This window comes from Dactylosporangium sp. NPDC000555 (assembly GCF_040300025.1).
Lineage (GTDB): Bacteria > Actinomycetota > Actinomycetes > Mycobacteriales > Micromonosporaceae > Dactylosporangium.
In genome coordinates this window covers 1-57396 of sequence record NZ_JBEPDB010000057.1, presented here as the reverse complement: position 1 = coordinate 57396, position 57396 = coordinate 1, and the positions used below count along the sequence as shown (strand labels likewise).

The 57396-nt window shown below is 71.3% G+C and carries 52 protein-coding genes and 3 pseudogenes; 31 read left to right on the top strand and 24 right to left on the bottom strand.

Features of this window, described 5'->3' with window-relative positions; genetic code table 11:
- Positions 1-462 (bottom strand): annotated as a pseudogene (locus ABT297_RS28875) (phosphoesterase PA-phosphatase); the annotation flags it as partial.
- A 112-nt stretch (positions 463-574) separates the two neighbouring features.
- On the opposite strand from ABT297_RS28875, the gene ABT297_RS28870 reads away from it, so the two are divergent.
- From ABT297_RS28870 to ABT297_RS28855, 4 genes are all read left to right on the top strand, one after another.
- Positions 575-1165: an HD domain-containing protein gene (locus tag ABT297_RS28870; protein ID WP_350555242.1), complete on the top strand. Its 591-nt coding sequence runs from the start codon at positions 575-577 to the stop codon at positions 1163-1165.
- A 50-nt stretch (positions 1166-1215) separates the two neighbouring features.
- Positions 1216-1821 carry a Dps family protein gene (locus tag ABT297_RS28865; protein WP_350555240.1) on the top strand — a complete coding sequence of 202 codons (606 nt, stop codon included), beginning with the start codon at positions 1216-1218 and terminating at the stop codon, positions 1819-1821.
- A 22-nt stretch (positions 1822-1843) separates the two neighbouring features.
- Positions 1844-4345: an Hsp70 family protein gene (locus ABT297_RS28860; RefSeq protein WP_350555239.1), complete on the top strand. Its 2502-nt coding sequence runs from the start codon at positions 1844-1846 to the stop codon at positions 4343-4345.
- 96 nt (positions 4346-4441) lie between these two features.
- A complete protein-coding gene (locus tag ABT297_RS28855) occupies positions 4442-5287 on the top strand; it encodes a hypothetical protein (protein ID WP_350555237.1) in 846 nt (281 codons plus the stop codon).
- 4 nt (positions 5288-5291) lie between these two features.
- Here ABT297_RS28855 and ABT297_RS28850 read toward each other — a convergent pair whose 3' ends face one another.
- The 6 genes from ABT297_RS28850 to hisN form a co-directional block, all read right to left on the bottom strand.
- Positions 5292-5678: a nuclear transport factor 2 family protein gene (locus ABT297_RS28850; protein WP_350555235.1), complete on the bottom strand. Its 387-nt coding sequence runs from the start codon at positions 5676-5678 to the stop codon at positions 5292-5294.
- The gene (locus tag ABT297_RS28845; RefSeq protein WP_350555233.1) at positions 5675-6964 is read right to left on the bottom strand and encodes an MFS transporter; all 1290 of its coding nucleotides are present in this window, start codon (positions 6962-6964) and stop codon (positions 5675-5677) included. The genes ABT297_RS28850 and ABT297_RS28845 overlap by 4 nt, the downstream gene beginning before the upstream one ends.
- Positions 6961-8220 carry an aminotransferase class I/II-fold pyridoxal phosphate-dependent enzyme gene (locus ABT297_RS28840; protein ID WP_350555231.1) on the bottom strand — a complete coding sequence of 420 codons (1260 nt, stop codon included), beginning with the start codon at positions 8218-8220 and terminating at the stop codon, positions 6961-6963. The genes ABT297_RS28845 and ABT297_RS28840 overlap by 4 nt, the downstream gene beginning before the upstream one ends.
- A 49-nt stretch (positions 8221-8269) precedes the next feature.
- Entirely contained in the window at positions 8270-11275 is a 3006-nt protein-coding gene (locus tag ABT297_RS28835; RefSeq protein WP_350555229.1) for a putative bifunctional diguanylate cyclase/phosphodiesterase, read from the bottom strand.
- A 303-nt stretch (positions 11276-11578) separates the two neighbouring features.
- A complete protein-coding gene (locus tag ABT297_RS28830) occupies positions 11579-12460 on the bottom strand; it encodes a hypothetical protein (RefSeq protein WP_350555252.1) in 882 nt (293 codons plus the stop codon).
- 82 nt (positions 12461-12542) lie between these two features.
- The gene (gene hisN / locus ABT297_RS28825) at positions 12543-13361 is read right to left on the bottom strand and encodes a histidinol-phosphatase (RefSeq protein WP_350555227.1); all 819 of its coding nucleotides are present in this window, start codon (positions 13359-13361) and stop codon (positions 12543-12545) included.
- A 52-nt stretch (positions 13362-13413) separates the two neighbouring features.
- On the opposite strand from hisN, the gene ABT297_RS28820 reads away from it, so the two are divergent.
- A complete protein-coding gene (locus ABT297_RS28820; RefSeq protein WP_350555225.1) occupies positions 13414-13950 on the top strand; it encodes a DUF2087 domain-containing protein in 537 nt (178 codons plus the stop codon).
- Here ABT297_RS28820 and rsgA read toward each other — a convergent pair.
- The gene (gene rsgA, locus ABT297_RS28815; protein WP_350555223.1) at positions 13927-14982 is read right to left on the bottom strand and encodes a ribosome small subunit-dependent GTPase A; all 1056 of its coding nucleotides are present in this window, start codon (positions 14980-14982) and stop codon (positions 13927-13929) included. The genes ABT297_RS28820 and rsgA overlap by 24 nt on opposite strands.
- Positions 14936-16258: a 3-phosphoshikimate 1-carboxyvinyltransferase gene (gene aroA / locus ABT297_RS28810; protein ID WP_502885658.1), complete on the bottom strand. Its 1323-nt coding sequence runs from the start codon at positions 16256-16258 to the stop codon at positions 14936-14938. Before aroA ends, rsgA begins: the two co-directional genes overlap by 47 nt.
- A gap of 82 nt (positions 16259-16340) precedes the next feature.
- Between aroA and ABT297_RS28805 the strand changes: the two genes are divergently transcribed.
- The 7 genes and pseudogenes from ABT297_RS28805 (at position 16341) to ABT297_RS28775 (ending at position 21741) form a co-directional block, all read left to right on the top strand.
- Positions 16341-17072, top strand: coding sequence for an SOS response-associated peptidase (locus ABT297_RS28805; RefSeq protein WP_350555250.1), 732 nt, complete (start codon positions 16341-16343; stop codon positions 17070-17072).
- A gap of 168 nt (positions 17073-17240) precedes the next feature.
- Positions 17241-17550, top strand: a pseudogene (locus ABT297_RS28800) (WhiB family transcriptional regulator); the annotation flags it as partial.
- Positions 17551-18541: 991 nt separating this feature from the next.
- A complete protein-coding gene (locus ABT297_RS28795) occupies positions 18542-19159 on the top strand; it encodes an alpha/beta hydrolase family protein (protein WP_502885659.1) in 618 nt (205 codons plus the stop codon).
- A 265-nt stretch (positions 19160-19424) separates the two neighbouring features.
- Positions 19425-20225, top strand: a complete 801-nt coding sequence (locus tag ABT297_RS28790; protein WP_350555217.1) for a sigma-70 family RNA polymerase sigma factor — start codon at positions 19425-19427, stop codon at positions 20223-20225.
- 6 nt (positions 20226-20231) lie between these two features.
- A complete protein-coding gene (rsrA, locus tag ABT297_RS28785; RefSeq protein WP_350555215.1) occupies positions 20232-20516 on the top strand; it encodes a mycothiol system anti-sigma-R factor in 285 nt (94 codons plus the stop codon).
- 494 nt (positions 20517-21010) lie between these two features.
- Positions 21011-21226, top strand: coding sequence for a biotin/lipoyl-binding carrier protein (locus ABT297_RS28780; RefSeq protein WP_350555213.1), 216 nt, complete (start codon positions 21011-21013; stop codon positions 21224-21226).
- A gap of 5 nt (positions 21227-21231) precedes the next feature.
- Complete coding sequence (locus ABT297_RS28775; protein ID WP_350555248.1) at positions 21232-21741, top strand: GNAT family N-acetyltransferase; 510 nt, start codon at positions 21232-21234, stop codon at positions 21739-21741.
- Here the strand turns inward: ABT297_RS28775 and ABT297_RS28770 are convergent.
- Complete coding sequence (locus ABT297_RS28770; RefSeq protein WP_350555211.1) at positions 21679-22545, bottom strand: TetR/AcrR family transcriptional regulator; 867 nt, start codon at positions 22543-22545, stop codon at positions 21679-21681. The two genes, ABT297_RS28775 and ABT297_RS28770, sit on opposite strands and share 63 nt — an antisense overlap.
- Positions 22546-22641: 96 nt before the next feature.
- On the opposite strand from ABT297_RS28770, the gene ABT297_RS28765 reads away from it, so the two are divergent.
- On the top strand, positions 22642-24210 hold the full coding sequence (locus ABT297_RS28765; protein ID WP_350555209.1) for an MDR family MFS transporter: 1569 nt from the start codon (positions 22642-22644) through the stop codon (positions 24208-24210).
- 142 nt (positions 24211-24352) lie between these two features.
- The gene (locus ABT297_RS28760; protein ID WP_350555246.1) at positions 24353-25381 is read left to right on the top strand and encodes an SIS domain-containing protein; all 1029 of its coding nucleotides are present in this window, start codon (positions 24353-24355) and stop codon (positions 25379-25381) included.
- On the opposite strand, the gene ABT297_RS28755 is transcribed toward ABT297_RS28760, so the two are convergent.
- Positions 25356-25805, bottom strand: coding sequence for a hypothetical protein (locus ABT297_RS28755; RefSeq protein ID WP_350555207.1), 450 nt, complete (start codon positions 25803-25805; stop codon positions 25356-25358). The genes ABT297_RS28760 and ABT297_RS28755 overlap by 26 nt on opposite strands.
- A gap of 23 nt (positions 25806-25828) precedes the next feature.
- Between ABT297_RS28755 and ABT297_RS28750 the strand changes: the two genes are divergently transcribed.
- The 4 genes from ABT297_RS28750 (at position 25829) to ABT297_RS28735 (ending at position 31088) form a co-directional block, all read left to right on the top strand.
- Positions 25829-27325: a sensor histidine kinase gene (locus tag ABT297_RS28750; protein WP_350555205.1), complete on the top strand. Its 1497-nt coding sequence runs from the start codon at positions 25829-25831 to the stop codon at positions 27323-27325.
- A gap of 392 nt (positions 27326-27717) precedes the next feature.
- Complete coding sequence (locus ABT297_RS28745; protein ID WP_350555203.1) at positions 27718-29409, top strand: nitrite/sulfite reductase; 1692 nt, start codon at positions 27718-27720, stop codon at positions 29407-29409.
- A gap of 234 nt (positions 29410-29643) precedes the next feature.
- Positions 29644-30369: a phosphoadenylyl-sulfate reductase gene (locus ABT297_RS28740; protein ID WP_350555201.1), complete on the top strand. Its 726-nt coding sequence runs from the start codon at positions 29644-29646 to the stop codon at positions 30367-30369.
- Positions 30366-31088 carry a sirohydrochlorin chelatase gene (locus ABT297_RS28735; protein WP_350555199.1) on the top strand — a complete coding sequence of 241 codons (723 nt, stop codon included), beginning with the start codon at positions 30366-30368 and terminating at the stop codon, positions 31086-31088. The genes ABT297_RS28740 and ABT297_RS28735 overlap by 4 nt, the downstream gene beginning before the upstream one ends.
- A gap of 156 nt (positions 31089-31244) precedes the next feature.
- On the opposite strand, the gene ABT297_RS28730 is transcribed toward ABT297_RS28735, so the two are convergent.
- Both ABT297_RS28730 and ABT297_RS28725 read right to left on the bottom strand, forming a co-directional pair.
- Positions 31245-31502 (bottom strand): WhiB family transcriptional regulator, encoded by a 258-nt coding sequence (locus ABT297_RS28730; RefSeq protein WP_190257048.1) that lies wholly within the window; start codon positions 31500-31502, stop codon positions 31245-31247.
- Between the two features lie 380 nt (positions 31503-31882).
- Complete coding sequence (locus ABT297_RS28725) at positions 31883-32821, bottom strand: diacylglycerol/lipid kinase family protein (protein WP_350555196.1); 939 nt, start codon at positions 32819-32821, stop codon at positions 31883-31885.
- A gap of 87 nt (positions 32822-32908) precedes the next feature.
- Between ABT297_RS28725 and ABT297_RS28720 the strand changes: the two genes are divergently transcribed.
- Together ABT297_RS28720 and ABT297_RS28715 are read left to right on the top strand one after the other, a co-directional pair.
- Positions 32909-33316 (top strand): hypothetical protein, encoded by a 408-nt coding sequence (locus ABT297_RS28720; RefSeq protein ID WP_350555193.1) that lies wholly within the window; start codon positions 32909-32911, stop codon positions 33314-33316.
- A gap of 53 nt (positions 33317-33369) precedes the next feature.
- On the top strand, positions 33370-34062 hold the full coding sequence (locus ABT297_RS28715; RefSeq protein ID WP_350555191.1) for a FadR/GntR family transcriptional regulator: 693 nt from the start codon (positions 33370-33372) through the stop codon (positions 34060-34062).
- A gap of 146 nt (positions 34063-34208) precedes the next feature.
- Here the strand turns inward: ABT297_RS28715 and ABT297_RS28710 are convergent, their stop codons facing one another.
- From ABT297_RS28710 to sodN, 3 genes are all read right to left on the bottom strand, one after another.
- On the bottom strand, positions 34209-34637 hold the full coding sequence (locus ABT297_RS28710) for an ATP-binding protein (protein ID WP_350555189.1): 429 nt from the start codon (positions 34635-34637) through the stop codon (positions 34209-34211).
- Positions 34638-34663: 26 nt separating this feature from the next.
- On the bottom strand, positions 34664-35152 hold the full coding sequence (locus ABT297_RS28705; protein WP_350555187.1) for a GNAT family N-acetyltransferase: 489 nt from the start codon (positions 35150-35152) through the stop codon (positions 34664-34666).
- Positions 35153-35220: 68 nt separating this feature from the next.
- A complete protein-coding gene (gene sodN, locus ABT297_RS28700; RefSeq protein WP_350555186.1) occupies positions 35221-35625 on the bottom strand; it encodes a superoxide dismutase, Ni in 405 nt (134 codons plus the stop codon).
- Between the two features lie 69 nt (positions 35626-35694).
- Between sodN and ABT297_RS28695 the strand changes: the two genes are divergently transcribed.
- From ABT297_RS28695 to ABT297_RS28685, 3 genes are all read left to right on the top strand, one after another.
- A complete protein-coding gene (locus ABT297_RS28695) occupies positions 35695-36009 on the top strand; it encodes a S24 family peptidase (protein WP_350555244.1) in 315 nt (104 codons plus the stop codon).
- Positions 36010-36140: 131 nt separating this feature from the next.
- Positions 36141-37298, top strand: a complete 1158-nt coding sequence (locus ABT297_RS28690; RefSeq protein ID WP_350555184.1) for an NAD(P)-dependent malic enzyme — start codon at positions 36141-36143, stop codon at positions 37296-37298.
- Between the two features lie 20 nt (positions 37299-37318).
- Positions 37319-38263: a zinc-binding dehydrogenase gene (locus tag ABT297_RS28685; RefSeq protein WP_350555182.1), complete on the top strand. Its 945-nt coding sequence runs from the start codon at positions 37319-37321 to the stop codon at positions 38261-38263.
- Between the two features lie 63 nt (positions 38264-38326).
- Here the strand turns inward: ABT297_RS28685 and ABT297_RS28680 are convergent, their stop codons facing one another.
- The 7 genes from ABT297_RS28680 to ABT297_RS28650 form a co-directional block, all read right to left on the bottom strand.
- A complete protein-coding gene (locus ABT297_RS28680) occupies positions 38327-39223 on the bottom strand; it encodes an alpha/beta hydrolase family protein (protein WP_350555180.1) in 897 nt (298 codons plus the stop codon).
- A gap of 238 nt (positions 39224-39461) precedes the next feature.
- The gene (locus ABT297_RS28675; protein WP_350555178.1) at positions 39462-40505 is read right to left on the bottom strand and encodes an alpha/beta hydrolase family protein; all 1044 of its coding nucleotides are present in this window, start codon (positions 40503-40505) and stop codon (positions 39462-39464) included.
- A 262-nt stretch (positions 40506-40767) separates the two neighbouring features.
- Complete coding sequence (locus tag ABT297_RS28670) at positions 40768-40947, bottom strand: DUF6104 family protein (RefSeq protein WP_350555176.1); 180 nt, start codon at positions 40945-40947, stop codon at positions 40768-40770.
- A gap of 82 nt (positions 40948-41029) precedes the next feature.
- Entirely contained in the window at positions 41030-44737 is a 3708-nt protein-coding gene (locus ABT297_RS28665) for a multifunctional oxoglutarate decarboxylase/oxoglutarate dehydrogenase thiamine pyrophosphate-binding subunit/dihydrolipoyllysine-residue succinyltransferase subunit (RefSeq protein WP_350555174.1), read from the bottom strand.
- 219 nt (positions 44738-44956) lie between these two features.
- Positions 44957-45859, bottom strand: coding sequence for a DUF2705 family protein (locus ABT297_RS28660; RefSeq protein WP_350555172.1), 903 nt, complete (start codon positions 45857-45859; stop codon positions 44957-44959).
- Complete coding sequence (locus ABT297_RS28655) at positions 45856-46767, bottom strand: ABC transporter ATP-binding protein (RefSeq protein WP_350555171.1); 912 nt, start codon at positions 46765-46767, stop codon at positions 45856-45858. The genes ABT297_RS28660 and ABT297_RS28655 overlap by 4 nt, the downstream gene beginning before the upstream one ends.
- A gap of 102 nt (positions 46768-46869) precedes the next feature.
- Positions 46870-47280 carry a DUF3052 domain-containing protein gene (locus ABT297_RS28650; protein WP_350555169.1) on the bottom strand — a complete coding sequence of 137 codons (411 nt, stop codon included), beginning with the start codon at positions 47278-47280 and terminating at the stop codon, positions 46870-46872.
- Positions 47281-47372: 92 nt separating this feature from the next.
- Between ABT297_RS28650 and ABT297_RS28645 the strand changes: the two genes are divergently transcribed.
- The 7 genes from ABT297_RS28645 (at position 47373) to ABT297_RS28615 (ending at position 53735) form a co-directional block, all read left to right on the top strand.
- Positions 47373-48146, top strand: a complete 774-nt coding sequence (locus ABT297_RS28645) for a GNAT family N-acetyltransferase (RefSeq protein ID WP_350555167.1) — start codon at positions 47373-47375, stop codon at positions 48144-48146.
- A 5-nt stretch (positions 48147-48151) separates the two neighbouring features.
- Entirely contained in the window at positions 48152-48958 is an 807-nt protein-coding gene (locus ABT297_RS28640; RefSeq protein WP_350555165.1) for a lysophospholipid acyltransferase family protein, read from the top strand.
- A 102-nt stretch (positions 48959-49060) separates the two neighbouring features.
- Entirely contained in the window at positions 49061-49879 is an 819-nt protein-coding gene (locus tag ABT297_RS28635) for a DUF4097 family beta strand repeat-containing protein (protein WP_350555163.1), read from the top strand.
- Positions 49876-50511: a PadR family transcriptional regulator gene (locus tag ABT297_RS28630; protein WP_350555161.1), complete on the top strand. Its 636-nt coding sequence runs from the start codon at positions 49876-49878 to the stop codon at positions 50509-50511. The genes ABT297_RS28635 and ABT297_RS28630 overlap by 4 nt, the downstream gene beginning before the upstream one ends.
- A 124-nt stretch (positions 50512-50635) precedes the next feature.
- A complete protein-coding gene (locus ABT297_RS28625) occupies positions 50636-51325 on the top strand; it encodes a response regulator transcription factor (protein WP_350555159.1) in 690 nt (229 codons plus the stop codon).
- A 14-nt stretch (positions 51326-51339) separates the two neighbouring features.
- Positions 51340-52797 (top strand): sensor histidine kinase, encoded by a 1458-nt coding sequence (locus tag ABT297_RS28620; RefSeq protein ID WP_350555157.1) that lies wholly within the window; start codon positions 51340-51342, stop codon positions 52795-52797.
- On the top strand, positions 52794-53735 hold the full coding sequence (locus ABT297_RS28615; protein WP_350555155.1) for a S1C family serine protease: 942 nt from the start codon (positions 52794-52796) through the stop codon (positions 53733-53735). Before ABT297_RS28620 ends, ABT297_RS28615 begins: the two co-directional genes overlap by 4 nt.
- Before the next feature lie 51 nt (positions 53736-53786).
- On the opposite strand, the gene glpK is transcribed toward ABT297_RS28615, so the two are convergent.
- Positions 53787-55262, bottom strand: coding sequence for a glycerol kinase GlpK (gene glpK / locus ABT297_RS28610; protein WP_350555153.1), 1476 nt, complete (start codon positions 55260-55262; stop codon positions 53787-53789).
- A gap of 106 nt (positions 55263-55368) precedes the next feature.
- Here glpK and ABT297_RS28605 point away from each other — a divergent pair.
- Positions 55369-57396 (top strand): annotated as a pseudogene (locus ABT297_RS28605) (cyclic nucleotide-binding protein); the annotation flags it as partial.

Genomic DNA, 57396 nt, shown 5'->3' with positions numbered 1-57396 from the left:
GAACGGCCGGTTCACCGAGGCGAGGTCGAGCCCGTCGCCGGCCCGCTCGGCCAGCACTGCCCGGGCGGCCTCGGCGCCGGTGGTGACCGCCCGGCCGGCGTGGCGGCCGCCGGTGCGCGCGACGGCCGCGGCGAGCGCGGCGTCCAGGGTCGGCGCGGCGGCCGGGTACAGGGTCACCAGCGCCTCGTGCACGGCGCCGGCGAGGGCCAGCTCCGAGCGGGTCGCGGCGACCGCCCGCCACGCGGCGATCCAGGCCACCGCCCAGGCCCGGCTGCTGGTGACCTGCTGCGGACCGGTGATGACGCCGATGGTCGACGCCGTGAGGTCGTACCACTCGAGGACCGGATCCACGCGGGGCGCGGTGGCGCCGGCGATGCCGGACGGGGCGGCGAGGGCCGCGATGGTGCCCGCGCCGGCGGCGGCGAGTACGGTACGGCGAGATATGAGCTTCGATGGCAGCACGCCGCGAACGCTAGTAGATATTCCCGACCGGTTCAATAGGAAAGAGTGCCCGGCCGGGCTCCTCGTGAGACGCTCGGCGCAACGCACTTCGACCCGCAGGGAGGATCCGCCGGTGACGCGCACGTTTGATGGTTCGGTGGGCTGGGCGGCGCTGCGCGAGCGGTTCGCCGACCGGCTCGGCACCGGCACGCTCGCCGCGCTCGACGACGCCGTCGCGTTCGCCGCCGAGCGCCACGGCGACCAGCGGCGCCCGGCCGGGGAGCCATACCTCGAGCACCTGCTCGAGGCGCTGGAGGTGCTCGTCGACGCGACCGGTGAGCGTGACCCCGACACGCTGCGCGCCGCGGTGCTGCACGATGTGGTCGAGGACACCCCGGCCACCGTCGGCGAGGTGCGGGAGCGCTTCGGCGACCGGGTCGCGGAGCTGGTCGGCTGGGTCACCAAGTCCGGCGACCGGGACGCCTACCTCGCGAGCCTGCGCGACGCGCCGGACGCCGCGATCGCCGTGAAGCTCGCCGACCGGGTCAGCAACGTCCAGCGGCTGCGCACCCACCCGCGCCCGGCCAAGCGCGCGTCGTACTACCGCGAGACCGTCGCCACCATCGTGCCGCTGGCCGCCGGGCGGCCGTGGTTCGAGGAGTGGTACAGCGCCTGGCAGGCCGAGCACGCCGACCTGGCAGACCTGGACCGGGACGGGCGGTAGTCACCGCGCCGGGTGAGGGTCGAGCGGCGCTCGGCGGGCAATGGCCGCGCATGCCAGCGAAGAAGAAGGGCAGCCAGCCTTGGCTGCATCAGCAGGGCCGGGAGATCCAGCACTTCGGCGCGATCCGGCAGTTTCCCGTCGCGCTGTCGGCGGACGCCCGCATGTACTCCTGCGAGCGGCTCAACCAGGTGCTCGCCGACACCCAGATCCTCTACGCGCTGTACAAGAAGCACCACTGGCTGATGCGCGGCCCGACCTTCTACCAGCTGCACCTGCTGCTCGACAAGCACGCGGGGGAGCAGCTGGAGATCGTCGACGCGGTGGCCGAGCGGGTGCAGACGCTGGGCGGCATCGCGGTGGGGGACCCGCGCCACGTCGCCGAGCTGACCCGCGTGCCGCGGCCGCCGGACGGGGCCGAGGAGGTGCCGGCCATGCTCTCCCGCCTGCTGGAGGCCCACGAGTTGATCCTGCAGGAATGCCACGACGCCGCCGCCAAGGTGCAGGACCTCGGCGACGACGGCACCAACGACCTGCTGGTCTCCGAGGTGATCCGCACCGGCGAACTGGAGGCGTGGTTCCTCGCCGAGCACCTCGTGGACACCCCGCTGGTGCGCACCGAGGAGGAGGTTAGGGCAGCCGGCAACGGCCGCCGTTGATCGGAGGCGCTACCGTGTCGGCGTGACGAGGCATATCGAGTCGCAGCTGGGCGTCGACCTTGGTACCACCCACACGGTCGCCGCGCTGACCGCCGCCGACGGTCGCAGCCAGCCGCTGCTGTTCGACGCCAGCTTCCTGCTGCCGTCGTCGGTCTACGCCGAGGTCGACGGGCACCTGCTCGTCGGCAGGGATGCCGAGCGCAGTGCGCGGCTCGATCCGTCCCGATATGAACCCAATCCGAAGCGCCGCGTCGACGACGGCACGGTGCTGCTGGGCCAGCGCGAGTACGCCGTGTCCGACCTGCTCGCGGCCCTGCTGCGGCGCACCGCCGACGAGGCGTCCCGGGTGCTGGGGATCATGCCGGTGCGCACCGTGCTGACATACCCGGCGAACTGGGCGACCCAACGCCGCTCGGTGCTGGCCGACGCGGCGGCCCGGGCCGGCATGCCGGCGCCGATCCTGGTGCCCGAGCCGATCGCGGCGGCCGCGTACTTCACCACGATCCTCGGGCGCAACATCGTCCCCGGCGGCGTCCTGGTGGTGTACGACTTCGGCGGGGGCACGTTCGACACGACGATCCTGCGCCGCCGCCCCGACGGCGGCTGGGACGTGCTGGCCAGCGACGGCCTGCCCGACGTCGGCGGCGTCGACCTCGACGCGGCGATCATCGACCACCTCGGGCGATCGATGACGACAAGCGACCCGGAGCGCTGGCGGCAGCTCGTCGAGCCCGCCGACGACGCCGGCCGCCGCCGCAACAACCTGCTGCGCGAGGACGTGCGCTCCGCGAAAGAGCAGCTCTCGCGCAGCTCCACCGCGAGTGTGCACCTTCCGCTGTTCGAGACCGACGTGCACGTCACCCGCTCGGAGTTCGAGCAGCTGTCCCGCTCCTACCTGGAGCGCACCGTCGACCTGACCACGACCACGCTGCAGCGCGCGGGCGTTCGGGTCGACCAGATCGGCGGGCTGTTCCTGGTCGGCGGCTCCAGCCGCATCCCGCTGGTGAGCACCCTGCTGCACCAGCGCCTCGGGATCGCGCCGACGCTCATCGAGCAGCCGGAGCTCGTCGTCGCGCTCGGCAGCGTGCTGGCCGCGATGCCGTCCCGCCCGGCGCCGTTCCCGTCCACGCGGCCGCCGGCCGGGCCGCGCCCGCCGATAAACGTCGGACCCGGTGGCATCCCGGCCCCGCCCATCATGGGCGGCGCGCCGCCGAACGCGCCCATCTCGGTGCCGACCGGGGCGCCGGTCTCGGGCATGCCGGTCACCGGCGCGGGCATGCCACCGACCGCGCCCATCTCGGCGCCCGTGCCCGGCCCCGTCTCGCCGACCGCGTTCCACTCCGCGGCCACCCCGCAGTCGCCGCCCACGCCCACCCTGCAGTCGCCGATGGCGTTCGGCGGCAACGCCCCGAACAGCGCGCCGCCGAGCTCCGGCCCGCCGGACGCCACGGCCGCGTTCGGTGCCGCACCGCCGTCGCCGATCACGCCGCAGGCCCCGCTGCCCTACAGGCCGCCGGTACCGCCGCCGCGCCCGGGCGGCTCCGGCGGAAAGCTCGCAGCGCTCGTCGGCGTCGTGGCGGTGCTCGTCCTGCTGCTCGGCGTCGGCGGCGTCGCCGCCTGGAAGGCGGTCAGCGACAGCAAGCCGAGCGACCCGCGCACCAACAGCGGCCCCCGCGGCGGGCGCACCACCGGGTCCGGCGGCGGCGCCGGCTCGGGCGCGCTGCCGGCCGACACGAAGAACGCCAAGTCTGGCGTGGACCATCAGACGGTGCAGGTCGACAAGTCGGTCTGGTACGGCCCGTTCAAGATCACCGTGGGCAAGCTGACCTACGACCCGACGGTCACCTCGAAGAAGCTCAGCGCCGAGGTGGTGGTCGAGAACCTCGGCACCCGCAACGACACGCCGTACATTCCCGCGATCTTCTCGGTCGGCGGTCAGCAGTACAACGGCTCGTTCCGTGAGAACTCGACGGTCGCGTCCGGCCAGAAGAGCAACTACAACCTGGACTTCTCGGTGTACGACCCACTCAAGGTGGACATCGCCACCGGCGAGTTCATCTTCGGCGCCGGCGACCGGGAGCAGCCGAAGATCCCGCTCGGCGGCGGCGACGTGGTCGCCTACGCGCCCGTGAACCTCATCAAGGACAAGAAGGCCACCGTCCGCGACACCACGGCCACCTTCACCACGTGCGACCTGCGCGGCGGCTTCTTCGACTACAACAGCCAGGCGAAGAAGGGCTACCGCGTGATCATGTGCAAGGTCGACATCCAGTACACCGGCAAGAGCAGTAAGTACGTCGGCAAGGAGAGCTTCCGGCTCCTCGCCGTCGACGGCAGCGAGCTGGGCCCGACCACCGGGCCGAACGAGGCGCTGTCCGGCGGGCAGGTCGCCGTCGGCACCGACCTGGCGTTCCAGGTGAAGGCCGACGCGCCGGGCACCTACAAGCTGCGCCTGGTCGACCTCGGCGATCACAAGGAGCGCCAGGAGGGTGACGTCGCCGAGGTCGACGTGGTCCTGAAGTAGCGGTCAGTTCCGGCTGTACGTCAGCGGGCGCCGCCGTTGACGTACAGCGCGGACGCGCTACGGAACCGTCCGGTCGGCCGCAGCGTCGGACCGGGCATGAAGCTCTCGCGCCTGATCCTGGCCGCCGCCATGCTCGCGGGCGCGGCCGCGTGCGCCTCGCCGCCGGTTGCCGGCCCGCCATCCGTGTCCTACGATCCCGCCGATCTCGTACTGCAGGTGCGCACCGCGCGCGGTTTCGTGCGCGTCGAGGCCAGCGTGACGGAGGTGCCGGAGGTGAGCATCTACGGCGACGGCCGGGTTGTCGTCACCGGCCCGATCCCGGAGATCTACCCCGGCCCGGCCCTGCCCAATCTGCAGGTACGCCACATCAGCGCGGCGAACGTCCGGGACCTGACCCGCCGTGCCCTGGAGGCCGGCGTCGGCAACGGCCAGGACATGGGCATGCCGAACGTGGCGGACGCCCCGACCACCTACATCACCGTGCGCACCACCGCCGGCCTGGCGACCACCGGCGTGCCCGCGCTCGGCATCGGCTCGGACGACGACCTCACGGCGGCGCAGCGCTCGGCGCGAAAGCGGATGCAGGACCTGGTCGTCGCCCTGGGTGACCTGCCGAAGACGCTGGGCCGGGGCGGGGTGGACGAGCCGGCAACGTACGAGCCGGCGCGCATCGCCGCCGTCGCGCGCGAGTGGACCCCGGTCGCGGACGGCCTGCCCTCCGACCCGCCGCCGATCGACTGGCCCGGCCCGGCACCGCTGCCGGGCGACGTGGTCGCGAACCGCCCGGGCGTCAACTGCCTGACCACGGATGCGGGCCCGGTCCTGGCCGCGGCGAAGGGCGCGAACGCGCGCACCCCGTGGGTCGCGGGCGGCGCGCGCTGGTCGGTCCAGTTCCGCCCGCTGCTGCCGCACGAGTCGTCCTGCGCGGACCTGGCGCACTGACCTTTCACGACGCCGGCTCGGAGCCCTGAACGGCGCGCCAGAGCCAAGCGCCGGACGAGCGGCGCGAGAGCAGGCCGGTGATGCGGTACGGGAACGGCTCGACCGCCCCGTCCGCGGTGTGCTCCGCGCCGTCCGCCTCCGCGATCACGAACGCGGCTCCCGGCAGGGTGTGGACCGTCGCCGAGGTGGCCTGCCAGCCGTACGCCGAGGGCCGCGCGAACAGCCCCGACAGGAGCTCCCGCACGGCCTCGCGGCCCGTCGCCGACTCGCCGGCCTCGGAGCCGACGTAGGTTATGTCGTCGTCGGGCACGAAGCAGGCGAGCGTCTCCTGCAGGTCGCGGGCCAGGAACGCGCGCCCCAGCCGGTCCACCAGCTCCACGATGTCACTCACGTCGTCACCGTCACCAGTCGCCTCGGCGAGCGCATGCCCGGCAGGTACAGGAACGCGAACGTCACGGCCGCACCGAGAACGCCGGCGCCGAGCAGGGTGTTCCGCACGCCGATCGCGTGCGCGACCGGGGCGGCCATCGCGTAGCTCAGCGGCACGAGCGCGATCGAGATGAACCAGTCGACCGACGAGACGCGGCCCATCAGCTCCTGCGGTACGAGCCGCTGCTTGGCGGTCGCCCAGGCGATCGTTCCGGCCGCCTCCAGGCCGTTGACCAGCGCACAGGCGATCGCCAGGTGCCACGAGGAGGAGGCCAGGCCGTAGCCCGCGACCGCGAGCGTGGCGAGCGTCCAGGTGACGTAGATGAAGCGCATGTACTCCCTCGGTACCCCGCGTTGGCCCACGATCAGCGCGGCGGCGACGGCGCCGACGCCACCGCTGGCCAGCACCAGGCCCAGATCCCCGGCGGTGCCGTGCAGCTCGTTCTTGACCACGAACGGCAGGAGCACCTCGGTCGGGCCGATGAACAGCAGGTACGCGAAGCTCGCCGCGACGAAGGTGCCCCAGAGCCACACGTTGCCCCGGACGTACCTCATGCCCGCCTTGAACTCCTCCCAAACCGAACCCTCGGGGCTATCCGCGGCATCCGAGGCCTCCGGAGCCCGCCGGGGGTTCATCAGCAGCAGGCAGGTCGCGGAGATCGCGAACGTGGCCGCGTCGACCGCGAAGGCCAGGCCGCTGCCGCCGGTCGCGATGAGCACGCCGCCCAGCGACGGGCCGGCCATCTGCAGGGCCGTGGGGCGCACGAACTGGTCCAGCGCGTTGGCCTGGACCAGGTCGTCGCGGTCGACCAGCGTCGGGACGAGCGAGTCGAACGCCGGGCCGAAGAAGCCCGACGCCGCCCCGTAGACCGCGACCAGCGCCACGATGTGCCAGACCTGGACCAGGCCGGAGAGGCTGAGCACCGCCAGCGCGACGAGGACCGTGCCTCGCACCAGGTCGGTGCCGAGCATGATCTTGCGCCGGTCGAACCGGTCGCTGATCACGCCGCCGAAGAGGAGGGTGGCGACCTGGGGCAGCGACAGGGCGAACCCGACGACCGACATCGCCGCCGGGGCGCCGGAAAGCGCGTACACCTGCCAGGCCAGGGCGACGAGCAGGATCCCGTCGCCGATCAGCGAGGTGCTCATCCCCATCCACAGCAGGCGGAACTCCCGGCCGCGGAGGGGGACGAGCAGCCCCGGAAGCCGCCGCCGGGCGCGATGCCTGGCCTCGAAGACGTGCCTCAAGCCGCGTCCCGGAGGCGGTCGGCGCCGGCCAGCTCGGACAGCACGGCGTTGAGCCGGTCGATCTCCTCGTCGGTGTTGGCCGCGGTCACCTGGATGCGGAAGCCGACCTGGTCGCGGGGCACGAGCGGGTAGGCGGCCAGCGTGACGTAGACCTCCCGGTCCCACAGGAACTGCCCGACCTCGGCGATGTCCTGCCCGGCGGCCAGCGGCAGCTCGATGATCGGCGTGGTGCCCGTGTTCGGCGTGTGCAGGCCGAGCGAGCGCACGTGGTCGAGCACCCGCACCGTCTTGCGGTACAGGTCGGCGCGGATCTCCTCGCCGCGCTTCTCGTTGAGGTCGAGGCCGGCCATGACCGTGGCGAGCGAGGCCGTCGGGGACGGGCCCGAGTACAGGTACGGCGGGGCGGCGACCTTGAGGTGGTTCTTCAGCCAGGTCGGCAGGGCCAGGAACGCCATCAGCGAGGAGTACGCCTTGGAGAAGCCGCCCACGAGCACGACGTTGTCGTAGGTCTCGCCGGCGTGCCGCACGACCGCGTTGCCGCGCGAGCCGTACGGCGAGGTCTCGTCCGCCCGGCGCTCGCCGATGACGCCGAAGCCGTGCGCGTCGTCGACGTAGAGCAGCGCGTCGTACTGCCGGCAGACCGCCGCGAAGCGGGCCAGGTCGGGCGCGAGGCCGGTCATGCTGTTCACGCCGTCCATCGCGACGAGCTTGGCCACGCCGGCCGGCGCGGCGGCGAGCAGCTCGGCCAGGTGCTCGGGGTCGTTCGCGCGGAAGCGCTGGACGGTGGCGCCGAGCCCCTTGGCGTACATGCAGCCGTCGTAGATGGTCTTGTGCGACTGCGAGTCGAGGAAGATCATGCCGTCGGCGGCGAGGACCGGGATCACCGACATGTGGATGTGCGTGATGGTCGGCAGCAGGAGGGTGTCCGGCGCGCCGAGCAGCTCGGTGAGGCGCTCCTCGATCTCGATGTACGGCTTGGGGTTGCCCAGCAGGCGCGACCAGCTGGGGTGGGTGCCCCAGGTGCGTACGTACGGGTCGACCGAGTCCATGATCTCCGGCTCGAGGTCGAAGCCGAGGTAGTTGCAGGAGGCCCAGTCGGTCAGCCAGTGGCTGCCCACCCGGATGCGTCGGCCGTCGATCTCCTCGATGGTGGCGTCGTACATCGGGCTCGTCGTGCGCAGCCGCTCGAGGTCGCCCCAGCGCCCGTCGCGACGGACGTAGGTGCCATTGGTGCTGTGCAACGGGTGGACGGTCATGCGGTGACTACCTTCCTTGGTGAGGGTTTCCTGCGGCTCGCCGGGCGGGCTACGCCATCGCGGCGAACGGTGCGGTCTTCTGGATGAGCGCGAACGCGTCGGGCTCGGGCAGCGGGCGGGCGAACAGGTAGCCCTGCCCGTACGGGCAGCCGATCTGGTGCAGGGTCTCGCGCTGCCCCTGGTCCTCCACGCCCTCGGCCACGACCGAGAGGCTGAAGGTCTGGGCCAGCTGCACGATCGCCGTGACGACCGCGCGCTGCTGCGCCGAGGAGAGCATGTCGTCGATGAACGACTTGTCGATCTTCAGCACGTCGATCGGCATGTGCTGCAGGTACGACAGCGACGAGTAGCCGGTGCCGAAGTCGTCGATCGCGAGCCGGATCCCCATCGCGCGCAGGGCGTCGAGGTCGGCGCGGACCTGGTCGTCGTCGCGCAGCAGCAGGCTCTCGGTGATCTCCAGCAGCAGCGTGCCGGGCGCGACACCGGAGGAGTGCAGCATCTGCCGCACCTCCTCGACGAAGCCGGGGGCGCGGAACTGCCGGGCCGAGACGTTGACGCTCATGTACCGCACCGCCCCGGGCGCGTTCGAGCGCTGCCAGCGGCCGGCGGTGGTCAGCGCCTGCTGCAGCACCATGCGCCCCATCGGCACGATGAGCCCGCTCTCCTCGGCCACCTCGATGAAGTGGCCGGGCGCGATCATGCCGCGGGTCGGGTGGTTCCAGCGCACGAGCGCCTCGAAGCCCTGCGGTACGCCGGTCTCGAGGTCGACGATCGGCTGGTACTGCAGGACGAACTGGCGCTCCTTGACCGCCTGGTCCAGCGCGGCGCGCAGCTCCAGCCGCTCCAGCACGGCCGTGTGCAGGTCCGACTGGTACCGCCGCCACTGCCCCTTGCCGGCACCCTTGGCGACGTACAGCGCGAGATCGGCCTGGCGCATGAGCTCCTCGGCCGAGCCCGCGTCGACGGTCGTGGACAGCCCGACGCTGCTGATGCCGTTGACCGTCTCGCCCGCCACGGCGAAGGGCTCGGCGAGCGCGATGACGATCCGCTCCGCGGCGAGCTCGAGGTCGGCCATCGAGTCCGCCTCGATGAGCGCGGCGAACTCGTCGCCGCCGAGGCGGGCGACGGTGTCGCTCGGGCGCAGCTCCCCGCCGATGCGCCGGGCGACCGCCTGCAGCAGCTCGTCGCCGACGGCGTGGCCGAGCGTGTCGTTGACCACCTTGAAGTCGTCCAGGTCGATGAAGAGCACGCCGACGAGGCCGCCGTCGCGCTCGACGCGGAACACGGCCTGCTCGACCCGGTCCTGGAACAGCACGCGGTTGGCCAGGCCGGTGAGCGAGTCGTGGAACGCCTGCTGGATGAGCTGCTCCTCCATCCGGCGCCGCTCGGTCACGTCGCGCACCGTCAGCACCAGGCCGCCGACGGTGGTGTCCTCGCGCAGGTCCCGGCAGTCGACCTCGACCACGAGGGCGGTGCCGTCCACGCGCTCGGCGCGGGTGTCGACCACGTCGTGACCGTGCCGGCCGGCGCGCACCTGCGCGAGCAGCTCGGCCAGGCGGGCGCGCTCGTCGTGGGGGATGAAGTCCCACAGCTCGACGCCGGCGATGCGCTCGTCGCCGAAGACGGTGCCGGCCGACGGGCTGGCGTACTGGATGACGTCGTGGTCGTCGACGATGAGGATCACGTCGGACGTGTTGTGGACCAGGGTGCGGAAGTACGCCTCGCTGTCGCGCCGGTTCACCTCGGCGGTCAGCGTGATCCGCTCGAGCGCCATCGCGGCCTGGGAGGCCAGCACCTCGAACGTCGGCTGCAGCGCCTGCAGGGCCTCGGTGGGGCCGGCGACGTACAGCATGTCGCTGGTGACGCCGAGCGGGTGGCGCAGCGTCGAGCTGAACTCGCCCAGCTCGGCGCGCACGTCCGGGGCGAGCCCCGAGACCCGCACCAGGCCCGGCTCCGGCGGTTCCTCGTCGGCGCCGACCCGGATCAGCGCGATGACGTGCGGCGTGCCCTGCGGCAGGAGCCGATCGAGCGCCGTGCGTACCGCGGACGTCGCCTCGCCGGCGTCGGCCGCCGACAGCAGGGTGGTGGTCGCCTCGCGCAGCTCCCGCTCGCGGGCCAGCGACTGGCGGTGGTTGCCCATGACGCCGGCCAGGCGGCAGAGGACCAGCACGAACATCACGCCGGAGCAGGTGGCGATGACGGCGGCGTCGCGCACGGTGCCGAGGCTCGCCTCGACCAGCAGCACGCCGGGGGCGATCAGCGACGCGGCGCCGAGCAGCGCGATGCGGCGCACGCCGAGGTCGGCGGTGGCCGCGCGGGTCGGCTCGGTCATCTCGACCATGGACGGGTGCAGCGCGGCGGCGGCCCAGGCCGCGTAGCAGACGACCCAGCCGAGGTCCGTCGGGCCGCCGACGTGCCAGGAGCCGTTGAGCTGGATCAGGCCGTACACCACGTCGGCGATCAGCAGGCCGGCGGTGCCGAGCCCGAGGAGGTGGATCGAGCCGTTGGGCCGCACGCCGCCGGTCAGCAGGCGGGCGAAGACGGCCAGGGTGAGCACGTCGCCGAGCGGGTACGCGATGGACACCAGCTTCTGCACGACCGTCAGATCGTTGTCGCGCATGTGCGGGTTGATCAGGAAGATCCAGGAGAGCAGCGCGAGGCCTATGGTGAGCGTGGCGGCGTCGATCAGGCTGTCGCGGTTGTCGCGCCCGGTTCGCGAGCGGATGAAGCCGAGCAGGCCGGCCGCGACCAGCGGGTACATGGCCAGGTACAGCCCGTCCGGGACCGACGGGAAGGGGTTTTCGAGCCCGAGCACGTCGGTGAGGACGTTGTAGGTGAAGTCCCCGAGGCCGAAGCAGGCCAGCCCGGTGGCGAGCAGCAGCCACGGCCAGCGGCGGTTGGGCCGGTGCACGAGCACGCCGGCGACCACGCCGATGGTGCTGGACAGGCCGATCGCGCCCCACCACAGCATGTGTAGGCCGGGCCAGCGGTAGAACGCCACGGTCAGCAGCGCCATCCAGATCGCGAACCAGGCGCTGAGCTTGCTCTTCAGCAACTCCGTCCGCCTCCCTCCCAGCTCACGATCGGCTTAGCGACCTGCCTGATCGGTCGGGCGGCGGGATTTTGAACGAGAACCCGGGTGCGGGCTGGGGTCCTCCGAGTTGCCGGACGGATGTGTACTTGGCGCCGCGGACCTGGCAGGAAGGCGCGTCAGCGCCGACCGGTGTCTCGTGGGAAGAACGGCGCGCGAGTTGCACGGACCCGAGTAAATAATGAAATATCGCGAAAAATCGGGCACCTGCCGGGGCTCAGGCCCGGACTCGGCCCGGCGGCTTAACGGGGCGGCCCGCTCGGCGGTCTAGCGGCCGGCGCTCGGTGTGGTGGGGGGACCGCTGAACGCCAGGCCCTGCGGCAGCCGCTCGGCCTCCGGCCCGACCTTGTGATGGTGTTGCGGCTCGGCGTAGAAGCTCAGCCCGATCACGCCGGCCAGCGTGATCACGAACCCGACCGCCACCAGCCACTCGCGGTGCGGCCACACGCCGTCGCCGAGGAACAGCAGGCCCACCACCGCGGCCGGCACGGCCCCGGCGGCGTCCATGGCGGCCACCGCGGCCGTCGTCGAGCCGCGCTGCATCGCCAGGCCCAGCAGGAGCTGGCCGACGAGCGAGTGGGCGATCAGGAGGTACGACAGCGGATCCGTGACGAACTGCCCGATCGACTCCGCGGAGGCGAGCGGCCGCGAGGCGACGGCGGCGGCGCCGAATGCGATGCCGGAGAGCGAGCCGAGCACGACCGAGCCGGGCGCGCCGTGTAGGCGGCTCGCGAAGAAGCCGACCACCGCCAGCGCGATGAGCACGCAGGTCAGGCCGACGACGCCGCCGGTGCCGAGCTGGCGTGACGGCGCCGGCTTGGCCGCGACCACGAGCGCGGCGATGCCCACGATCAGGGCCAGCAGGAGCGCGATCTCGGTGCGTGGCAGCTTCCACTTGAGGATCAGCACGCCCAGGATCGTCGTCACGCCGAGGCCGGCGGCCATGGCCGACTGCACAAGGAAGAGCGGAAGGTCACGCCGGGCGAAGAAGGCGAGCATGAACCCGGCGCACTGGCAGGCCACGCCCACAAGGTAGGACTTGTGGCGGCCCAGGCGCAGCAGCAGCATCGGTTGGAAGCCATGGTGCAGGTCGGTGCGTGCGGCGGCCATGGATTGCAGCAGGTTGGCAACGCCGTAGGCGGCGATCATCGCGCCGAGGAACAGCCAACTCCAAGATGCCACCCGGGCAGAATAAACCGCGCGGTCGCCCTCGTCATACGGGCGTTTGTCTTTATCCTGACAATCCGGACAGTCGAGTATTGCCCAAACGGGTGAGCACGTCCTCGTGCAAGTGTCCGTTTGTGGCCACGGCGCTGCCGCCGCCCGGGCCGGGCTGGCCCTGCAGGTCGGTGAACGTGCCGCCGGCCTCCGTGACGATCGGCACCAGCGCCGCCAGGTCCCACAACGACAGCTCCGGCTCGAGCATGATGTCCACGGCGCCCTCGGCCAGCAGCATGTACCCGTAGAAGTCGCCGTACGCCCGCTGTCGCCACGTTCGGCGGCTGATGTCCAGAATCGCGCCCAGCCGCCCGGCCTCCTCCCAGCCGCCCAGCGACGAGTAGCAGAACGACGCGTCGGCGAGCCGCTCCACGCCCGACACGCGGATCGGGGTCGCGGCGGCCGTGTGGCGTCCGGCATACGCCCCGTGGCCGAGCGCTCCCCACCAGCGCCGCCCGAGCGCGGGCGCCGACACCAGGCCGACGACCGGCTGGTCGCCCTCCATCAGCGCGATGAGCGTGGCCCAGATCGGCACCCCGCGCACGAAGTTCTTCGTCCCGTCGATCGGGTCGATGACCCACTGCCGGCTTCCCGGCCCGGCGGCGGCCTCGGTCGCGCCGTACTCCTCGCCCAGCACGCCGTCGCGCGGCCGCGCGCGCCCGAGGGTGGCCCGCAGCGCCTTCTCCACCGCGGTGTCGGCGTCGGTGACCGGCGTCAGGTCGGGCTTCTCGGTGACGTGCAGATCCTGCGCCCGGAAGCGCGGCACGGCGATCGCGTCCGCGGTGTCGGCGAGAAGATGAGCGAGGGCCAGGTCGTCCGCGTAGCGCACCATGCGCGGAAACTTAGCTGACGATCGCCAACTTCTGGCAGTACTGTCGCCGTTTGTGACTCCCACAGCTCTGTGCGGCCTGCTCGCCGAGTCCGACCGGCTCCGCGTCTTCGCCGCCGTGGTGCTCGGCGCGCGGACGCCCAGCGCCGTGGAGGTCGCCACCGGACTGCCCGCGCGGCTGGTCGAGCCGGCCATCCGGCGGCTGCAGCAGGGCGGTCTGCTCGCCGTCGCCGACGGGGCCCTGATCGCCGAGCGGGAGGCGTTCAAGGACGCCGTGCGCGCGAGCGCCGTCCCGGCCGAGCCGTCGTCGCGGCTGGACCCGGATCGCCAGCGCGACCTCGTCCTGCGCACGTTCATCACCGACGGGCGGCTGACCCAGATTCCTGCCGCCCGGGGCAAGCGCGTCGTCGTGCTGGAGCACATCGCCTCCTCGTTCGAGCCCGGCGTCCGGTACCCCGAGCGCGAGGTCGACGCGATCCTGCGGGCCTGGCACGACGACCACGCGGCCCTTCGGCGGCACCTTGTCGACGCCGACCTGCTGTCGCGGGACCGGAACGTCTACTGGCGCTCAGGCGGGCCCGTCGTCGTCTGAGGCGGCGCCCTCCTTCGACGCCAGCAGCCGGCGGAACGACGCGAGCCGGCGCGGGTCGGCGCCGCCCTCGGCGACGAGCTTGTCCAGCCCGCAGTCGCCCCCGGCCCCCGTGTGGTCGCAGTTGGGCGCGCAGCGCGTCGAGGCCTCCACGAGGTCGGGGAAGCCGTGCAACACGCTGTCGGCCGACACGTGCGCCAGCCCGAACGAGCGGATCCCCGGCGTGTCGATGATCCAGCCCGGCTCGTCGCCGGGCAGCCGCAGGGCCAGCGCGCTGGTCGACGTGTGCCGGCCCTTGCCGACCGCGCTGACCGCGCCCACCGCCCGGTCGGTGCCCGGCACGAGGCGGTTGACCAGCGTGGACTTGCCCACTCCGGAGTGGCCGATCATGACCGACACCCGGCCGCGCAGCTCCGCGACGAGGTCGTCCAGCGGCCGGTCCGGGTAGCACAACACATACGGCAGGTCGAGCTCCGCGTAGTAGTCCAGGACCGCGTCCGGCGCGGCGAGGTCGCCCTTGGTCAGGCACAGCAGCGGGTCGATCTCGGCGTCATACGCCGCCACCAGGCACCGGTCGATGAACCCGGTCCGCGGCGGTGGGTCCTGCAGCGCGTTGACGATCACCAGTTGCTCGGCGTTGGCCACCACGACCCGCTCGAACCGGCCCTCGGTGCCGCTCTCCTCGTCGTCGGCGGTGCGCATGAGGACCGAGTTGCGCTCGTCGATGCGCACGATCCGGGCCAGGGTGTCCGGGCGGCCGCTGACGTCGCCGACGATCTGCACGTGGTCGCCCACCACCACGCCGTGCCGGCCGAGCTCGCGGGCGCGCATCGCGGTGACCGTGACGCCGGTGTGCTGGCCGGGAACATTGACGTGGCACGTGTATCGCCCGCGGTCGACGGCGATCACGAAGCCCTCGACGGCGTCACTGTGCTTCGGGCGCTGGCGCGTGCGCGGTCGCGAGGACCGGCTCGGGCGCACCCGCACGTCATCCTCGTCGTATTCGCGCTTCCGCCTCAGCCGACCCTCCTTCATAGCCGTGCACCATGGTCGACCATAGCCGGGGGAAGTCGGGCAGCGTCTTCGCGGTGCATGTCACGTCGTCCAGACGGACTCCCTCGACCGTCAGCCCGAGCAAGGCGCCGGCGTGCGCGAGGTGGTGGTCGCCATGGGTGCGCAGCGTGCCGCCGCGCAGCGGGCGCGGCCGGATGCGCAGGCCGTCCGGCTCCAGGGTGACGCCGACGCCCAGGCCGGCCAGCGCCGCGGCGAGGCGGCCGAGCTCGTCGGCGCCCTCGTGGCCGCGCAGTTGCCCCATCCCGAACAGGTGCGAGGGCGAGTCGGCCACCGTTGCCAGCGCCGCGAGGATCGCCGCGAACTCCGAGATGCCGGCGAGGTCGGCGCTCAGCCCGTGCACCGCGCCCGTGCCCCGCATCACCAGCCCCCGCAGGGTCATCGCGGGCCGGCCGCCCATGCGCCCCAGCAGGTCCAGCAGCCGGCGCGCGGGCTGGCTGGTCGCCGGCGGCCAGCCCTGGACGGTCACCGTCCCGCCGGTGACGAGCGCCGCGGCGAGGAAGGGCGCCGCGCTGGACAGGTCGGGCTCGATGTTCCAGGCGCGTCCCTTGAGCCGGCCGGGCTTCACCGACCACACGTCCGGGCGGCTGTCGTCCACGCCGGCGCCCGCGGCGCGCAGCATGTGCACGGTCAGGTCCAGGTGCGGCCGTGGTACGGGCGAGCCGACGTGCCGCACCACCACCCCCCGATCGAACCCGGAGGCGGACAGCAGCAGCCCGGTGACGAGCTGGCTGGAGGCGGAGGCGTCGATGGTCACCTCCCCACCGGTGATCCGTCCGGCCCCGTGCACGGTGAACGGGAGCCCGTTCTCGGTGTCGATCCGCGCGCCCAGCGAGCGCAGCGCGCCGATCAGCGGCGCCATCGGGCGGCGCCGGGACCGCGGGTGGCCGTCGAACGACACCGTCCCGGTCGCCAGGCCGGCCACCGGGGGCAGGAAGCGCATCACGCTGCCGGCCAGGCCGACGTCGACCCGCGCCGGGCCCTGCAGCGGGCGGGACCGCAGCAGCCACAGGTTGTCGTCGACGGTCGACACATGGCAGCCCATCGCGCGCAGCCCGGCGGCCATGAGCTCGGTGTCGCGGGCCCGCAGCGGCGCGCACAGCGTGCTGGAGCCCAGCGAGTTGGCGGCGAGGACGAGGGCACGCGCGGTCATGGACTTGGAACCGGGCAGTCGCACCGAGGCATCGAGGGGGCCGGGGGCGGTCGGCGCCGGCCACGGTAAGTGTGCTTCCACGCGCACAGTGTGCGGTCAGTTTCGATATGTAGTGATGGCCGGGTCGCTCTCCGGGTTTTTTGTCATACCCCGTCGGTACCGTGGCGACATGTGTGGCAGGTACGCGACCTCGCGCAGCAACGCCGACCTGAGCGCCCTGTTCGAGGCGGCGGACGAGAGCGGCGGCGGGCTCGAGCCCGACTACAACGTGGCCCCGACCGACCCGGTGCCGATCGTGCGCGTCTCACGATCGGCGGGCGGCCGGGTGCTCTCCACCGCCCGCTGGGGCCTCGTCCCGGCGTGGGCGAAGGACCCGAAGGTCGGCGCCCGCATGATCAACGCGCGGGTGGAGACCGTCGCGACGTCGAACGCGTTCGCCCAGTCCTTCGCGAAGCGCCGTTGCCTGGTTCCGGCGGACGGGTGGTTCGAGTGGGTAAGGGGCACGGAGAAGACGAAACCGACGAAGCAGCCGTACTTCATGACGCTTGGCGATGCCGAGCCGTGCGTATTCGCCGGGCTGTGGACGGTGTGGGGCAAGGGCGAGGATCGGCTCCTTACCTGCAGCATCATCACTACTCCGGCCGTTGATGACTTGGCGCTCATCCATGACCGCATGCCGTTACTATTGCCGGTCGACCGGTGGGACGCCTGGCTCGGCGGCGATCCGGATTCCGGCCTTCTCGCCCCGACGCCGTCGTCGCACGTCGCACGTCTGGAACTACGCCCTGTAGGCCATCGCGTCGGTGACGTCCGCAACGACGGGCCCGAACTGGTCGCGAAAGTGCCGGCCCCGCCGCTGCGATCGAGTGACGTCAAGCCGATCGATCTGACCCTTTTTTAGGCTGAAAGTCCAGATAAATATCGGCCGGTTTCGCGAATCAGCCGGAAAACTCTTGTATTTGCAGTCGTTTGTGCGATACAACACAGCGCCGGTGGGTCTATGTCGGATGGGGGCATCCCGACGTTCACCCACTTTGCATTCGTTTGACCCACGGGGGAGGTGGGTGTATTGACCCGGGCGAGGATGCCACGCCCTCATGAAGTTGCAGCCGCGCGGCGAGACCCGCGACTGCTGCGGGCCGTCAAGGAGCAGCAAGGCGACGGGGCCTGGCGTATCCGCGGCGCGTGCCAGACGGTGGACCCAGAGACGTTCTTCCCGGCTCCGAGCGAGCCGGCCGACGCCGCGGTGGCGCTGTGCCGCACGTGCGACGTCCAGGGCGCGTGCCTCGCGTGGGCGCTCGACGTGGGCGACTGCCACGGCGTGTGGGGAGCGACCACTCCACGCGAGCGCCGTGCCATGCTCGTGGCATGGCGCAGCGAGATGCCTGGCCAGGTGATGCCCACCACGGCCGGGGCGACCGAACCGAGGCTGGGCGCGGTGGCGTGCCTGCCGACCCTGCCGCTGCAGCGGGCGGGTCGCGCTCAGGACCGCCAGGAGAGCCCGGACCCGGTGGGCGCGGCCGCGACATAGCGCCGGCGCCGGCACCCGGGCCGGCCGCTCCGGCACCGTGGCCGGCGCTGGGGCCGGCCCGAGGACCGCAAACACCGTCCGCGGCGGGGCAACCCGCCGCGGGCCGGTCGGGGTCGTCGACCACGTCGGCGTCCGCGAAGGCGGCGTCGGCCAGGGCTGCCGGCGAGAAGGCGACGGGCGCGCCCGGGAAGGCGATGGCGGCATCGGGGGAGGCCGCGCCGGCCAAGGGCGCTGGCGGGAAGACTGCGCGGGCGAAGGCTGCCGTGGGGAAGGCGGCCGGGTCCGCGCAGCCCGCTGCGACGACGGTTACCGCAGGGAGGGCCTCTTCGGCGAAGGCCGCTGCGGCGAAGGCGGCAGGGTCCGCGAAGCCTGCGGCGACGAGGTCTGCTGCGGGGAAGGCTGCGCCCGCGAAGGCCGCTGCGCCCGCGAAGTCCGCTGCGGGGAAGGTCTCGGCGTCGAGGGCGGCCGGGTCCGCGAAGCCTGCGGCGACGAGGTCTGCTGCGGGGAGGGCGGCCCCGTCGAAGGCCTCTTCGGCGAAGGCGGCTGCGCCCGCGAAGGCGGCTGCGAGGGCTGTCGCGGAGGATGCCACTTCGGCGAAGGCGGCCGGGTCCGCGAAGCCTGTGGCGACGAGGGTGGCTGCGGGGAGGGCGGTCCCGTCGAAGGCCGCTGCGCCCGCGAAGGCCAATGCGACGAGGGCTGCTGCTGGGAAGGCGGCCCCGTCGAAGGCCACTTCGGCGAAGGCTGTCCGGTCCGCGAAGGCCGCTGCGCCCGCGAAGGGTTCTGTGGGGAAGGTGGCCGGGTCCGCGAAGGCTCCGGCGACGAAAGCCGCCGTGGGGAAGATCTCACCGGCCGAGGTCGCTGCGGCCGGGCGGGAGGTGGCGACGCCGCACGGTGTCGCGCGGTATCAGCTCGACGTTCCCGCTGACCACGGTGGCACGCTGCTCGTCCTCGGCCACGGTGCCGGTGGCGACATCGACGCGCCCGACCTGGTCGCCGTGCACGACGCGGCCCTGGCGCGGGGCGTGGCCGTAGCGCTGGTGACGCAGCCGTACCGGGTGGCGGGCCGCCGAGCACCCGCGCCGGCGGCGCAGCTGGACGTGGCCTGGCTCGCCGTCATCGCCGAGCTCCGCGGCGTCCTGGACTTCGCCACCCTCGTCGTGGGCGGGCGCTCCAGCGGCGCCCGGGTCGCCTGCCGCACGGCCCGGGAGGCGGGCGCCGCCCGCATCCTGGCGCTGGCGTTCCCGCTCCACCCGCCGGGCAAGCCGGAGAAGTCGCGCGCGGAGGAGCTGGAGACGGGCGTGGCGACCCTGGTGCTCAACGGCGACCGCGACGCGTTCGGCGTACCGGGCGAGCGGCCGCACGTCCGCGTCCATGTGCTCCCGGGCGAGACGCACGCCCTGTCCAAGAACACGGCGGCGCTGGCCGCGGCGGCGGTGGACTTCGTCGCGGGTGGCTGAGGGGCGTTACCGAGGTGACGTAGCGTCGTTGGGGCTGATGTGACCGGCGCAAATCGGACACACTCCACAACCTCCCAGGCCCTTCCTGTTCCCGGCGGCCGGTCCGGTCCCAAGTGTGGCCGGTCGCCGGGGCAGGCCGGGTGGTTTCCCGGATGATCTTGTCGGCCGGGCGTAATGCCCATCACGTGGAATGGGCTCGCACGGCCGGTTGTTACACCGGGCGTGCGGCGCTGCCGACGGCGCCGTCTGTGGAGGGAAACCCAGCGTGGCAACACTTGAGCGCGACGATCTGCGGATCCACGAGCTGCTGTTCAGCCCGGCCTGGCCAGCGACGACCGACGCGGAGCCCGATCCGGCCTGGCAGCCGATCGCTCGGGAGCGTTTGATCGGCGCCACAAACTCAGAACTCGCACAGAAACTCGGCGTATCCTCGGCGGGACGGTCGAGGGTGGGAGTCGCACGAGTGGTCAGCAGCGAGAGCGCGGAGCAGCAGCGCATCCGGTTTGAGCATGATGCGCTGCCCTTCATCGATCAGTTGTATGCGGCCGCCCTGCGGATGACGCGCAACCCGTCGGACGCCGAAGACCTGGTGCAGGAGACGTTCCTGAAGGCGTTCGCCGCCTTCCACCAGTTCGAGACGGGCACCAACCTCAAGGCCTGGCTGTATCGCATCCTGACCAACACCTACATCAACTCCTACCGGCGCCGGCAGCGCCAGCCCGTCCAGGCGCCGACGGAGGAGATCACCGACTGGCAGCTCGCCGAGGCGGAGTCGCACACCTCCAGCGGCCTGCGTTCGGCCGAGACCGAGGCCCTGGACCGGCTCCCCGACTCCGACGTCAAGGAGGCGCTGCAGTCGCTTCCCGAGGAGTTCCGCCTCGCCGTCTATCTGGCCGATGTCGAGGGCTTCTCGTACAAGGAGATCGCCGACATCATGAACACGCCGATCGGCACCGTGATGTCACGCCTGCACCGCGGACGGCGCAACCTGCGCCGGCAGCTCGAGGCTTATGCTGCCGAGCGAGGGTTCACCCGCACCCAGTCCGCTGAGCCGAGCGAGGTCTGAGATCCGATGAGCTGTGGAGACCCGCACGAAACCGACTGCAGTGACGTCCTCGCCGAGGTGTATCTCTACCTCGACCTGGAGTGTGCAGACGACCGGCGCGCGCTGATCCGGGAGCATCTCGACGAGTGCTCGCCGTGCCTGCGGGAGTTCGGCATCGAGCAGGAGGTCAAGGCTCTCGTGGCCCGCTGCTGCGGCTCCGAGCTGGCCCCGGTCGAGCTCAAGGCCCGCCTCCGCGCGAAACTCTCCGAGTTCGTCGTCAACGCCGATTCGCGAGAGCTGCGCCCGGACTAAGCTAAGAGCGACCGTCAATTGGCTGGCAGCGCCAGTCCGCCGAGCAAAGTCTCCGTGGTCATGCGTCCGGCGCCCACAGCGCGCGGGTTCTTCATGATCACGGAGCGAACGTGCTGCCGCTTGAGCATTTTTACTCCGTGATCACGGCGAACATGATGGTCGGGCGACGCAGATCGCAGGCACGGGCTGCGCCGCCCGAACTCGGCTTCTCGCGATGCCAAGCGCCCATGACGGTCACTCCAAGGCCCGTCTCATAGCTGAGGCGGGGCTGCGGCTGGCCCAGATTCCGCCTGGCGGCGTCCCGCGCAAGCCCGGTCACGACACCGGTAGCCCGGCTCCGCGGGCCATCACCAGACGAGATCTGGACTCCGCCTCGCCGCCTCAGGCCCATCGCGAGCAGCGGGTCCGGACGGAGGCCTCGGTCGCTACCCGCGCGAACGCGTTTCGCACCGATATGCTGCGAGCGCAAGCAGCAGCCGCGAAGGGAGACCGGGATGGCCGACGAGGTCCGCGCCGAGATGGTGGCAAACGTCTGGAAGATCACCACCGAGATCGGCGCCGAGGTCACCGAGGGCGACACCCTGGTGATCCTCGAGTCGATGAAGATGGAAATCCCGGTCCTGGCCGAGTCCGACGGCACGATCAGCCAGATCGCCGTCAACGAGGGCGACGTGGTGCAGGAGGGCGACCTCATCGCCGTGATCGGGTGACGGCTTTGGGCCTCCTCGTCCGGCCGATCGAGCCGGGCGACCATGACGACGTCTCGCGGCTGACCATCGAGGCCTACCGCGCCGACGGCCAGCTCGAGACGGCCCCCGAATACGCCACCGTCCTCGCCGACGTGGCCGGCCGGGCCGCGGCGGCCGACGTGCTGGTGGCAACGGCCGGCACCAGCGGGGCGGTGCTCGGCGCGGTCACGTTCGTCCTGCCCGGCGGGGCCTATGCCGAGGTCTCCCGGCCCGGCGAGGCCGAATTTCGCACGCTGGCGGTCGACCCGGCCGCCCAGCGCCGCGGTGTGGCCCAGGCGCTGGTGCAGGCGTGCATCGACCGGGCGGCCGCGCTCGGGTGCCGCGCCCTGGTGATCTGCACGCGCCACGACAACGACGCCGCGCTCGCGCTCTACGGCCGGTTCGGCTTCCAGCGCGACCCGGACCTCGACTGGTCACCGGTGCCGGGCGTCGAGCTCCTCGGCCTGCGCCTGACGCTTCCCGTCCTCGCCAAATAGCGCCTCGCTCAGCTCGTCGACCAGGGCGTCCTCGAGACCGCCGGCGAGGCCCGCCGCGTGCTCACCGCGGTCGTCAGCTGCGTCTTCGCCGTCGCGGCCCGCGGCCCCGTCGCGTCGCGTCGCTTCAGGGTCGTCCGCCGCGGTCCCCGAGGCCGTCGGTGAGCCGGCCGGCGCGGAACCGATCCGATCCGCGGAGCCCATCAGCTCGGTCGCCACCTCCAGCGCCGCCTCCCGCTGCTGTTCCAACGTGCCCGGCCGCTCCCGCAGCAGGAACCAGCTCGCGTGGATGGCGAAGATCGCCATCGCCCGCCGCAGCTGCTGGGCCAGCGACTCCTCCGGGTCGGTGAGCAGCTCGAAGACCCGGATCATCTGCTCGCGCAGCCGTTTGCCCGCCGGCAGCGTGTTGATCAGCGTCTGGTTGCGCTCGAAGAACCGGATCACCTTCTCGTGCGTGAACTGGTCGTGCAGGGTCGCGTAGCGCCGGATGAACTCCAGCCGCGTGCTGGTGTCGCGCGGCCGTGCGGCCGCCCACTCCAGCAACCCGTCGACGGCGTCGATGCGCTCCTCGATGAGGCTGGCGACGATGTCGTCCTTGGTGGGGAAGTGGTAATACAGCGCCGCCTTCGTCACGCCCAGCTTCTCGGCGATCTCGCGCAGCGACGTCTTGTCATACCCGTCCTCGATGAACAGGTCGAGCGCCACCCGCTGGATGTGGGCACGCACGCCCTCGCCATCCGATTCGCCCGTGCGGATCCGGTTGCGGCCGCGGACGATCCGGGCGGCGGTCTGATCGGTCTGTTCCATCACGTTGATCCTACTTGACGCTCGGCTAGTGACCAGCTTACCGTGCGGCTAGTAAGTTTACTAGCCGGTCGACAGGTAAGTTCGGGGGCAGGGAGAATGTCCGAAACAGAAACAACAGCGCAAAGCGCCGACGAAGCGGCGCGACGCACGATCAAGGCCGTCCTACCAGGGCTGCTCATGGCCATGATGCTGGCGATGCTCGACAACGTCATCGTCGGCACCGCGATGCCACGCATCGTCGGCGACCTCGGCGGTGTCGACCACCTGTCCTGGGTGGTCACCGCGTACGTCCTCGGCACGACCGTCTCGACCCCGCTGTGGGGCAAGCTCGGCGACCTCTACGGCCGCAAGACGGTCTTCCTCACCTCGATCGTGCTGTTCCTGATCGGCTCGATGCTGTGCGGCGTCGCCCAGAGTATGCCCGAGCTCATCGGCTTCCGCGCGTTCCAGGGGCTCGGCGCCGGCGGGCTCATCGTCGGCGCGATGTCGGTCATCGGCGACCTGGTCTCGCCGCGCGAGCGCGGGAAGTACCAGGGCCAGTTCGCCGCCGTGATGGCGGTCGCGATGGTCGGTGGCCCGCTCATCGGCGGCTTCATCACCGACCACGCGAACTGGCGCTGGGCGTTCTTCGTCAATCTGCCCCTGGGCGGCGCGGCGCTGGTCCTGCTCGCGCTGCGGCTGCACCTGCCGAAGCGGCGCACCGAGCACCGCATCGACTGGCCGGGCGCGTCGCTGCTGTCCGTCGGGGTGACCTCGCTGGTGCTCATCACGACCTGGGGCGGCGGCCAGTACGCCTGGGGCTCGGCGCAGATCCGCGGCCTCGCCGTGCTGGCGGTGCTCGCGCTGGCCTTGTTCGTGCTGGTCGAGCGCCGGCATCCGGAGCCGATCGTGCCGCTGGGCATCTTCGCCAACCGCAACTTCACGCTGGTGGCGCTCGTCGGCTTCCTGGTCGGCTTCGCGCTCTTCGGCGCGGTGACCTTCCTGCCGTTGTATCAGCAGATCGTCCAGGGCGCCTCGGCGACCAACTCCGGGCTGCTCCTGATGCCCATGATGGGTGGCATGCTGGTGACGTCGCTGGGGGTCGGGCGGATCATCACCCAGACCGGGCGGTACCGCATGTTCCCGATCATCGGCGGCGTGGTGATGGTCGGCGCGATGGTCCTGCTGGCGCAACTCGACGCGCACAGCTCGAAGCTCGAGTCCGGCGCGTTCATGGCCGTGCTCGGCCTGGGCCTGGGCTTCCTGATGCAGACGTCGATGCTCATCGCGCAGAACAGCGTCGAGATCAAGGACCTCGGCGTGGCCAGCAGTACCTCCACGTTCGCCCGCTCGATCGGCGGCGCGTTCGGTGTCTCCGCCTTCGGCGCGATCTTCAACCACCGGCTGCACGCGCTGCTCGGCGAGCGGCTGGGCACCGAGGCCGCGAACCGCATGGCCAGCGGCGGCGGGGGCGCCCGGATCGACCCGGCGTCGATGTCGCAGCTGCCCGCCCCGGTGCGCGCGGCGGTCGTCGACGCGATCGCCGGCGCCACGTCGAGCGTGTTCCTGTGGGCCACCGTGGCCGCCGCGCTCATCCCGGTGCTGGCGTTCTTCATCCGCGAGGTCGCACTGCGCGGCGGGCCGTCCGAGCAGCCCGAGCGCACACTGATTGCGCAGGAGGGCTAGTTTCGCGCAACCCCTGCGCGAAGTTGCCCATGAAACTGGCGTTCGGTGCGCGAAACTGCCAAGCTATGAGCAGTATCGCGCACCGAACGCCAGTTTCGCATGAACTGAGGGGTATCCATTGACCGAGCAGCCCGGCGCCGGGATGAAGGCCGACATCGCCGAACAGCCGGAGGTGTTCGCTCGCCTGCTCGACGAGCGCGCCGGCCAGATCGCCGAGGTCGCGGCGAAGATCGCGCAATGGCGCCCGCGCAGTGTCGTCTTCACCGCGCGCGGCACCTCCGACCACGCGGCCCTCTACGCCGCCTATCTCACCGAGATCCGGCTCGGCATCCCCGCCGGCCTGGCCAGCCCGTCCGCGACGACGGTGTACGGTGCCCGCCCCGACCTGCGCGACACGCTCGTCGTGGGGGTCAGCCAGAGCGGCGGCTCGCCCGACCTGCACGAGGTGCTGCGGGTCGCGCGTGAGCAGGGCGCGCACACCCTGGCCGTCACGAACAACCCCGAATCACCGCTGGCGCAGGTGGCCGAGCTGCACATCGACGTCGTGGCCGGGCACGAGGTGGCGGTCGCCGCGACGAAGACGTACACCGCCGAACTGCTCGCCCTGCTCATGCTCGTGGAGAGCGTGCGCGGCGGGGGTGCCCTGCCCGCCGAGGAGCTCGCCGAGCTGCGCAAGCTGCCCGACCTCGCGCAGGCGCTGCTGGCCGACGAAACCGCCGTCGACCTCGCCGCGCGGTACCGCTTCGCCGCCCGCCTGGTCACCACCGGCCGCGGCTACGCGTACCCGACCGCCCGCGAGGCCGCGCTCAAGCTCATGGAGACCTGCTACCTCGCCGGCCTCGCGTTCTCCGGCGCCGACCTGCTGCACGGCCCGCTCGCGATGGCCGACCCCGACGTGCCGGTGCTCGCCGTGGTCGGCAACGGCCCGGCCGGCGCGTCGATGCGCGACGTGGTGGCCCGCCTCGGCGAGCGCCGGGCCGACACGGTCGTGTTCGGCCCGAGCGCGGTCGAAGGCGCCAACGGCTGGGTTCGCACTCCCGAGGTCGACGAGCGCTACGCCCCGCTGCTGGACATCCTTCCGATGCAGCGCCTGGCGCTGTCGCTGGCCCTGCTGCGCGGCGAGGACCCGGACGCGCCGCGCGGGCTCAAGAAGGTGACGACGACGCTGTGACCGGCGACACCGGGATCACCGCCGGGCTGCCCTCGCGCAGCGGCTTGGTCTGAAACGTCACGGCCGGGCGGTCGCCGACCATGACGACGTAGGCCGCCCGGCCGCCGGAGAGGTCGCGCAGCTCGAAGGCGAAGTTGCACCGGTACCCGTCCGGCTGCTGCGCCAGCACACCGCTGGCCAGCGTGGTGGCGGCGATCGGGTGGCCGTCCGTGTCCGCGACGCGGACCTCGCCGCCCTGCACGATGTCCGGGACCGAGGCCGGCGCCTGGCACGGGGTGCCGGTCACGCCCGTAGCGGCGCCGGCCACGCTGACGTAGCCGTGCAGCAGGAACCCGTCGGGCTTGCTCGTCTCGTCGTGGCGGCCCAGCCAGCCACAACCGCCGATTGAGAGCACCAACAGCAGGGGAAGCACCAGTCGCCGCACCGGGCAACCTTAGTCTTGTCAGCGTGTCGACCCTGCGTGACCTCGTCGAGGAACACACCAGCCTCGAGCCCGACGACATCGAGCACCTGCACCGGCTGGCCGGCGACTGGCAGATCGTGTCGGACCTCAGCTTCGCCGACCTGCTGATGTGGGTCCCCATCGAGGCGCGGGGGGAGTACATCTGCGTCGCCCAGGTGCGCCCGACCACGGCGCCGACGGCCTACCAGGACGACCAGGTCGGACGGATCGCCGGCGGCCCCGAGGTCGCGCACCTGGCGATCGTGCGCCAGCAGGGCCGGATCTGGCGGGAGGGGGACCCCGTCTGGTACGGCGACATGCCCGCCCGCCACGAGGCGATCCCGGTGCGCCGGCGGGGGCACGCCAAGGTCATCGCTGTGCTCGGCCGCGACACCAACCTGAGCACGGCCCGCACCCCGGCGCAGCTGGAGCTCAACTACCTGACCACGGCCGACGACCTGGCCCAGATGATCGCCGACGGCAGCTGGCCGCCGCCGCGCCACCCCGGCGAGACCACCAGCGCGCCGCGCATCGGCGACGGGCTGGTGCGCCTGGACGCCACGGGCAAGGTCACCTACGCCAGCCCGAACGCGCAGTCGGCGTACCGCAGGCTGGGACTCGCCGCCCACCTCGTGGGCGAGAGCCTGGCGGAGATCACCGGCCGGCTCGTCGACGACCCGCTCGAGGGCGCCGACGCGACGGACCGGATCCAGTCCGCCCTGCACGGCGAGGCGCCGGCCCGCAAGGAGCTGGAGGCCCGCGGCGCCAGCGTGCTCATGCGCGCCCTGCCGCTCATACCGGCCGGCGTGCCGATCGGTGCGCTCGTGCTGGTGCGGGACATCACCGAGGTACGCCGGCGGGACCGGCAGCTGATGACCAAGGACGCGACGATCCGCGAGATCCACCACCGGGTCAAGAACAACCTGCAGACGGTCGCCGCACTGCTGCGGCTGCAGGCCCGCCGCGTCGGGGTGCCGGCCGCGCGGCACGCCCTGGAGGAGTCGGTACGCCGCGTGGCGTCCATCGCCCTGGTGCACGAGACGCTGTCCATGTCGTCGGAGGACTCCGACGAGGCCGTGGAGTTCGACGGCATCGTCGACCGGGTCGCCGCGGCGGCCGTCGAGGTCGGCGCGACCGGCTTCCCCGTCGCGGTACGCCGCGAGGGCGACTTCGGGGTGCTGCCGGCCGAGATCGCCACGCCGCTGGTCATGGTGCTCAACGAGCTGTTGCAGAACGCCGTCGAGCACGCGTTCGAGCCGGCTGCGCCGCAGTCGCCCGAGGTCGTCGTGTCCGTGCACCGGTTCCGCAAGCAGCTGCACGTGACCGTCGCCGACAACGGCCGCGGGCTGCCCGAGGGCTTCGACCTCGACGCGAGCGAGCGGCTGGGCCTGCAGATCGTGCGCACGCTTGCGACGGGGGAGCTACGCGGCACGATCGAGCTGCTGGCGCGGCCGGACGGCGGCACCGAGGCGGTCATTGTGGTACCGCTGGCGAAGCGATGAAGTCAACCGGAGTGTGGGACGGCGACGCGGACGCGCCCGCCGATCCGCGCAATTCCGGTCTGCAATCCCTATCGGCTGAGTCTTATTTCCGTTACCGCTTCGTGAAATCGCTATGAGAGAACCCTCACGCGGGCGTGGCGTAAGGACCGCTCTCCGTGGAAGACTGCACACCATGCACGCTGCTTCTCTGCGGCTCGTCAGCCGCCGACACGTCGACTACGGTCGCGTGCGCAGCGCCATCTGTCCGGTCTGCTGAACGCCGCCCGCTGAATTTTTTCCCGGGTGCGCGACTTCGCGCCGGAGCATTTCATGACATCGACGTCATCCGTTATCGGCATCTCCGACGACGGCGGCGCTTGCTCGCGTGCTCACAATCCTGAGAGGACGCCGACATGTCGGTGAACACCGTCCGCGGACGTGGTGCGGCCGGTGGGCGCCCTCGTGGTGAAGGGCAGTGGGCCCTCGGCCACCGCGAGCCGCTCAACCCGAACGAGCGCAGCAAGAAGGACGACAACCCGCTCAACGTGCGGGCCCGCATCGAGAACATCTACGCGCACGGGGGCTTCGACTCCATCGACCCGGCCGACCTGCGCGGGCGGTTCCGGTGGTTCGGGCTGTACACGCAGCGCCGCCCCGGCATCGACGGCGGGCGCACCGCCGTGCTCGAGCCGGAGGAGCTCGACGACCGTTACTTCATGCTGCGCGTCCGCAGCGACGGCGGGCAGCTCTCGCTGGCCCAGCTGCGCGCGATCGCCTCGATCTCGCAGCGCTTCGGCCGCGACACCGCCGACGTCACCGACCGGCAGAACATCCAGCTGCACTGGATCGAGATCGAGAACGTGCCGACCATCTGGTCGGAGCTCGAGGCGGTCGGCCTGTCCACCACCGAGGCGTGCGGCGACACCCCGCGCGTGATCCTCGGCAGCCCGATCGCGGGCGTCGCGGAGAGCGAGATGCTCGACCCGACCGAGGCGATCACCGAGATCAACCGGCGCTTCGTCGGCGATCCGGAGCTGTCGAACCTGCCGCGCAAGTTCAAGTCATCGATCTCGTGGCTCGCCGACACCCCGTACGAGGCGAACGACATCTCGTTCGTCGGCGTCATCCACCCGGAGCACGGCCCCGGCTTCGACCTGTGGGTCGGCGGCGGTCTGTCCACCAACCCGATGCTCGCCAAGCGGCTCGGTGCCTGGGTGCCGCTGCACGAGGTGCCGGAGGTCTGGCACGGCGTCGTGAAGGTCTTCCGCGACTACGGCTACCGCCGGCTGCGCAGCCGCGCGCGGCTGAAGTTCCTGGTCGCCGACTGGGGCGCGGAGCAGTTCCGGCAGATCCTGGAGAACGAGTACCTCGGCCGCCGCCTCGTCGACGGCCCGTCGCCGGAGCTGCCGGAGAAGCCGATCGACCACGTCGGCGTGCACAAGCAGTGGGACGGCAAGTACTACGTCGGGGCCGCCCCGATGGCCGGGCGCAGCTCGGGCACGCAGCTGGCGAGGGTCGCGGATCTGGCCGAGCGCTACGGGTCGGACCGGGTGCGGCTCACGCCGTACCAGAAGATCCTGATCCTCGACATCGAAGAGTCGCAGACCGAGTCGCTCGTGCGGGACCTGCAGGAGATCGGCCTGGAGCCGCGCCCGTCGGTCTGGCGGCGCAGCACGATGGCCTGCACCGGCATCGAGTTCTGCAAGCTCGCGATCGTGGAGACCAAGGCGCGCGCCGCCGAGCTCATCGAGCACCTCGAGAAGAAGGTCGCCGAGCTCGACGCCGACATCTCGATCCACCTCAACGGCTGTCCGAACGCCTGCGCCCGCACGCAGGTCGCCGACATCGGCCTCAAGGGCATGCTGGTGCGCGACGACAGCACCGGCGAGATGGTCGAGGGCTTCCAGATCCACCTCGGCGGCGGCCTGGGCATGGCCCAGGGGCAGAACGCCGGCTTCGGCCGGAAGCTGCGTGGCCTCAAGACCACCGCCGTCGACCTGCCCGGCTACGTCGAGCGGGTCGCGAACCACTACCTGGCCGGGCGCGAGCCCGGCGAGTCCTTCGCCCTCTGGGTCATGCGCGCTCCTGAGGAGCAGCTGCGATGAGCGAACGAAGTGAGCGAATGATGACTCAGCGTGACTTGGAGCCTCATGCCGCCGGGGAGCGAAGCGAGTCGGCGGCATGAGCGAGCGGATGGCGCCGCTGTACTGCCCGTACTGCGGCGAGGAGGACCTCAGACCACACGAGGACTCGCACGGCGCATGGGAGTGCCGCGGTTGCGCGCGGGTTTTCTCACTGAAATTCCTGGGACTGGCGGCTAAGGCGTTGGAGGCCAAGCGATGAGCACAGCCACGGTCGGGAGTGCTGCCCGAAGTACACAAGAGTCGATCGAACTGGCGAAGGCCGCCTCGGCCCGCCTGGAGAACCAGCCGGCCGAGAAGATCATCGAGTGGGCCGCCGCCCAGTTCGGCGACCGGTTCGCCGTGACGAGCTCGTTCGCCGACGCCGTGCTCGCGCACGTGGTGTCGCGGGTCGTGCCCGGGGTGCCGGTCATCTTCCTCGACACCGGCCTGCACTTCGCCGAGACGCTGCGGGTGCGCGAGATCGTCCAGCGCACGCTGCCCGTGACGGTCCGCTCGATCCGTCCCCGCCAGACGGTCGCCGAGCAGGACGCCGAGCACGGCCGGCGGCTGTACGCCCGGGACCCCGACGAGTGCTGCTACCTGCGCAAGATCGAGCCGCTGGAGCGGGCGCTGGAGGACTACGACGCGTGGGCCGCGGGCCTGCGCCGCGACGAGTCGCCGAGCCGCGCGAACACGCCGATCGTGAGCTTCGAGCAGGCCCGCGGCAAGTTCAAGGTCTCCCCGCTGGCGCAGTGGACGCAGGCCGACGTCGACGCGTACATCTCGCGTCACAACGTGCCGGTGAACGCGCTCATGCGCCAGGGGTACGCCTCGGTCGGCTGCTGGCCGTGCACCCGGCGCACGCCCCCGGGCGGCGACCCGCGCGGCGGTCGCTGGCCGATGTTCGACAAGTCCGAGTGCGGCCTGCACACGTCCGGATGACCGCGGTACTCCTCGTGGCCCACGGGTCCTCGGACCCCAGGGCGGCCGCGGCCACCCGTGCCCTGACGCGGGCGGTCGCGGCCCAGCGGCCCGGCCTGGACGTGCGCTGCGCGTTCCTGGACCACGCCGGCCCGCGCCCCGGCGAGCAGCTCTTCGCCTTCTCGGCACTCGGCCACACGCGGGCTGTCGTCGTGCCGTTGCTGCTGACCTCCGCCTACCACGGCCGCGTCGACCTGCCGGCGGTGCTCGACCGCGCCCGCGTCGACGGCCTGCGCATGGACGTGATGACCACCGCCGTGCTCGGCGAGGGCACGCCGCCGCTGCTGCTGGCCGCGCTGCGCCGGCTGCTGCCCCCGATCGCGTACGACGGGGTCGTGCTCGTCGCCGCCGGCACCCGCGACGACCTGGCCCGGCACTCCGTGGATGTGGCGGCGGGGGCCCTAGGGGCGTCGCTGGGCGTTCCGTGCCACGCTGCCTATGCCTCGGGGTCCGCCGTGACCGGCGCGGTCGCCGTGGAGGCGCTGCGGGCCCGCGGGTGCTCGCGGGTCGCGGTCTCGTCGTACTTCCTCGCCCCGGGCCGGCTACACGACATCGCCGTGGACTCGGCGCTGGCGGCCGGCGCGCTGTCGCCGGTCGCGCCGCCGCTGGGTGGCAATCTGGATGTCGCCCGCCTGGTGATGTCCCGGATCGGCTCGTTCGGGCTCGTACGGGCCGCCTGAGCCCGTTTCCGGGCCGCTTTCTTGCCCACGGCCGGCAACCATTACGTGGCACGTCACGGTTACCATCGCCGGCCGCCTGCTGAGTGCGGACACAGCAACGCCCCGGCCGGTTCGGCCGGGGCGTTCGTCGTCTTCGTTCGGGAAGGTTTCTTGGGCTCAGGCGGAGTGAGCGCGGACCCGGAGGCCGCCGCGCCGCTTCATCAGGCGACGCTCATCTTCGCTCATTCCGCCCCAGACGCCTGCGTCCTGACCGGAGTCGAGCGCCCACTGCAGACACTCGCTGGTCACGGAGCAGCGCTGGCAGACCGCCTTCGCCTGCTCAACCTGCAGCAACGCCGGTCCGGAAGTTCCAATGGGGAAGAACAGCTCCGGGTCCTCGTCGCGGCAGAGGGCATGGTGGCGCCAGTCCGACATGGCGGCAACACTCCTTGTTTTTTTCGCGGGTCGTTGTTGATGATTTCCCTATATGCATCTCATGCACGGTTCGGCTAGGCGGAGCCTGAAGACCCGTAACATGTGTGCGGGCAACGCTCAGTGGTCGTTTCGCTTGTGAATGCTTTCACGAACTCCTGCGATGTCAAGGGGTCTCAACCAAAAAAATCCAAGTCGGTGAGCAAGCTCACGCGTCTTTTGTCCGGTTTTGTGGTGGTTAGAGGCCCCGGATCGCAACAGTCAGTGACCAATGTAGTACGGTTTAGTCAACGACCGAGAGGCTTTCGGGGATGCGGCTGCGGTGTCCCTCTCGCGACTCTCTGCAACTTTCCCCCCTTCGGTGGCTGATCGCCGGGGGTGACTCAACACACTACGCGTAACGCCCCCGGTACGGACGCGAAATCCAACTTGTCGACCTCGCCGAGGTACTCCCCGTCAACCTGGAAAGCGATCGGTTTGGCGGCGGTCAGAGTGAACCCTGGCAGATCGTGCAGCTGAACGACGTGTTTCCCCTTCGCCTCGTGGCGGTTCGACAGGATTTGCGCGACGGTGCGGGTGGTGCCGGCGACCTGCAGCACCCGCAGACCGAGCACGTCGAGACCCGTGTCGAACGAGGCACGCGGATTCGGATTCACGGGCCGCTCGCCGATGTAGGTCCACGGCGCCGTGTTCTGAACCAACATCCACGTTAGCCCGGCCTGGACCGATTCGCCCGGTAGCTCGACCGTGAGGAGCGGCACGCGCCGATTCGTCGCGGCGAACTGGCCCATCGTGGCGCGGAAGTACAGCCACGGCGTGGAGGTGGAGCCCTTGTGGCGGGCCTGGTCGACGCGGCGCACGATCTCGGCGTCGATGCCGAGGCCCGCGCAGAACGTGAAGTACCGATCGTCGGCCCGGCCGAGCCTGATGATCCGTTCGCGCCGGTCTCGCAGCGCCTCGAGGATCGCGCCGGTGCCCTCGGCCCAGTCGCTCGGCAGCCCCAGCGCCCGGGCGAAGACGTTGGTCGAGCCGCCGGGCACGACAGCCAGGGCGGGCCGGTCGTGGGCGCGATCCGCGGCCGGCCCGGAGTCGAAGGTCATCAGACCGTTGACGGCCTCGTTCACGGTGCCGTCGCCGCCCAGGGTGACCAGGAGGTCCAGGCCATCCCGGGCGGCACCCCGGGCGAGGTCGGCCGCGTGGCCCCGGCGCTGCGTGTAGACGACGTCCAGGTCGACCTGGCTGCGCAGGGCCCGCACCAGGATGTCCCGGCCGCGTTCGGTGGTGGTCGTGGCGTTGGGGTTGACCACCAAGAGCGCTCGCATGGGCGGCACTGTACCCGCTTCCCAGCGCGATAAGGTTGTAGCCGCAAAAGCCGGTGAAGGTGTACCTCGACCAGGAAGGACGCGCAGGTGAGCGGGACGGCGGCGACCGATACAGCGCCCGAGCGGAGCCCGGCGACCCTGCGCTGGGCGGTCCGGTTGCTACTTCTGGAGGGGGCCGGTCTCACCGCGCTCACGCTCCTGCTGGTGTATCTCGATCTGACATCGACCTGGACCGCCGCCAGGATGGCGCTCTCGTTCACGGTCTACCTGGCGTTGATGGCCGTGCTGTTCATCGGCATCGGCGTCGCCCTGCACCGCCGCCAGCGCTGGGCCCGCGGCCCGGGGATCGTCACGCAGATGCTGCAGATGCCGATCGGCTGGACCATGCTGAACAACGGCCAGCCGTGGATCGGAGCCCCGCTCTTTCTGCTCGGCCTGACCGGCGCGGTGCTCCTCTTCGCCCCGTCGACCCGCATCGCGCTCGGAGTGCGCTGACCCCGGCGTTGCCCGGTCACAGACCGCTCTCGTTTGCTCTACGCTCAGGTGTCGTGACGGTCGCTCCTGCCTACCAGGTCCTCGCCGAGCGCATCCGCGACGACATCATGTCCGGCCAACTGCGCCCCGGCGAGCGCCTGCCGGCCGAGCCGCAACTGTGCGAGCAGTCGGGCCTGAGCCGCTCGACGGTCCGCGAGGCGCTGCGCCTGCTCAGCAGCCAGCACCTGATCGTCACCATGCGCGGCGTCAACGGCGGCAGCTTCGTCGCCGAGCCCGATGCCCACGTGCTCGGCGACAGCCTCTCCGACGGCGTCGGCCTGCTGCTCGCCAGCGGCGCGGTGACCGGCGAAAACTTCCTGGAGATACGCCGGATGCTCGAGGTACCGGCGGCCGGCCTCGCCGCGTCCAGGCGCAAGCCGCACCACCTGGCCGACCTCGAGCGTGCGATGTTCGACCCGGACTTCGACGACCTCGAACGCCGCATCGAGGCGCACTCGGCGTTCCACCTCGCGGTGGCCGCGGCGACGGGCAACCCGCTGCTGAGCCTGGTGGTGCGCCCGCTCTACAACATGTCGGACCGGTACGCGGTGGAGGCGGCGCCGCCCCCGTTCTGGTGGGCGGTGGACCGCGACCACCGGGCATTGCTGGCCGCGATCCGCGACGGCGATGCGGCGCTGGCGATGGAGCTGGCCCGGGCGCACATCGACAACATACGCCTGGTGGACCGCGTCACGATCCCGCTGTGACACCTCCGCGACGGCCGAGCCGGCCGGGCCTGATCGGGCTGGACCGGCACGGTCGACGCGGCGGACAACGCGCGGACAAGCCGGCAAGCTCGGACGCCGGTGCGGGCCGCCGAACGACCCCGGACCGCAGGCCGAGGGCGCGCCGGTCAGGAGGGGCGGCGCTTCGTCAGGCGGATGCCGGCCTGATGCCCGTCGACCGTCGCCGAGACCTCGTCGGCCAGCGCGCTCAGCACCTGCCACGCGAAGGACTCGCCGGCCGGCAGGCGCTCGTCCGGAGAGCCCAGCGGCACGGTCGTGTAGACGGTCAGCGCGTCGTCCGTGACCGTGAAGCGGCACGAGAGCTCGACCGTGTCGCCCAGTTGGGGCGTGTCCGCGGCGACCGCCAGCAGCATCGCGCACGCCTCATCGACCGCGATCCGCAGGTCTTCGATCTCGTCCAGCGTGAAATGCAGGCGCGCGGCCAGGCCGGCCGTGGCCGTGCGCAGCACGCCCAGGTACGCGGGCGATGCCGGCACCGCGAGCAGCACCACGTCGTCGGCGTCGGCGCCGGACCTCTTCGATACGACCTGAGTCACGCGACTGAACCCCCTCGGAGGCGACTCTACGACGTCAGCGCAGCCGATGACGCGGCGAGTTCGGCCAAGGGCGCCCCGCTGAGGCGGTACGGCACCCACTCGGACTTCGGCGCGGCACCCAGAGCGCCGTAGAACTGCCGGGCCGGGTTCCAGTCCAGCACCGCCCACTCGAGCCGCCGGTACCCGCGCTCGACGCACACCGCGGCCAACGCGGCCACCAGCGCCTTGCCGGTCCCGGTGCCACGGGCGGACGGGCGCACGTAGAGGTCCTCGAGGTAGATGCCGTGCAAGCCCTCCCAGGTGGAGTACGTCAGGAACCACAGCGCCATGCCCACCGGCGTTCCGGCGTCCTCGGCGACGTGGCAGAACACCGCCGGCGACGAGCCGAAGAGCGCCGCGGTCAGCTGTTCGGGCGTGAGGTGGCACTCGTCGCGGGCACGCTCGAACTCGGCGAGCTCGTACACCATGTCGACGAGGTGGGGTACGTCGTCGATGCGGGCGGGGCGGATGGTCAAGGAGCGCTCCACGGAAAGCGTCGCCCCCACCCCGCGGCTGCGGGATGGGGGCTAAGGGCCTAACAGGCTCAGGCCTGCTTGGTCTCCCAGAAGATCTTTGCGATCTCGTCGATCTTCGCCAGGAGCTGCTCGGCGACGGACGGGTCGGCCGAGCCCTTGGCGCCGGAGGCGCCGGCGAGCTTGGTCGCCTCGTTGAAGAGGCCGTGCAGCTGCGGGTACTTCTCGAAATGGGCGGGCTTGAAGTAGTCGGTCCAGAGCACCCACAGGTGATGCTTGACCAGCTCGGAGCGCTGCTCCTTGATGATCAGGGCGCGGGTGCGGAACTCGGGGTTGTCGTTCGCCTGGTACTTCTCAGAGATTGCCTTGACGGACTCGGCCTCGATTCGGGCCTGCGCCGGGTCGTAGACACCACACGGCAGGTCGCAGTGGGCGCTCACCACGGTGCGCGGGGTGAAAAGCCGCGACAGTCGCATCGAACCCTCCAGGGTGATTTGCGATGATCCTCAGTGCTGACCCTACTCCTATCCACGTTCGGGGATTTCATGCGCCTGCCGTGGTTTACGGCACTCGTGTCGGGACCTTCCATGGTGCCGACGCTGCGCTCGGGGGACCGGATTCTGGTGCGGCGCACCGGAAACGCCCGTGTGGGTGACCTTGTGGTCGCGGTCTTTCGCAGCCGGCCCGATCTGCTCGTCGTCAAACGGGTGGAACGGGTGGACGGCGACGGGTGGTGGGTCGTGGGGGACAACCCCTTCGGCAGTGATGATTCTGCGCGGTACGGTCGAGCGGACGTCATCGGTCGTGTGACATTTCGATGGTGGCCACAACCGATGCGCTTCCGGCGCGTGCCAGGCTAAGGTGATGCGGGACACGGGCGACCCCCGCCGCATTCGCAGATTCTCTCGCGCTTTCACCCCGCGCCGCGCGTACTTCCTGTATCACAAGCCGTGGCAAAGGAGCCCTCGTGCTTACATCCGTGTCAGATTCCGTGTCTGATCCCGTCTTCGACCTACACAGCGGCGGCAAGCTGTCGGTGCAGTCGACCGTCCCGCTGTCCACGCGCGAAGATCTTTCGATGGCCTACACGCCGGGTGTGGCCCGGGTGTGCGAGGCGATCGCCGCCGACGAATCCCTCGTTCACCAGCTCACCTGGGTCGGCAAGGCCGTCGCCGTGGTGACCGACGGGTCGGCCGTGCTCGGCCTGGGCAACATCGGCCCCCGCGCCGCGATGCCGGTGATGGAGGGCAAGGCGGTGCTCTTCAAGCAGTTCGGCGGCGTCGACGCGGTGCCGATCTGCCTGGACACCCAGGACCCCGACGAGATCGTGCGAATCGTGACCGCACTGGCGCCGTCGTTCGGCGGCATCAACCTGGAGGACATCTCCGCTCCGCGCTGCTTCGACATCGAGCGGCGGCTCGAGGAGACGCTGCCGATTCCCGTGTTCCACGACGACCAGCACGGCACCGCGATCGTGGTGCTCGCGGCGCTGCGCAACGCCGCCGCGGTGCTCGGCCGGAGCATCGGCGACATGCGCATCGTGGTGAGCGGCGCGGGCGCGGCCGGCGTCGCCGTGACCCGGATGCTCATCAACGGCGGCGCGGACGCCGGCGAGATCATCGTGCTCGACTCGCGCGGCTGCCTGCACGCCGGCCGCACCGACCTCAACCCGGTCAAGGCCGCGCTCGCCGCCGAGACCAACGCCTGCGGCGTGACCGGCGACATCGCCTCCGCGCTGCGCGGCGCCGACGTGCTCATCGGTGTCTCCGGCGGCACGATCGGCGAGGCCGCGCTGGCCGGCATGGCCCCCGACGGGGCGATCTTCGCGCTGGCCAACCCGACGCCCGAGGTGCACCCGGAGATCGCGGCGCGGTATGCCAGCGTCGTCGCGACGGGCCGCAGCGACTTCGCCAACCAGATCAACAACGTGCTGGCGTTCCCGGGCATTTTCCGCGGCGCGCTGGATTCCGGCGCGACCCGGATCAGCAACGGCATGAAGGTCGCGGCGGCGACGGCGATCGCCGAGGTGCTCGGCGCGGGCGAGCTCGCGCCGGACGCGATCGTGCCGAGCGCGCTCGACCCGCGGGTGGCCCCGGCCGTGGCGGCCGCGGTCGCGGAGGCGGCCCGGCGCGACGGCGTCACCCGTTAACGAGGGTTAAGGTCACGGATATGCGTGCCGCATTCGCAACCGCGTTCAATGATGCCGACCCGCTTTCCGTGCTCGAGATCGGCGACGCCCCGGAGCCGGCGCCCCTGGACGACTGGGCCGTGGTGGAGGTGCGCGCCAGCGCGCTCAACCATCACGACCTGTGGTCGTTGCGGGGCGTCGGCCTCCACGAGGCGCAGCTGCCGATGATCCTCGGCTGCGACGCCGCCGGGATCGGCCCGGACGGCGCCGACGTCGTCGTATTCCCGGTGGTCTACACCGAGAAGGGCGACTACTCGATCCTGTCCGAGTACTACCCGGGCACGGTGGCCGAGCGAGTCGCCGTCCCGGCGTACAACCTGGTGCCCAAGCCTTCGGAGCTCTCCTTCGCCGAGGCGGCCTGCCTGCCCACGGCGTGGCTGACCGCGTTCCGGATGCTCACCACCAGGGGGCGCCTCGAGGAGGGCGGCTCCGTGCTGGTGCAGGGGGCCGGCGGCGGGGTCGCCACGGCCGCCGTGCTGCTCGGCACGGCGCTGGGCGCCCGGGTGTATGCCACGAGCCGTGACCCCGCCAAGCGCGAGCGAATCGCGGCGCTCGGGGCGATCGCGGTCGAGCCCGGCGCCCGGCTGCCGGAGCGGGTCGACGTGGTCATCGAGACGGTCGGCGAGGCCACGTTCGATCACTCGATGAAATGCGCGAAGGCGGGCGGGCGGATCGTCGTGTCGGGGGCGACCAGCGGACATCTGCCGCGGGTGAACCTGCGCCGGATGTTCGCGCTGCAGCTGGAGATCCTGGGCACCAGCATGGGCACGCCGGAGGAGCTCGCCGACCTCATGGCGCTGCTGGCCCGCACCGGCATCCGCCCGGTGATCGACACGATCGTGCCGTTCTCGCAGGCCCGTAAGGCGTTCGAGCTGCTGCACTCCGGCGACGTATTCGGAAAGGTCGTCATCGACCATTCCCGCTGAGGATTTGTCGAATACTCGGAATGCTCGAAAGTCCGGCACCTGAGGTGCCGGACTTTTCGCCGTCTACAGGTGCGCGTCCAGGTCCGCCGAGGGCGTGAACGTGGACCGGGCGGCCTGGTCGCCGTACAACTCCAGGCGCAGAAACTGCAGGGTGCTGTCGGCGACCGTCTGGAACGCCGGTGACTCCGGGTGCAGATACGGGTCGTTGTGGTTCCCGCCGGGGATGGTGAGCATCGCCTTCGCCCACGGTACGTCGTCGTAGGTCGCCTTGCCGCTGGCGTAGGAGACGAGCGGATCGGCGTCCCCGTGCACAAAGAACAATGCCGCGGGCGTACCGCTGAAATCCGTGCCCACCCCGAGCCCGCTGCCCGCCAGGATGATCCCGGCCCGCAGCCGCGGATCGCGCCCGACGGTGAACAGTCCGACGGTCGTGATGGCCCCCGCGGAGTGTCCGGCCGCGGCCAGCCGCTTGGCGTCGATGCGCCGGCCGATCGGCCCGGCGAGCACCTGGCCGAGGACGAAGCTCGCGTCCGCCGGCTGGTTGAGCACGTCGTATACGTCCAGGTTCGGCGCGCCGCGGGTGGTGTTCGGGTAGGCCGGGGCGATCACCACGAACCCCGCCTGTGCCCAGCCCTTGAGCAGCGGCGCGAACTCCTCGGGCGCGCCGTTCAACCCGTGGCTGAACAGCACGGCGGGGTAATGGCCGGGCCGGTCCGGCGCCCAGACGAGCGTTCGCAGCGTCCTTCCCTCCCGGGTGTACGTCACCTGCTGCGACGACACCGAGAGCGGACTGGCGGGCAGCGCCAGCGGCGGGGGCAGCTCGACCGCGGCGAGCCGGGGCATCGCCGTGCCGGTGGGGGTGGCGGTCGGGGTGACCTGAGCTGGTGCCGTGCCGCCCGAGCAGCCGGCCGTCAGCGCGGCGGACAGGGCGACGGTGGCGATCGCGATGCGCGGGCGCATGCCACCAACGGTACGGGCGGCACGGCGGATCGCCGCTTCCCTGGAGGGCGATATCCGACTGGTTCCGCGCATGACTGTCCGGGTTGAGGGTCCCGTGCGGGGGAGAGTGCCACGATCTGACACCGTTCGGGCACTGTCGGAAGCCGCCACTCGGTATCCTGTCGGCCATGTCCGATGAGCGCATCGACCCGAGTCAGAACACTCAGGCGTTTCAGGCGTGGGTGGACGAGAGCCGGGATCAGCCGGCCGAACCCGCCAGGTCCAGGGTATTGCTCTGGGTTGGCCTCGGTGTCGGTGTCGTGCTCGCGCTGGTGCTGTTCGTGACGCTGGGGTAGATCCCCGACGACTCGAAGCGCGTGATTCCGGGGAGCGTCGCGTCGTTCGTCAGCCGCATCCGGGCCACATCGTCGTCGTTGAGCGCCCAGTCGAGGAAGTCCAGCAGTGTGCTCACCACCTGCAGGCGGCCGCGCGCGGGGTTGTTGGTGCCGGCGCCGTGCTCGCCGCCCACGATCGTCAGGAACGCCTTGGGCCAGGGATCCTTGCCGTACGACTCCCGTCCCTGGCTGTAGGCCACCACCGGGTCATTGTCACCGTGGATGAACAGCAGCGGGACCGGGGTGCCCTGGTATGCCGTGGTCGGCCGTCCGGCGAAGATGACGCCCACTTTGAGCCGCGGGTCGCGGCGACCGGTGAACAGCCAGTTGGTGGTCGTGCCGCCGCCGGAGTGCCCGATCGCGCCGAGCCGATCGGGGTCGATGCTCGCCGCGAGCGGGTTGGCCGTCCCGAGTAGCTGCGTGATGACGTACGACGCGTCGACGGCCTGGTTGGGCACGTCGGTCTTGTCGAACTTTGGCACGTCCTTCTTCGTGAACGGGTACGCGGGTGCCGCCACGATGTATCCGGCCTCGGCCAGCAGCTTCGTCATGCCCTCCTGCGACTGCGGGTTGCTGTGGAAGCCGTGGCTCCACAGCAGCAGGGGAAACGCGCCGGGCAGCGGCGCCGCGTCGAGCTGGGTGCGGCCGCGGGCTTGGCGGGCGGAGCCGCGCACCGGGTACCACACGGTCGTGGGCAGCGGCCGATCCTTGCCGCGTGCGAACGCGAAGTGCCGGACGCCGACCGCGTGCGGAACCTGCGGCGCGGACTCGACGGCGGTGGCGCCGGCGGGCGTGCCGAACGGGGCGCCGTTGTTGTCGGAGCCGGACGCCGCAAGGGCGCCGCCCGCGATGAAGAGGGCGGCGATCAACAGCAACGTGGTTGCGGTCCGTGTGCGGCGCGTAGGCACGTCAAGAATGTAAAGGCGCGCCGTGGTACGCCGTTATCGCCCGAGCGGGGACAAACGATTGGCCTGCCGGACTACACCAGGTTGCCTGCGGATGACCCATTTGGCGGAGACGGCTACCCTCGCGGGGATCGCCCGTTCACTCTGTATCTCTATAGAGTGCCCGAAATATCCGATTTTTCGGGAAATAGGCCGGTGGAATGGCCTCACCCGGAATGCCGCAGGCCTCAACGGGTGGGCGGCCCGGTGTGGCGAGAGGTGCGAGTCAGTCGTCGTCCTCGTCGTCGAGGCGGGCCAGGTAGACGGCCAGGCGCTCGATCGGGGTCTCGAACTCCGGGTTGAGGTCGACGAAGTCGCGCAGGCGCTCGGCCAGCCACTCGATCGTGACCTCCTCCTCGCCGCGGCGTTCGGCGAGCTCCTCGATGCCGCGATCGGTGAAGTACATGTGCGGAAGCCTCCACGGAAGAAGACGGAAGAAGCGAAGGGGCACGGCGTCGCCGCCGTGCCCCCGGTAATGCGGGTCGCCGTCAGCGCTTCGGCAGCGCGGCCTCGATCAGGGCCTGCTGCTCGGCGTCGTGCAGCTTGGTCGAGCCGACCGCCGGGGCGGCCGCGGCGGGGCGGGAGATGCGGCGCAGGCCGACGCCGTGCAGGTGCTCGAGCAGGTTGAGCGCGATGAACGACCAGGCGCCCTGGTTCGCCGGCTCCTCCTGGACCCAGGCGAAGTCCACCGCGTTCGGGTATCGCTCCAGCGCCCCCCGCAGCTCGTCGATCGGCATCGGGTAGAGCTGCTCGACGCGGATGATCGCGGTGTCGGTGATGCCGCGGTCGGTGCGCGCCTGGAGCAGGTCGTAGAAGACCTTGCCCGAGCACAGCAGGACCCGCTTCACGGCGGCCGGGTCGAGCGCGGTGCCCTTGATCCCCGGATCGCCGAGCACGGTCTGGAAGGTGCCGGTGGTGAAGTCCTCCACGCCCGACACGCACAGCCGGTGCCGCAGCAGCGACTTCGGCGTGAAGACCACCAGCGGCTTCTTCTTCGGCGACAGCGCCTGGCGGCGCAGCAGGTGGAAGTGGTTGGCCGGGGTGGTCGGCACGGCGACGCGCATGTTGTCCTCGGCGCACAGCTGCAGGTAACGCTCCAGGCGGCCCGAGGTGTGGTCCGGGCCCTGGCCCTCGTGCGAGTGCGGCAGCAGCAGGGTGACGGAGGCCAGCTGGCCCCACTTCACCTCGCCGGAGGAGATGAACTCGTCCACGATCGACTGCGCGCCGTTGACGAAGTCGCCGAACTGCGCCTCCCACATGACCAGCGCGTCCGGGTTCTGGACCGAGTACCCGTACTCGAAGCCCATCGCCGCGAACTCCGACAGCAGGGAGTCGTAGACAAAAAGCTTGGCGTTGTCGCGCACCAGGGCGGACGCCGGCATGTAGTCGGCGCCGGTCTCGGCGTCGACGATCCCGGCGTGGCGCTGGACGAACGTGCCGCGGCGCGAGTCCTGGCCGGAAAGCCGGACCGTGACGCCGTCGTAGACCAGCGAGCCGAAGGCGATGATCTCGCTGAAGCCCCAGTCGATGTCACCCTCGATGGCCATCTTGGCCCGCCGGTCGAGCAGCTGCTGCACGCGCTTGTGCGGCGTGAAGCCCTCGGGGAGCTTCACGTGGGCCTCGCCGATCGCGCGGAGCACCGACTCGTCGATCTTGGTCGCGACCACCGGCTCGGGCTCCGGCTTCCGCAGCCGGGTGAGCCGCGCGGCCGGCGAGGACGACGCGTCGCGGGTGGCCTTGAAGACCGTCTCCAGCTGCTCGTGGTAGTCCTTGAGCAGGGCCTCCGCCTCGGTGATCGGGATGTCGCCGCGGCCGATGAGCTCCTCGGTGTAGATCTTGCGGACCGAGCGCTTCTGGTCGATGATCGCGTACATCAACGGATTGGTCATCGACGGGTCGTCGCCCTCGTTGTGGCCGCGCCGGCGGTAGCAGACGAGGTCGATGACGACGTCCTTGTTGAACGCCTGGCGATACTCGAACGCGAGCCGCGCCACGCGCACGACGGCCTCGGGGTCGTCGCCGTTGACGTGGAAGATCGGCGCCTGGATCATCCGGGCGACGTCGGTCGAGTACAGCGAGGAGCGCGAGTACTCCGGCGCGGTGGTGAACCCGACCTGGTTGTTGACGACGACGTGGACCGTGCCGCCGGTGCGGTAGCCGCGCAGCTGCGACAGGTTCAGCGTCTCGGCGACCACGCCCTGGCCGGCGAACGCGGCGTCGCCGTGCACCAACAGCGGCAGGACCGTGTAGCCCTCGAGCTTGAGGTCGATCTTGTCCTGCTTGGCCCGCACGATGCCTTCCAGCACCGGGTTGACCGCCTCGAGGTGCGAGGGGTTGGCCACGACCGACACCGTGGTGGCGTGCTCGCCGTCCGGGTGGGTGTACTTGCCCGTCATGCCCAGGTGGTACTTCACGTCGCCGGAGCCGTGCGCGGACTTGAGGTCGAGGTGCCCCTCGAACTCGGAGAAGATCTTCTCGTAGGGCTTGCCGACGATGTTGGCCAGCACGTTGAGCCGGCCGCGGTGGGCCATGCCGATGACGACCTCGTCCAGCCCGCTCTCGGCGGAGTTCTGCAGGATCTCGTCCAGCAGCGGGATCAGCGACTCGCCGCCCTCCAGCGAGAAACGGCGCTGGCCGACGTACTTGGTCTGCAGGAACGTCTCGAACGCCTCGGCCGAGTTGAGCCGGTTGAGGATGTGCTTCTGCTCCTCGGGGCTCGGCTTCTCGTATGGCTTCTCGACCCGCTCGGCGATCCAGCGCCGCTCCTCCGGGTCCATGATGTGCATGTACTCCACGCCGACGCGGCGGCAGTAGGAGTCGCGCAGGACGCCGAGAACGGCCCGCAGCTTCATCTTCTGCTTGCCCGCGAACCCGCCGACCGGGAACACGCGGTCGAGGTCCCACAGCGTGAGCCCGTGTTCGAGCACGTCCAGGTCGGGGTGGCGGCGGATGCGGAACTCCAGCGGGTCGGTGTCCGCCATCAGGTGGCCGCGCACACGGTACGCGTGGATGAGCTCCACGACCCGGGCGGCCTTGTCGATCTGGCCCTCGGAGGTGCGGGCGACGTCGCGCACCCAGCGCACCGGCTCATACGGGATGCGCAGCGCGGTGAAGATCTGGTCGTAGAACCCGTGCTCGCCGAGCAGCAGCTCGTGCATCACCTTGAGGAACTCGCCGGACTGGGCGCCCTGGATGATGCGGTGGTCGTAGGTGCTGGTCAGCGTGATGATCTTGCTGATGCCGAGGTCGGCGAGGGTCTCGTCGGACATGCCGGCGTAGGGCGCCGGGTATTCCATCGCGCCGACGCCGATGATCGCGCCCTGGCCGGTCATGAGCCGTGGCATCGAGTGCACGGTGCCGATGCCGCCCGGGTTGGTCAGCGAGATGGTGGTGCCGGCGTAGTCGTCCATGGTGAGCTCGTTGCGCCGGGCGCGGCGCACCGTGTCCTCGTAGGACGACCAGAACTGGCGGAAGTCCATGGTATCGGCGGCCTTGATGCTCGGCACGACCAGCGTGCGCGACCCGTCCGGCTTGGCCAGGTCGATCGCGATGCCGAGGTTGACGCGCTCGGGCTGCACCAGGGTGGGCTTGCCGTCGACCTCGGCGAAGCTGTTGTTCATCTCCGGGTGCGCGGCCAGGGCCCGGACCAGTGCGTATCCGATTAGGTGCGTGAAGCTCACCTTGCCGCCGCGACCGCGGGCGAGGTGATTGTTGATCACGATCCGGTTGTCGGACAGCAGCTTGGCCGGCGCGGCGCGCACGCTCGTGGCGGTCGGCACCTCCAGCGAGGCGTCCATGTTCTGCACGATGCGAGCGGCCACGCCGCGCAGGGGGACCCGCTTCGCGCCGCCGGCGGGGGCGGGCGTCTCCTTGGTCGGCGCGGGCTTGGTGGCGGGGACGGCCTTCTTCTCGACCTTCTCGACCGGCTTCTCAACCGGCCTCTCGACGGGCTTCACGACCGCGGGCTTCGCGGGTGCGGGCTTCGCGGGCGCGGGAGCGGGAGCCGGCTCAGCCGCGACGGCGGACGCCTGGGCGACGTCCGGGGCGGGCTTGTAGTCGGCGAAGAAGTCGTGCCACGCGGAGTCCACGCTGGCCGGGTCGGCGAGGTACCGCTGGTACATGTCTTCGACGATCCACTCGTTCGGGCCAAATCCTGCCAGCGGATTCTCCTGCGAGTTGGTCGCTTGGGTCGACACGGCTCTTGATCGCCTCTTCCAAACGCGAGTTGCTGGGGGTTACGGATGTCCGGGTCCAGGCTACGCGCTACCTAACGCGCGTTCGTCGCCGACGCCGCCGGGAGTGACCATGTAGACGACGCCGGTCTGCCCGCCCTTACAGTTGTGGCCGCCGAATGGCGGCCACAACTGTCCTAGATCTTGCACCCCAAATCTTGCCGAAGTCTTGATCGCCGCCGGTCAGGCGATGTCGCGCTTGCGCGTGACCAGCGTGCCGATCGTGCCCAGGACGACCGCGTAGCCGATGAGGATCGCCGCGCCGACCCAGCGCGCCGGTAGGTGGCTGTCGCTGAGCTCCGACAGCCCCCTGACCAGGTGCTCGGAGGCCAACGGCGGGATGTACACCGCGGCCTGCAGGACCCAGTCCTCCTTGATCAGGTACTCGTGGATCAGGGTCAGCGTGAACATGGCCGCATAGGTGCCGACGGTGTAGAGCACCGCGGCGGTGATGGTGGCCCCGATCTGGCTGCGCAGCAGCACCCCGACGCCGATGCCGAAGATCGCCCACAGCACGTACACCAGCAGGTTGAGCAGGATCGCCTGTTGCGCGGTCCAGTTGCCCAGGCTGTTGGAGTAGCCCAGGTTGGCGAAGAAGATCCCGCCGACGACCAGGTTGATCGCGGTGGCGATCAGCCAGAAGGCGAACGCCATCGCGGCCCCGGTGATCAGCTTGGCCACGATGACCCTGGTCCGCTTCGGCGTCGCCAGGAACGTCGCCGTCGCGGTCTGGTGGTAGAACTCGTTGGTGATCAGCAGGATGGCCAGCAGCATCACCATCAGCAGCCCGAAGAACTGCCCCGATGTGTAGATGGCGGCGGCGTGCCTGGCCAGCCCGGCCGCGGAGCGGGACAACAGCACCCGGTCCCGCTCGGCCAGGGCCGCCGCCCTTGCCCCCTCGGAAGACTCATCCTGTTGCCCCTGCAGCTCCCGGTCGGCCCACTCGGGCATGTGCAAGTCCTGGTCCGTCTGCGCGATGTTGATCAGCAGTGCGAGACCGGAGAACACCAGGGAGCAGAGCAGGAAGATCCACCACGTGTTGGTGGTGCGCAGCTTGATCAGCTCGCTGCGGATGAGCCGGATCATCGGATGGCCGCCCTTCCCTGGGTCAGTTCGAGGAAGACGTGCTCCAGGTCGGGGCGCTCGGCGACCAGCTCGTGCAGCTCCACGCCGGCCTGCAGGGCCAGCTTGCCGACGGCGGGGGCGTCCAGGCCGGTGACCATGTGCGAGCCGTTGCCGTTGGGGTTGATCGCGCCGCCCGCGCCGCGCACGGCCGTGACCAGCTCCTGGATGTTCGGCGTGCGGACCCGCACGCTGGCCTGGGCCGAGCCCTGCCCGACGATCTGGTCGACCGGGCCGTGGGTGATCAGCTTGCCGGCCGCGATGATGACGACGTCGTCGGCGAGGAGCTCCATCTCCGACAGCAGATGGCTCGAGACCAGCACCGTGCGTCCCTGCTGGGCCTGGCCCTGCAACAGCCCGCGCATCCAGCGGATGCCCTCGGGGTCGAGGCCGTTGGCCGGCTCGTCGAGGATCAGCACCTGCGGATCGCCCAGCAGCGCCTGGGCGATGCCGAGGCGCTGCTTCATGCCCAGGGAATACCCCCGGAACTTACGCTTGGCGGCCGGGGTGAGCCCGACCAGCTCCAGGACCTCGTCGACGCGGCGGGCCGGGAAGCCGCCGGCGGCCGCGACGCAGCGCAGGTGGTTGCGCGCGGAGCGGCCCTTGTGCGCGGCGGAGGCCTCCAGGATCGCCCCTACCAGCCGCAGCGGCTCGGCCGCGTCGGCATACCGCTGACCGCCGATGGTCGCGGTGCCGGCGGTCGGGGTGACCAGGTTGAGCACCATGCGCAGGGTGGTGGTCTTTCCGGCGCCGTTCGGCCCGAGGAACCCGGTCACGCGGCCCGGCTCGACCACGAACGACAAATTGTCGACGGCTCTGACGTTGCGGTACTGCTTCGTCAAGCCGGAGACGACGATCTGCCCGTTGGACAACGCGCCGCTCCCTCCGTGAGGCAAGTGAAGCCGTCAATATGGCATGTCCGGACACGTCCGTCGGCCCGGCCTGCGCGTATCGGGGGAATCGTCCGGGTTTCGCTATGCCGGCGGACGGTCCGCCACCCGGATGACGTGCTTGAGGCCCGACCATATTTCGTCGATGGCGCACACCTTGACGTCGACCCGGCCGTTGGCCAACGCGTATCCGCGCACGGCCGACTCGTCCAGGTCGGTGGTCAGCCCCGAGGAGCGCTTCGGCCACGCCACCCACAGCGCGCCGGCGGGCGGGGTGAGCCGGTGCAGCACCTGCCAGCGCCGGCGCAGGCGGGCCTGGTCCGGGCAGAAGAGCACGATGACGTCGTACAGTCCCGGCGCGGGGCGGCGGTGCACCACCACATCCGGGGGCAGCTCACGCAGCTCGAACCCGGGCGGCGCGCCGTCGAGCAGGACGCGATGCCCCGCGGTGACACCCAGCTTCTTGGGTAACGGTGTGCCTGAATATCCCGCCATGGCTGACCACGGTAACCACAGTTCACCAGCACGCCATCAGGGAAACCAGTCAGCGTCAGCCATCCGCAGGGGTCGACGCCTACACCGAAGACATGACGATTCTTGCCGTCGCCGCCGGCCCGCAAGAGCTGGGCGACTTGCAGCGCTACACCCTGCTGGTGGCCACCGACGGCGCCCAGGTCAGGGCCGCACAACGGCTTCGCCGCGACGTCTTCGCCGGTGAGCTGGGCGCCACCCTGCACAGCAGCGAGCCGGGCCTCGACGCCGACCCGTTCGACGAGTACTGCGACCACCTGATCATCCGCGAGGAGCTCACCGGCGACGTCGTCGGCACCTACCGGATGCTCCCGCCGGACCGCGCCGTCGCGGCCGGTGGCCTCTACGCGGACACCGAGTTCGACCTGGCCGGCCTCGCGCAGCTGCGCGGCGGGCTGGTGGAGACCGGCCGCTCCTGCGTGCACCCCGACCACCGCAGCGGCGCCGTCATCAACCTGATGTGGGCGGGCATCGCGCGGTACATGCACCTGCACGGGCACCGCTGGCTCGGAGGCTGCGCGTCGGTGCCGCTGGCCGACGGCGGCGCGACCGCCGCGGGCGTGTGGGACCTGGCACGACGCAAGCACCTGGTGCCGCCGGCCTGGCGGGTGCGGCCGCGCAACCCGTGGATCAACACCCAGGCCGCCGGCGTCGAGCCGCCCGCCAAGGTCGACGTGCCGCCGCTGCTCAAGGGCTACCTGCGCCTGGGTGCCTGGGTGGGCGGCGCGCCGGCCCACGACCCCGACTTCGACTGCGCGGACTTCTACGTGCTGCTGTCGCTGGATCGGGTCAACCCGCGGTACATGCGCCACTTCCTCGGGCAGGGGTGAGCTCCATGGCTGTCATGGACAGCCTCTGGCTGCCCCGCTCGACGTGTGGCACCGACTGCCTGCCCGAGCCCGCGGCCCGCGTCGTGCCGCGGCTGATCATGGCGAAACGCATCCTCTTCACCGGCGCCGTGCTCCTCTTCGCCGCCCTGTCGGTGCCGGTCCTGGCCCTGCTGCCGCAGCGCCACCTGGTCCTGGCCCAGCGCGGCCTGGCCCGGGCCGTGCTGGCGGCCCTCGGCGTGAGGCACTCCGCCGGCGGGCGGATCCCGCAGGCCGGCGCCCTGCTCGTGGCGAACCACGTGTCGTGGCTCGACGTCATCGTGATCCTCGCCCACGCTCCGGCCCGCCTGCTGGCCAAGCGCGAGGTACGGTCGTGGCCGCTCATCGGCCGTCTGGCCGCCACGCTGGGCACGGTCTTCGTCGACCGGTCCCGCCCGAAGAGCCTGCCGGCCACGGTCGCCGAGGTGAGCCGCAACATCGCCGCGGGCGGCGTCGTGGCGGTCTTCCCGGAGGGCACCACGTGGTGTGGCCGGATGGGCGGCACGTTCCGCCCGGCGATGTTCCAGGCCGCGGTGGACGCGGGTGTGCCGGTGGTGCCGGTCCGCCTGACCTTCGCCCAGTCCGGCGTGGTGTCCACGGTGGCCGCGTTCATCGGCGACGAGACCCTGCTGGCCTCGATCAAGCGGGTGGTGGCGGCCCGCGACCTGTCGGTCAACCTGCGCGCCCACCCGAAGCTGCACCCGGCCCCGTGCGACCCGCACACCCACGCCCGCCGCGTCCTGGCCCGAGCCGCGACGGCGGTGGTTGCCGCCTGATACCCGGTCCGCGGTGCGCCGCGACCGTGTGTCGTGATTGACAGTCGCGATGTATCGCGTCTTGCGTTACGCTCATGAGCAGGAGCGAGCGAGGAGTGCGCGATGACCGCGTGGAAGATCAACGAGCCCGAGCGGCTCGTGCTGGGGGAGGACGTCACCGACCTCAGCGTTTCGTTGGTGGCCGGGCGGCTCAACGTCGTCGGGGCCGACGGGCCGGCCCGCGTCGAGGTGTCGAGCATCGGCGACCGGGTCGTCGACATGACGCTCGAGGGCGGCGTGCTCACGATCTCGCACGAGTTTCCCAAGGGGTGGCCGGGGTTCCTCTGGTGGCTGTTCGGCTCGCGATTCAAGGTCGACATCTCGATCGTCGTGCCGATGGAGGCGACGGTCCGGCTCAACGTCGCCTCGGGGACGATCGTCGCGTCCTCGCTGCGCAACGGGGCCAGCGTCGACGTCACCAGCGGGCGGATCACGCTGCTCGGCATCGACGGGCGGGTGGCCGGCAAGGTGGTGTCGGGGTCGATCGAGGGGCTGACGCTCGGGGGCGAAGTCGACCTGGAGACGGTCTCGGGCGAGATCGTGGTGGCGGACTCGACGGCGGGGAAGGTCAGTGCGCGTACCATCTCTGGCTCCGTGACGTGCGACCTGGACAACCCGCCCGCGGGCACGGAGGTCCACCTGGACACCGTCTCGGGGGAGATCACCGCCCGGGTGCGCGAGGACAGCGACCTGCGGGTGCGCCTCAACGCGATCTCCGGCCACGTCGTGAACGCCTTTCCCGAGCTCGACCAGCACAGCAGGAACACGGTCACCGGACGGCTCGGCACAGGGACCGGCGGGTATCTGGCCGCCAATGCGACGTCTGGCACGATCTCGTTGTTGCGGCGGCCCGTCGACGATGAGGAAGCAGTGGGAACATGAGTGCGGTGTTCAGCCATGGCAGGCTACGGCTGTACCTGCTGAAGCTCCTCAACGAGAGCCCGCGGCACGGCTATGAGCTCATCCGGCTGCTGGAGAACCGGTTCCACGGCCTCTACGCGCCCTCGGCCGGCACGATCTACCCGCGCCTGCAGCGCATGGAGGCCGACGGCCTCATCACGCACACAGCGGAGGGCGGGCGCAAGGTCTACCAGATCACCGCGGCCGGCATCGAGGAGCTGCAGCGCCGTGCGCGGGAGCTCGAGTCGCTCGAGGCCGACATCAACGCCTCGCTCGCCGACCTCTCGACGCTGGCCGACGAGGTCGAGCAGGGGGTGCGCGGCTCGGTGCGCGACCTCAAGCGGGAGCTCAAGGAGGCCAGCCGCCAGGTGCGCAGCGCGCCGCCGGGGCCGGCCTCGTTCGGCTGGGGGTATCCACCCCGGCCGGGCTCGGCGAGCACCCGCCCGCCGCAGCCGCCCTCCGACGTGGTCGGCGAACTGGAGGACAAGGCCGCGCTGCTGCTCGCCGAGGTGCGCCGGCTGGCCCGCGCGGGTCGGGCGAGCCAGGAGACGATGCGGGCCACCCTCGTGGTGTTGGACGGAGCGATCGACCAGGTGAGACGCTTGCTGCGGTAGGTGACAACGGGTGCCCAGGAACTTCCCAGGCAACCACCAGCCCTACTCCAGCGGAGGGCGGAAAAATATGCGCATGGGGGTACGAGGCGGCGTAGCACAATCCGGGGGTGCATCGTCGCCAGGCGTGGCGCAGGCTGAGGCGAGGCTGCTCGTGGTCGAGGACGACCCGAATATCCGCGAGCTCCTCTCCGCCAGCCTGCGCTTTGCCGGTTTTGCGGTTGACGTGGTGACCACCGGCAGCGAGGCGGTCACCACGGCCCGCGAAAGCAAGCCCGACCTCGTCGTGCTCGACGTGATGCTGCCCGACCTCGACGGGTTCGAGGTCATCCGACGGCTCCGTGAGGGCGGCGTGCGGCTCCCGGTGGTCTTCCTGACCGCGCGCGACGGCACCGAGGACAAGGTCCGCGGCCTCACGCTCGGCGGCGACGATTACGTGACGAAGCCGTTCAGTCTCGAGGAGCTCACCGCCCGCATCCGCGCCGTGCTGCGCCGCACCGCGGGCGACCCGGGGCCCAACCGGCTCGTCTTCCACGACCTCGAGCTGGACGAGGAGACCCACGAGGTCAGCCGGGCCGGACAGACGATCGCGCTGTCCCCGACGGAGTTCAAGCTCCTGCGGTACCTGATGCTCAACGCCGGCCGCGTGCTGTCCAAGGCCCAGATCCTCGACTTCGTGTGGAACTACGACTTCCGCGGCGACGACAGCATCGTCGAGTCCTACATCTCGTATCTGCGCCGGAAGGTCGACATCGCCGAGCCGCGCCTGATCCACACGCTGCGTGGCGTGGGCTACGTCCTGCGCCTGCCTGTCTGACCCGGGGCCCGTCGGTGCGGTTCATCTCCGACGTACCGCTGCGCGTCAGGCTGGTCGCGGCGGTACTCACGCTCGTCACCATGGCGCTGCTGGTCATCGGCATCGCCAGTGCGCTCGTCATGCGCAGCTCGATGATCGACAAGGTCGACAACCAGCTGCGCACGCTCGCGGGCACGGTCGACATCAACCGGCTGCGCCAGCAGACCGAGTCGGTGGTACCGAGCAACTACTTCTTCTTCTGGCTGGCCGACAGCAACGGCACCCCGGTCCTGGCCTCGGTCGGCGTCCCGGACGACGGCGCCCGGCCGCCCCTGCCCACCACCGGGCAGGAGCTGCTGGACCGCCTCGGCGAGCCGTATACCGTCCGGGCGCCGGGCACCCGCGAGCGCTGGCGGGTTTTCATCACCCAGCGCGACCACACCGTGCTCGGCGTCGCCGAAAACCTCTCGATGATCGACAACGCGGTGGACGAGCTCGTCGCCGCGGAGCTGTTCATCGGCGCGGGCGTGCTGGTCGTGATCGCCGCCGTCGGTGTGACCATCGTGCGGACCAGCCTGCAGCCGCTGCGCGAGATCGAGCGCACCGCCGCGGCCATCGCCGCCGGCGACCTGACCAAGCGCGTGCCCGAGAGCCCGCCCGAGACCGAGATGGGCCACCTGGCCGCCGCGCTCAACACGATGCTCGGCCAGATCGAGGGGGCGTTCCGCATCCGCGAGGCATCCGAGGACCGGATGCGGCAGTTCATCGCGGACGCCTCCCACGAGCTGCGCACGCCCCTCACCACGATCAGGGGATTCGCCGAGCTGTACCGCCAGGGCGCCGCCCGCCAGCCCGAGGAGACCGCCGCGCTGCTGCGCCGCATCGAGGACGAGGCCTCCCGGATGGGGCTGCTCGTCGAGGACCTGCTGCTGCTCGCCCGGCTGGACCAGGAGCGCCCGCTCAGCCTGGCCGACATGGACCTGCGCGTGATCGCCAGCGACGCCGTCGCCGCGGCCCGCGCGGTCGCGCCCGACCGGCAGATCGCCCTCGACATCGAGCGCGACGAGCCGATCGAGGTCAACGGCGACGAGGCCCGGCTGCGGCAGGTGGTCGGCAACCTGATGACCAACGCGCTCACCCACACCCCGGCCGGGACGCCGGTCGAGCTGCGGCTGCGTCGTGACGGTACCGACGCCCTGATCGAGGTCTGCGACCACGGGCCCGGCCTGACCGACGAGCAGGCGGCCCGGGTCTTCGAGCGGTTCTACCGCGTCGACAAGGCCCGCACCCGGCGCCAGGCCGGCGGCGCCCACAGCGGCAGCGGGCTGGGCCTGGCGATCGTCGCCGCGCTGGTCGCCGTGCACAGCGGCACCGTCTCGGTCTTCGTCACTCCCGGTGGCGGGGCCACCTTCCAGGTTCGCCTTCCCCTCACAGCCCCTTCCCAGGCCGCTCCCGGTGGCCCGCAAGCTGCCGTCGGCAAGCTCAAATCATGAGCGAACAGCAGGGATGGGCGCCGGGGCCGGGCGAGGAACCGCACCAGCACATGTCGTCGAGCCAGGTGCCGCCGTACGTGCCGCACATGCAACACCCGCCGCAGTGGTACCCGCCTTCCTCACCCTACGTAACGCCCGTCACCGCGGTGCCGGCGCCGTTCGGCGGCCGCCGCCGGCTCGGCAAGGGCATCGCCGCCGCGGCGGCCGCCGTCGCGCTCTGCGTCGCCTCGGCGATCGGCGGCGGGGTCGCGGCCCTGCAGTTGCGCCCGGCCGCGGGCAGCAACACGGTCATCAGCGCGCAGAACTCCAGCTCGCAGTCGTCCGGCTCGGTCAACCTCGCCAACGTCGCCACCCGGGTCCTGCCGAGCGTCGTGTCGATCAACACCGGCTCGGCCGTCGGCTCCGGGGTGATCATCACCCAGGGCGGCGCGATCCTGACGAACAACCACGTCGTCGCGACCGCCCGCGGCAACACGGTGCAGATCAGCTTCTCCGACGGCAAGTCCGCGACGGCGCAGATCGTCGGCACCGACGAGGCCACGGACCTCGCCGTCATCAAGATCACCGGTGGCGGCAGCTACCCGCCGCTGGCCTTCGCCGACAGCTCCATCGTCCACGTCGGCGACACCGTCCTCGCCGTCGGCAGCCCGCTGGGCCTGAACAGCTCGGTGACGTCGGGCATCGTCAGCGCCCTCAACCGCACGATCGACGAGGGCGAGGACAGCCGCGCCGCCGCCACGAAGATCCCGGGCGCCATCCAGACCGACGCCGCGATCAACCCGGGCAACTCGGGCGGCGCGCTGGTCAACACCGCCGGTCAGCTGATCGGCATCAACACCGCGATCGCCACGTCGGGCTCGACGGCCGGCAACATCGGCGTGGGCTTCGCGATCTCGAGCAACACGGCGAAGGCCACGGCGCAGCAGCTGCTGGGCTGACGGCACAGGCCGGCTGACGCGTCCGGGGCGGCGCCGCACCGCCCGGGGCGTTCAGTCGGCCCAGCCGAAGGACCGCTCTACGGCACGCAGCCACAGGGCGTGGCCCCGGTCGCGAGCCTCGGTGCCCATCGACGGCTCCCAGCGGCGGTCGACGTGCCACTTCTCGCGCAGCGCGTCCGTGTCCGGCCAGAAGCCGACCGCGAGGCCGGCAGCGTACGCCGCGCCCAGCGCCGTCGTCTCGGCGACCGTCGGGCGGACCACCGGCACGTCGAGCACGTCGGCCTGGAAGCCCATGAGCAGGTCGCTCGCGGTCATGCCGCCGTCGACCTTGAGCGTCTCCAGCGGCACCGCCGATTCGGCCATCATGGCGTCGACCACGTCCTTGACCTGCCACGCGGTCGCCTCCAGCGCCGCGCGGGCGAGGTGGCCCTTGGTGACGTACCCGGTCAGGCCGGTGATGACGCCGCGGGCGTCCGGGCGCCAGTGCGGGGCGAACAGGCCCGCGAACGCCGGGACGATGTAGCAGCCGCCGTTGTCCCCGACGGTCGCGGCGAGGTCGTTGATCTCCGGGGCGGAGCCGATGAGGCCGAGGTTGTCGCGCAGCCACTGCACGAGCGAGCCGGTGATCGCGATGGAGCCTTCCAGGGCGTACACCGGATCCGCCGTACCGATGCGGTAACCGACCGTGGTGAGCAGCCCACGCTCGCTGGACACGGGGCGGGCGCCGGTGTTGAGCAGGAGGAAGGATCCGGTGCCGTACGTGCACTTGGCCTCGCCCGGCGCGAAGCACGCCTGGCCGAAGAGGGCCGCCTGCTGGTCGCCGAGGGCGCTGGCCACGGGCACGCCGTGCAGCATGGTCCTCGCCTCGCCGTAGACGTAGGACGAGGAGCCGATCTCGGGCAGCATGACCCGCGGGATGCCGAACGCGGCGAGTAGGTCGTCGTCCCAGTCCAGCGTGGTCAGGTTCATGAGCATCGTGCGGCTGGCGTTGGTGACGTCGGTGACGTGGCGGCCGGTCAGCTTCTCGATGAGCCAGGTGTCCACGGTGCCGAAGCGGATCTCGCCGGCCTCGGCGCGCTCGCGCAGGCCCGGGACGTTGTCCAGCAGCCAGACGACCTTCGGGGCGGCGAAGTACGTCGCGAGCGGCAGCCCGCAGCGGTCGCGGAAGCGGTCGGGGCCGGCGTCACCGGCCAGCGTCCGGATGAGCCCGTCGGTCCGCGTGTCCTGCCAGACGATGGCGGGGTGCACCGGCTCGCCGGTGCGGGCGTCCCACAGGATCGTGGTCTCGCGCTGGTTGGTGATGCCGATCGCGGCGACGTCGGCGCGGGACAGGCCGGCCTGGTCCAGCGCGCGGGTCGACACCGCCTGGACGTTGTGCCAGATCTCGACCGGGTCGTGCTCGACCCAGCCTGGGCGGGGGAAGCTCTGACGGTGTTCGCGCTGGTCAAGCGCCACGATGGCGCCGTCGGCGTCGAACACGATCGCGCGGGTGGAGGTCGTGCCCTGGTCGATGGCGAGGATGTACACGGTGCCATCTTCGCCGAAGCAGTGTCACGTTCGGGACGCAACCTTCCAGCACGGTGGAAACGCGCTTAGAGTCCGTGGCCGAATCAGTGCCCGAACAGGAGCGACCGTGGCCGTCATTGAGACGCGCATCAGTGTCTGGGAGGCCCTCGCCGGGCGTGCCCCGGGTGTACCGCTCGGTCCCGCCGACGCCGGATTATGGCACGCGGTGTCGGACCGGCTCAACCCGGCGCGCGCGCGTCCTGTGCTCCGGGAGGGTGTCGAGGCGGTCACGTTGACCTCGGCCCGCGGCGTCGAGTACGTGATGCTGCGCTCGCCGGACAGCGGCGAGTCGAGCTACCTGCGGCTCACGCCGGAGGAGTTCAAGCTCGCGCAGTCCATGGACGGCAGCCGCACCGTGGCCCGGCTCGTCGCCGAGTTCGCCCGCATCTCCGGCCGGCTCGCCCCGGACCAGGTGACCCGGATCGTCGCCGACCTGGCCGGCAACCGCATGCTCGACGAGCTGCCCGTCGACGCCTACCACCGCCTGCAGCGGGTGCACCGCCAGCCGTGGCCGATCCGGCTGGGCAAGGGGCTGCTCGCGACCGCGCAGGGGCGCCGGATGGTGCTCGCGAAGGTCGACCCCGTCGTCACGTTCCTCTACAAGGCGGGCGGCCGGCTGTTCTTCACCCGGGTGTTCGCGGTGCTCGCCGGCCTCGTCGCGCTGGCCGGGCTGGGCGTGTTCGTGTGGAACTGGTTCCGCGCCGACCAGTCCGTGTTCCTCACCAACGACTCGTACTTCACCGGCGCCCTGGTCCTGCTCGGGCTCAACGTCTTCGCGCTGGCCTGCCACGAGCTCGGGCACGCGCTGGGCGCCAAGCATGCCGGGCGGCGCGTGCCCGTGGCGGGCTTCCTGGTGTACTTCGGGATCCCCTCGGTCTTCGTCGACACCACCGACGTGTGGATGGCCGGCCGGCGCGCCCGCATCGTCACCACCGTCGCCGGCCCGGCCACCGGCCTGATCCTGGCCGGCACCTGCCAGATCGTGGGCGTGTTCTTCCCCGAGCTGGAGCCGTGGACGTTCAAGCTGGCCTTCGCGTGGTACCTCAACGCCCTGTTCAACCTGAACCCGTTCATGGCGCTCGACGGGTACTACCTGCTGATGGACTGGCTCGAGGTGCCCAACCTGCGGGCCCGCGGGCTCGCCTGGGTGATCGCCCGGCTGCGCCGCCGCCCGCCGCGCTTCGGCGAGCTCGACCGTGAGGGGCGTCTCGTCGCGCTGTACGGCATGCTCGCCGTCATCTGGATCGCCGTCTCGATCAACATCGTCTACCGCGTGTACACCGACCGCGTCGCCGGCGTCGTCACCGGGCTCTGGAACGCCGGGTGGCTCGCCCGGGCGCTGCTGTTCGTGATCTGCGCGGCGCTGCTCGCGCCCGTGGTGTACCTCTTCCTCGGCTGGCTGCGGCGGCGCGGACGGCGCCTGCGCGACCGCCTCGGGGAGCGCAAGCTGGTGCGCGACCAGCCGCGCCGGTTCGCCGCGCTGACCGCGTCCGCGCTGTCCAGCCTGCCGCCCGAGACCCTCGCGAAGCTCGCCGAGCAGGCCCGCTGGGTGCACCCGCGCACCGGCGAGCAGGTCGTGTTCGCCGGCGCCGCGCAGCCGTCGGTGTTCGTCGTCGCCGACGGCGCGCTGGAGGCCCGCCGCCCCGGCGACCCGACCGGCAGCGTCCGCGAGCGCGTCGGCCGCGGCGGCGTCGTCGGCCTGGCCAGCGCGCTGACCGGCGCCCCGGCCGCGCTCGGCTGGATGACGGCCGGCACGACCCTGCTGTCGGTCCCGTCCTCGGCGGTCGCCTCCGCAGTCGGCCCGCTGCCCGGCCCGCCGCCGGTCGAGTGGGCCGAACTGGAGCAGCTCATCGGCGAGACGCCCGCGCTGAGCAACCTCGGCCCCGACGACCGGCTCGGCCTGCTCACCCGCGCCCGACCCATGCACCTCGGCCCGGGCCAGCCGGTCGTGCTGCGCACCGGCGCCGACGCGCTCGTCGTCGAGTCGGGGGGGCGGGGGGGGGCCCCCGGCGGGGGGGGGGCGCGGGGGCCCCCCCCCCCCCGCCGCCTGGCGACCGGAGCGGGTTACGCCTCGATCATCTTGCGCAGCACGTAC

Excerpts from the sequence above, each read along its gene's own strand:
- ABT297_RS28615 (WP_350555155.1), top strand. The coding sequence starts at position 52,794 with ATGAGCGAACAGCAGGGATGGGCGCCGGGGCCGGGCGAGGAACCGCAC.
- rsgA (WP_350555223.1), bottom strand. The coding sequence starts at position 14,982 with ATGAAGGAGGGTCGGCTGAGGCGGAAGCGCGAATACGACGAGGATGAC.
- ABT297_RS28760 (WP_350555246.1), top strand. The coding sequence starts at position 24,353 with ATGAAGGCCGACATCGCCGAACAGCCGGAGGTGTTCGCTCGCCTGCTC.
- rsrA (WP_350555215.1), top strand. The coding sequence starts at position 20,232 with ATGAGCTGTGGAGACCCGCACGAAACCGACTGCAGTGACGTCCTCGCC.
- ABT297_RS28680 (WP_350555180.1), bottom strand. The coding sequence starts at position 39,223 with ATGCGCCCGCGCATCGCGATCGCCACCGTCGCCCTGTCCGCCGCGCTG.
- ABT297_RS28650 (WP_350555169.1), bottom strand. The coding sequence starts at position 47,280 with ATGGCGGGATATTCAGGCACACCGTTACCCAAGAAGCTGGGTGTCACC.
- ABT297_RS28695 (WP_350555244.1), top strand. The coding sequence starts at position 35,695 with ATGCGCCTGCCGTGGTTTACGGCACTCGTGTCGGGACCTTCCATGGTG.
- ABT297_RS28740 (WP_350555201.1), top strand. The coding sequence starts at position 29,644 with ATGAGCACAGCCACGGTCGGGAGTGCTGCCCGAAGTACACAAGAGTCG.
- ABT297_RS28730 (WP_190257048.1), bottom strand. The coding sequence starts at position 31,502 with ATGTCGGACTGGCGCCACCATGCCCTCTGCCGCGACGAGGACCCGGAG.
- ABT297_RS28635 (WP_350555163.1), top strand. The coding sequence starts at position 49,061 with ATGACCGCGTGGAAGATCAACGAGCCCGAGCGGCTCGTGCTGGGGGAG.
- ABT297_RS28865 (WP_350555240.1), top strand. The coding sequence starts at position 1,216 with ATGCCAGCGAAGAAGAAGGGCAGCCAGCCTTGGCTGCATCAGCAGGGC.
- sodN (WP_350555186.1), bottom strand. The coding sequence starts at position 35,625 with ATGCGACTGTCGCGGCTTTTCACCCCGCGCACCGTGGTGAGCGCCCAC.
- ABT297_RS28630 (WP_350555161.1), top strand. The coding sequence starts at position 49,876 with ATGAGTGCGGTGTTCAGCCATGGCAGGCTACGGCTGTACCTGCTGAAG.
- ABT297_RS28640 (WP_350555165.1), top strand. The coding sequence starts at position 48,152 with ATGGCTGTCATGGACAGCCTCTGGCTGCCCCGCTCGACGTGTGGCACC.
- ABT297_RS28660 (WP_350555172.1), bottom strand. The coding sequence starts at position 45,859 with ATGATCCGGCTCATCCGCAGCGAGCTGATCAAGCTGCGCACCACCAAC.
- ABT297_RS28745 (WP_350555203.1), top strand. The coding sequence starts at position 27,718 with ATGTCGGTGAACACCGTCCGCGGACGTGGTGCGGCCGGTGGGCGCCCT.
- ABT297_RS28780 (WP_350555213.1), top strand. The coding sequence starts at position 21,011 with ATGGCCGACGAGGTCCGCGCCGAGATGGTGGCAAACGTCTGGAAGATC.
- ABT297_RS28770 (WP_350555211.1), bottom strand. The coding sequence starts at position 22,545 with ATGGAACAGACCGATCAGACCGCCGCCCGGATCGTCCGCGGCCGCAAC.
- ABT297_RS28840 (WP_350555231.1), bottom strand. The coding sequence starts at position 8,220 with ATGACCGTCCACCCGTTGCACAGCACCAATGGCACCTACGTCCGTCGC.
- ABT297_RS28670 (WP_350555176.1), bottom strand. The coding sequence starts at position 40,947 with ATGTACTTCACCGATCGCGGCATCGAGGAGCTCGCCGAACGCCGCGGC.
- hisN (WP_350555227.1), bottom strand. The coding sequence starts at position 13,361 with ATGGTGCGCTACGCGGACGACCTGGCCCTCGCTCATCTTCTCGCCGAC.
- ABT297_RS28685 (WP_350555182.1), top strand. The coding sequence starts at position 37,319 with ATGCGTGCCGCATTCGCAACCGCGTTCAATGATGCCGACCCGCTTTCC.
- ABT297_RS28765 (WP_350555209.1), top strand. The coding sequence starts at position 22,642 with ATGTCCGAAACAGAAACAACAGCGCAAAGCGCCGACGAAGCGGCGCGA.
- ABT297_RS28830 (WP_350555252.1), bottom strand. The coding sequence starts at position 12,460 with ATGATCGCCGCCTACGGCGTTGCCAACCTGCTGCAATCCATGGCCGCC.
- ABT297_RS28805 (WP_350555250.1), top strand. The coding sequence starts at position 16,341 with ATGTGTGGCAGGTACGCGACCTCGCGCAGCAACGCCGACCTGAGCGCC.
- ABT297_RS28855 (WP_350555237.1), top strand. The coding sequence starts at position 4,442 with ATGAAGCTCTCGCGCCTGATCCTGGCCGCCGCCATGCTCGCGGGCGCG.
- ABT297_RS28725 (WP_350555196.1), bottom strand. The coding sequence starts at position 32,821 with ATGCGAGCGCTCTTGGTGGTCAACCCCAACGCCACGACCACCACCGAA.
- ABT297_RS28735 (WP_350555199.1), top strand. The coding sequence starts at position 30,366 with ATGACCGCGGTACTCCTCGTGGCCCACGGGTCCTCGGACCCCAGGGCG.
- ABT297_RS28645 (WP_350555167.1), top strand. The coding sequence starts at position 47,373 with ATGACGATTCTTGCCGTCGCCGCCGGCCCGCAAGAGCTGGGCGACTTG.